This is a genomic window from Bradyrhizobium sp. NAS96.2 (assembly GCF_001908235.1).
Lineage (GTDB): Bacteria > Pseudomonadota > Alphaproteobacteria > Rhizobiales > Xanthobacteraceae > Bradyrhizobium.
Genome location: NZ_LGHK01000036.1, coordinates 1 through 50,777, shown reverse-complemented (window position 1 = coordinate 50,777; position 50,777 = coordinate 1). Strand labels below are relative to the sequence as shown.

Below are 50,777 nucleotides of genomic sequence, written 5' to 3'. Positions count from 1 at the left end.
CGCCGACCGCGGCCGCGATGCCGGCCGGTCCGCCGCCAAGCACCACCACGTCATATTCGCCATAGACCGGCACCTGCCGCGCAGGCTCTTCGATCGTGCTCGCTCGCATCATTTCCGCCCTGAACAAAGTTGATTGGGCCAACTATGAATTGATGCGGATTGCAGTACAATCCACCAAATTATGTAATCAGCTTTCGCGAATCGAGAAAAGTCCAGGGCAGATGGATACGCTGGTCAACCTCGAGGCCTTCCTTGCCACCGCCGACGCCGGCGGCTTCTCGGCCGCGGCGCGCAAGCTCAACGTCGCGACATCGGTCGTCGCCAAGCGCGTCACCCAGCTCGAGGAGCGGATCGGCACCGCGCTGTTCCACCGCTCGACCCGGCAATTGCGGCTGACCGAGGCCGGCCAGCAATATGTGCATCGCGCCCGCGGCGTGGTTGCCGATGTCGGCGATCTCCTGTCGCGGATGGGCGAGAAGCAGCGCGATCTCACCGATCATCTGCGCGTCAAGGCGCCGACCTCGCTGACGGTGGCGCGGCTCGCCGATGCCTTCACCATCTTCCAGCGGCACAATCCGAGCGTGAAGCTCGAGATCGTGATGATCGACCGCCCGGTCGATCCGGTGACCGAAGGCTTTGACATTGCGATCGGCGCCTTCCCGCATTCGTTCGGCGGCGTGGTCGACGAGCCGCTGTGCCGGCTGCCGCGGCTATTGTGCGCCTCACCGGCGTATCTCAGGAAGCACGGCACGCCGAAGCACCCGCGCGACCTGGTCGATCATCGCTGCCTCAGTTTCCTCCCGACCGGCTCGGAATGGCCGTTCGAGGGGCCGCGCGGCCGCATCAATATCCAGGTCCGCCCGATTCTCTCCTCGAACGAGGGCCGCGTGCTGACGCAAAGCGCGATCGCCGGCAACGGCATTGCGCTGCTCTCGCATTATCTGGTCGCCGACGCGCTGCGCGACGGCGGGCTGCAGCCGATCCTCACCGAGTTTCCGATCCCGGAACTGTGGGTGAAGGCCGCCGTTCCCGAACGCCGCATCAATGCCGCCGCCGTGCAGGCGCTGCTGAAGACCTTGAAAAAGTCCCTGTCGCAGTCGCTGTGACGCGACGGCAGCCTTGCCCCGCGCACGCCCACCTGAGACAAGGACGCGAAAGGATCGCCCGCTTGAAACGCCTAGTATCAGCTTCGCTTGGCCTCATCATCGTCGCGACACCCGCGGCGGCGATCGAGACCTGCCGCTTCATCGAGGCCAAGGCGGAGCGCGAGGCCTGCTACCATCGGCAGGAGGAGGAGCTGGCGGCCAAACGCAAGCCTGCGCCCACGATCACGCAGTCAAGCGAAGCGAAGACGTTCGAATCGCTACAGCAGATGCGGCGCGACGACGAAGAGGTCTATCGCAGCATGCGCGGCATATGCCGCGGCTGCTGAGCGACGCGGCAGCGCTTACGCCCCGCCGCCGCCCCAGCGGCCGGCGCGCTTCTCGGCAAAGGAGGCAAGCCCTTCGGCCGCCTCGGCGGTCTGCCGCTTGGCCGAGTGCAGATGAACGAGGCGCTTATAGGCCGCATCGTCGACGGACATGCCGCCGAACGAGCTCTCCATCGCGAGCTTCTTGGTCTCGGCCAGCGCGTCCGGGGCATTGCCGAGCAGCTGCTCCACGACCTTGGCGCCGGCGCTTTCGAGATCGGCTAATGGCACTACCTCGTGGACGAGGCCGATGCGGCGCGCATCCTCCGCGCCGAACCGTTCGCCGGTCAGCGCGTAGCGCCGCACCTGGCGGACGCCGATCGCATCGCAGAGCTGCGGGATGATGATCGCGGCGGTCAGACCCCAGCGCACCTCGGTGATCGAGAACAGCGCGTTGTCGGCCGCGATCACGATATCGCAGGCCGAGATCACACCGGTGCCGCCGCCGAAGCAGCCGCCCTGCACCAACGCCACCGTCGGCACCGGCAGCGTGTTGAGGCGCTGCACCGCCTCGAAGGTGGCGCGCGACGCCACCTCGTTCTCCTCCACTGATTTCGGCCGCACGCCGTTGATCCATTTCAAATCGGCGCCGGCCTGGAAATGCTTGCCGTTGCCTTTGAGCACGACGACACGGACCGGCTTGGTCGAGAGATCGTCGATCGCGGCCAGCACGCCCGCAATCAGCGCGCCGTCATAGGCATTGTTGACCTCGGGCCTGTTCAGCGTGACGGTCGCGACCCCGCGCGCATCGAGGCTCCACAGGACTGGGCTGGCCGACATGACGTATCTCCCTCGTTCGGCATTGCTGTTATCAGCACTATGGCGAGAGGAAGGGCCTTGATCCATCACTTTCGAGCGCGCGCGGCCGCGCCGCGTGCATGACGGGTTGCGCGATGCCCCGCGCTTGTGGAAACTGACGCGGCACGTTGCAAGGACCAGTTCCACTGATGCGTATTTGCATTTTCGGCGCGGGCGCCGTCGGCAGCCATTTCGCGGTCCGGCTGGCACGCGCCGGCCACGATGTGTCCTGCGTGATGCGCGGGCCGCATCTCGACGCGGTCAGGACCAAAGGGCTGACGCTGAGGGTCGGCGACAGCAGCGTCACGGCGAAAGTAAAGGCATCGGCCGATCCTGCCGAGCTGGGGCCGCAGGACGTCGTCATCAGCACGCTGAAGGCAACCGGCGTCAGTGCGCTCGCAACCGCCCTCCCGCCATTGCTTGAGCGCGATACGTCGATCGTGTTCGCGCAGAACGGCATTCCCTGGTGGTACGGACTCGGCCTGCCGCCGCAGCATCCCGCGATTCCCGATCTCGGCTTCCTCGATCCCGGCGGACGCTTGCGCAGCGCCCTTCCGAAGGAGCGCGTCATCGGCGGCGTGATCTTCTCCTCCAACGAGGTGATCGCGCCCGGCGTGGTGGTGAACCTGTCGCCGGATCGCAACCGCCTCCTGATCGGCGAATGCGACGATCGCCGGAGCGAGCGCATCGCCCGGCTGCGCGCGGCGCTGAACGACGCCGCGATCGAATCGCCCGAGGTCAAGCAGATCCGCGAGACGATCTGGTCGAAGCTGCTCACCAACATGTCGATGTCCGTGCTCTGCCTGCTGACCGGACTGACCGCCCGCGGCGTCCGCGACGATCCTGACATGCAGGACGTGATCCCGCGCCTGCTCGACGAGGCCAATGCGGTGGCGACGCACTACATCCCCGAGGTCAAGCGCGTCACCCGCTCGGGGCCGGCACCGGACCACAAGCCGTCGATCCTGCAGGATTATGAGCTCGGCCGCGCCATGGAGATCGACGTGCTGGTCCGCGCACCCGCGGCGTTTGCCCGCGCAGCCGACATCGCGACCCCGATGCTCGACCTGATGGCCTCGCTGGCAATCCAGAAGGCGCGTGACAAGGGACTCTATCAGGACTGACAATCCGCCCACGGCGATAACAAGCAGGGATATCGAACCATGCAAATCAAGGACAAGGTCTGCGTCGTCACCGGCGGCGCGAGCGGGATCGGCGAAGCGGTGGCGCGAGCCTATGCAGAGGCCGGCGCGCGCGGCGTTGTGGTCGCCGACCTCAAGACCTCGCGCGACCGGCTCGCCAGCGTCGCCGGCGATATCGACGGGCTCGCGGTCACCGCCGATGTCGGGCTGGAGGAGGACATCAAGGCCCTGATCGCCGCCGCCGAGGACAAATATGGTCCGGTCGACGTGTTCTTCTCCAATGCCGGACTGTCGCGCAAGGGACAGGAAACCGCATCCGATGCCGACTGGGACGTGAGCTGGCGTGTGCATGTGATGAGCCACGTGTTCGCCGCGCGCGCGCTGGTGCCCGGCATGCTCGCGCGCGGTTCCGGTTATCTCATCAACACCGCATCGGCCGCGGGGCTGTTGGCCTCGCTGAACTCGATGCCCTACGGCGTGACCAAGAATGCCGCGGTCGCGCTGGCTGAACATCTCGCCATCCAGTATGGCGATCGCGGCATCCGCGTCTCCGTGCTCTGCCCGCAATCGGTGCAAACCGGCATGACGACGCCGGGCCCGAGCGCGGCGCGCGTCGACGGCGTGCTGCAACCGGGCGAAGTTGCGCGGATGGTGATCGAAGCGATGGCCGAGGAACGCTTCCTGATTCTCTCCCATCACCAGGTGCAGGAATACATGCAGCGCAAGGCCACCAATCGCGAACGTTGGCTGTCCGGCATGCGCCGCCTGCGCGACCGCATCTACGGCGGCGCGCCAACTTGATCGAACGTAGCCCGGATGGAGCGAAGCGCAATCCGGGACGGTTTCGCAAGTGGAAAGACAACCCGGATTGCGCTTCGCTCCATCCGGGCTACAGAAATCTACGAATGCTTCACGATCCACGCCGCGAATGCATCGAGCACCTCGGCCATCACCTCGCGATCGTCGCGGCCGGAGCGCTTGAGGACATGGAAGGAATGGTCGGCCTCCTGCACGAGATGCAGCGTCGCCAGGCTGCCCAACTCCTTCACCACAGGCTCGAGCAACTCGAGCTCGGCCAGCGCGTCGCGCGTGCCCTGCAGGAACAGCAAGGGGATCTTGACCTCGGCGAGATGCTTGGCCCGCTCGCGCGACGGCTTGCCGGCCGGGTGCAGCGGAAAGCCGAGGAACACCAGCCCGCGGACGCCTTCAAGCGGCGCCTTGGCCTGCGCCTGCGAGGTCATGCGTCCGCCAAACGACTTGCCGCCGGCGAACAGCGGCAGTTCGCCGCAACGGCGCGCAGCTTCCCGAACCGCGGCGCGCACCGTCGCCTGCGCGATGGCGGGCGGATCGGGCCGCTTGCTGCCCTTCTCCATATAGGGAAACTGATAGCGCAAGGTGGCGATGCCGCGCTCCGCCAACCCCTCTGAGATCACGGCCATCGACGGATGCGCCATGCCGGCGCCGGCTCCATGAGCGAACACATAGGCCGCGCGCGCCTTTTCCGGGCGCAGCAGCAGCGCGGACACCGCGCTGTCGTCCGAGACCGTGATCGTGAGCGGTTGTGCACCTGGCGCGTTCAAGATGACATCTCGAAGAATTGTTGCTCCGGCATTTCTAGCCGCCGGCGCCGATGCGCGCAAATGCCGCCGAGGAGAGCACGCCGCAAGTGAACTGGCTCACAGCCAATCAAAATTTCCTTTGCAACATTTCTTTGGCAACATTTCCGTTGGTAGACCAAGCGGCGCCGCTATGGGATAGTGCACGACACGACACACGCTTAACGCGAACCTATTTCGGCGATTTTTAACATCTCAGCAATATGACGCGCGGGTACCGCGAATCGGGGGACGGGGCATGCCTCGCAAGACGATCTTTTTCATCGGACTGTTGATTGTCGCCGGCGTCCTCTACTTCAAGGACGATATCGAGACGGTGACGAGCGGCTTCCGCGTCAAGGTCGTCGACTACCAGCCGCCGGCAAAAACCGTATGGCTGGATCAGAATGTCAGCGCAGAGCGGCTGCGCTGGTTCTATCACGCCGACCAGGGCACGCGGACTTTCGGCATTCCCCTTGAATGGTTCATGGCGCTGGAGCAACCGACGGTGTGGCCGCCGTTCACGGCGGCGCCGAAGCTCAGCGAGACCAATTATCTCGGCCGCTTCGGCTTTATTCCCGACACCGTGATCCCAGGCAGCCCCGATCCGCTGCCGATCGGCTTTGCGCCGAGCGGCCCGATGGCCGATGCCAGCGGCGCGCCCTGGCGTAACCCGCACAGCAAGGCCGACATGAACGGCGTCGGACTGACCTGCTCTGCCTGCCACACCGGAAGCTTCAGCTATCGCGGCACCGAGATCGTGATCGACGGCGGACCGGCCAACACCAATCTGTTCGAATTCCAGAAGAGCGTCGGCGTCTCGCTGCTGCTGACCCGGTTCTGGCCCGGCCGCTTCGCGCGCTTTGCCGAGGCGATCCTCGGCAAGGAGGCCAGCCTCGACGAGCGCATGGCACTGCGCGGCCAGCTCGATCTCGTGCTGAAGCAATACGCCAACATCAATGCGCTGGAGGGCAAGGTCGCCGCCAACAGCGTCGAGGAAGGCTATGCGCGGCTCGACGCGCTCAACCGGATCGGCAACCAGGTGTTCTCGATCGACCTGAACAATCCCAACAACTATGCCTCGCACTCGGCGCCGGTGCATTTCCCGCGGATCTGGAACGCGCCGTGGTTCAGCTGGGTGCAGTATGACGGCTCGATCATGCAGCCGATGGTGCGCAATGCCGGCGAGGCGCTCGGCGTCAGTGCCGAGCTCAATCTGCTCGATGAATCCAGGGGCCTGTTCAAATCGAGCGCGCGGATCGACGTGCTGCATGAGATGGAGCGGATGATCGCCGGCGAGCCGCCCAGCGAGGACAAGGGCTTTGGCGGCCTGGCATCGCCGAAATGGCCGGAGAACATCCTGCCGCAGATCAACATGGATCTCGCGAAGAAGGGTGGCGAGCTCTACAAGACGCACTGCCAGGGCTGCCATGGCCCCGCGATCGACAGCAAGGCGCTGCCCGCAAGCGAGGCCTTTGCGTTGTTCAAGGACAAGAAGCGCTGGATCAAGAACGACGCCGGCCAGCCGCTGCTCGACGTCGAGATGATCCCGATCAGCCATATCGGCACCGACAGCGCACAGGCCGAAGGTCTTGCGAGCCGCACCGTCGAGACGCCGGCCAATCTGAACATCAAGGACGGCGGCTTCGGACCGGCGCTCGGCGAACTGGTCGAGAAGACGGTCGACTACTGGTACGACCAGAACAAGATCCCGGCCGAGGATCGCAAGCGCATCAACGGCTACCGGCCGAACGAGATCCAGGCGCCGCTCGCCTACAAGGTCCGGCCGCTCAACGGCATCTGGGCGACCCCGCCCTACCTGCACAACGGATCGGTGCCGACCATCTACGCGCTGCTGTCGCCGATAAAGGACCGTCCCTCGACCTTCTATCTCGGCAGCCGTGAGTATGATCCCAAGGATCTCGGCTATGTTTGGAAGGACAAGGTCAAGAACGCCTTCCTGCTCGACACCACCAAGCGCGGCAACAGCAATTCCGGCCACGAATTCTCGAACGAGAAGCGCCTCGGCGTGATCGGGCCGGAGCTGAAGGAAGACGAGCGCCGCGCGCTGATCGAGTTCATCAAGACGCTGTAGCCGCCGCCGGTCAACACACCTGCCGTCATGGCCGGGCTTGGCCCGGCCATCTGCATCTTTTCCGCAGGCGGCATTAAAGGCGTAGAATAGGCGTAGACGCCCGCGACAAGCCCGAGACGTAACGCCTGCTCTCAACTATTCTTCAACTTCGGCACCGGCTGCCGCCGCGCCGGGCGGGTCATGGCTTCAAGCTCGAGCAGCTGGTTGAGCTGCTCCTCGGTCAGCAGCTTCTCCTCCAGCACGATGTCGGCGACCGAGCGGTTCTCCTTCAGCGCGCGGCGCGCCACACGCGAGCTTGCCTCGTAGCCGAGCGCCGGCGCCAGCGCCGTGATCAGGCCGATCGAGCCCTGCACCAGGCTGCGGCAACGCTCACGATCGGCCTCGATGCCATCGACGCAGCGCTTGGTCAGGGTATCGATCGCCGCCGTCAGCATGCGCAGCGAGCTCAGCACGCAATAGCCGATGGTCGGCTCGAACGCATTGAGCTGGAGCTGGCCGCCTTCGGCGCACATCGTCACTGTGAGATCGTGCCCGATGACGAGGAAGGCGACCTGGTTGACGACTTCCGGAATCACCGGGTTGACCTTGCCGGGCATGATCGACGAGCCCGCCTGCACCGCAGGCAGCCTGATCTCGCCGATGCCGGTACGCGGCCCCGACGACAGCAGCCGCAGGTCGTTGCAGATCTTCGACAGCTTGACCGCGACGCGCTTCAGCACGCCGGAGAACAGCACGAAGGCGCCGAGATCGGACGTCGCCTCGATCAGGTTCGAGGCCAGCACCATCGGCTGCCCTGAAAGCCGCGACAATTCCTCGACGGCGAGCGCGGCATAACGCGGGTCCGCGTTGATTCCGGTGCCGATTGCGGTGGCGCCGAGATTGACCTCGCGGAACAGCGCGGAGATCTCGTTCAGCCGCGCTATGTCCTCCTTCACGGTCACGTGAAAGGCATCGAACTCCTGGCCGAGCGTCATCGGCACCGCATCCTGAAGCTGGGTACGCCCCATCTTCAACACGTCGGCGAACTCCACCGCCTTGCCTTTCAAGGCGTAGGCGAGATCGTCCAGCGCGCGCACCAGCGGCTGGGTGGCGAAGATCACCGCGAGCCGCAGCGCGGTCGGATAGGCGTCGTTGGTCGACTGCGCCATGTTGACGTCGTCGTTCGGATGCAGCGTGTGATAATCGCCGGGCTTCTTGCCCATCAGCTTGAGCGCGACGTTGGCGATCACCTCGTTGGCGTTCATGTTGGTCGAGGTGCCGGCGCCGCCCTGGATCGCGTCAACCACGAAGGATTCCGCATAGACCTTCTCGGTTGCGACCTGGACGCAGGCCGCCTCGATTGCATCCGCCTTCTCGGGTGCGAGATAGCCGAGCCGTTTGTTGGCCCGCGCGGCAGCCTGCTTGACCAGCGCCAGCGCGCGGACGAATTGCGGAAAGTGGCCGACCGGCACGCCGGTGATCGGAAAGTTCATCACCGCACGCTTGGTATGAATCCCCCACAGCGCGTTGACCGGCACGTCATCCTCGCCGAGCAAATCGTGCTCGCTGCGGGACTGCGCCTGCTCGATCGGTACGGTGCGGACGGTCGCGACCGCGAGATGACTGGGACTGCCGCTCTCGCCGGAGGGTGGCGCGGCGCCTGCAGTGGTGGCGGTCTCAACCTTCGATTCGGCCATTGGTCCCTCCGTTACCTGCTGAAAATCCTGTCGTCAGCGACACCAGCCATGATGCGCCCGACAAACATCGAAAGCCAATGCCTATCGGCAAAGTCTTGCACACTGACGAGCTGAAAGACGCGGAAAAGCCGGATCGGAATGCACGCCGCACCGGGAATCGAGGACTTGCCTTATCCGTCATGATAACAACAACTTATAGCTCCAGACCGCGGGGCGCTTCGCGACAGGCGCGATTGCTTTCTCCGCCCCGGCATCGCGTGCTAGATCAGCACCGACTGGCGCGGCGGCGCCGCCGATATTGAACGAACCAGGGACCAAAACCGTGTCCAACAACAACGAAGCGATAACCATCAGATTCCGCTGCCCGGCGGAGCTCGAGGGCAAGATTCCGGAGCCAGTGCCGGCGTCGATGGGTCTTCCCGGATGGCTCAAGGCGATGCCGACGCAAGCCTTCAATGCGATGAGCAATCGCGAGGAGGATACCGTCAAGCGCTGCCCGCCATTCGTCGATGCGATGACGTCAGGTTTCCTGCTGCCGCTGGTCTGCGATCTCAAGGTCGAGAACGGCGAGATGACGTGGGACAACGATCTTCCGGCCGGGGGCGCGCTCGAATTCCCGCGCTCGCCGATCGGATTCCACGACGAAAGCCAGGTGGCCGGCTCGCCGCTGTTCGAGCCGGACCGCTTCCTCATCAAGTTCGTCAATCTGTGGACCATCGAGGCGCCGGCGGGCTACTCGCTGTTCTTCACGCATCCGGTCAATCGGTTCGACCTGCCGTTCACCACGCTGACCGGCCTTGTCGATTGCGACCTGTTTCGCGACGGCTGGGTTCATTTCCCGGCGCGCTGGCACGACACCAATTTCAACGGCGTCTTGCCCAAGGGCACGCCGGTTGCGCAATGCTTCCCGGTGAAGCGCGAAAACTGGGTCGCGCAGACCGCCGCGATGACGCCGGATGAAACATCGCGCGCGCAGGAACTGTCCAACAGGATGTCCCGCGAGCCCGGACTCTATCGCCGCCTGTTCCGGTCGTAGACCGGGCGTACGAGATTGCTGCGCGGCGATGACAGGCGCAGGCGCGGGACAAGACTCTTTCCACTTGTCGTCCCTGCGAGAGCAGGGACCCATACGCCGCGGCCCGTGTTGTGAAAGAAGCTCGTCGTTCCGGCATCATGCAGCTATTCGCATCGGTGGTTATGGGTCCCTGCTTTCGCAGGGACGACACCGAGTTTGTGGCGCGGCAGTCCAGCTCACTCGAAACTGCGCTAGTCGCGTAGGATGGGTAGAGCGCAGCGAAACCCATCGTCGCACCATGCGGCACGATAGATGGGTATCGCCTCGCTCCACCCATCCTACGATTCTGCGCAGGGGCGACAGAATCGCCTAGCTCAGAAACTTTGCAAACCCGCTGGGACGGAAGAAGAAGCGGCCATGCGATGCCATGGTAAGCGCTGACATGGTGCGGCCGATCATTTGCGGCCGGCCGCGCAGCGCCAGACGCAGATTGGCTTCGCCGCCGGCGCGATCGCCCATTTCCAGAAGAGCGGCGGAGAAGCTGGTCCGCGTCAGGGGATCGTCTGGGCGCTGCGCCAGCACCTGGCGGTAGAGCTCCGCCGCGGCCGCGTATTCGCCATCGAGCAGCAGCACACGCGCGAGCGCCGCCAGAACATCGGGATGTCCCGGCGCCGCAACGCGCAGTCTCTCCAGAATCTCGCGCGCGCGGCCGCGTTCGTTGCGCTGGGGCAGCAGTTGCGCGAGCAGGAGCTGAAACTCGATACTCCCGGGCGCGAGCGCAAGCGCGCTCTCAAGGACGGCAACCGCCTCGTCGATGCGGCCGGCCCCGTGCAATTGAGCTGCCAGCGCCTGAAATGCGGGCAGGTAAGGCGGCCGCCGCGCGGTGGTCCGGCGCAGCGCATCGATCGCCTCGTTGCGGCGACCAGCACCGCCGAGCGCCGCGCCGAGCAAGGTCTCGAGGCCGGGATCCTCGACGCGGCGCGTGGCACGCTCAAGCGGCGCGATCGCCTCCTCGTTGCGATTCTGCATCATCAGCGCCCGCGCCAGGATCGAGGCCGCGCCGACATCGGTCCGGTTTGCCTTCAAGACCTCCGCCGCCAGCCGTTCGGCTTCGACGACCTGTCCCATCTGCAAGGCGACCACGGCGCGTTGCAGAGCCGGGGATGGGCCAGGCGCGCGACTGGCGGAAGGAGGCGGAGGTTTCGGCATGCGATCCGTCGAGAGAGGGTTCTTCCCAGCCGTTATCACTGCCGCCGACGGAGCGTCCAGCGAAAGTCGCAGCCGGGCACCAATATACCGTCGGTTCCCGCGACCGTCCGGCGACAGACGTCGGACCACCCTATCCCGCCCGATTTTTCGACTGCTTAACCTATTCGACCTAGCCTGAATTGCCGAAACAGGGCCCAGCTTGATGTTCGTGACTACCCTTGAAGCAATTCGGTCGACCACCTCGAAGCGAACCGCTTACATCAGCGGAATCCTCGCGCTTCTGGCTGTCGCCATCGTCTTTAAGGCCGTCTGGCTCGCGCGCGTGGGGCTCGGGCACGGCCGCGAGCTCGTCGACTTTGCCGCCTTCTACATCACCGCAAAACTGGTGTGGCTCGGCACAGTGGATCAGGCCTATCAGTTCGCGAAGCTGATCGTCATCCAGAGAGAGGCGTCGGGCGGGCATGATGGCTTCATGTCATGGACCTATCCGCCGCAGTTCAGCCTGCTGCTGGCTCCGTTCGCGCTGATCCCGGTCGGGATTGCCTATCTGCTGTTCGCGGCCTCGACCCTGACGCTTTACCTCGCCGTGCTGCGCCGCCTCGCAGGCGATAACTTCGTGCTCGTGCTCATCGTGTTCTTTCCGACGATCGGGATCACGCTAGCCTGCGGACAGAACGGCCTGCTGACGGCCGCGCTGATCGGAATGGCCTGCCTGTTCTTCCACGAGCGGCCAATCCTTGCGGGGACCGCCCTTGGCCTCATGATCATCAAGCCGCATCTCGCGATCGCGTTCGCGGTCTACGCCGTGCTGCGGCGGTCCTGGATCGTGGTGATGACAGCCGCCGCCGTCGTGCTGATCAGCTCAGCGATCTGCACGGCGGTCTTCGGCGTCGAGATCTGGAGTGCATTCCTGCAGAGCGTGCGCGATTCGTCGGTGTTCCTGGAGCACGGCAGTTACCCGATGCATCGCATGATCTCGATCTATGCCGCGTTGCGAACCGCGGGGTTGTCCGCGTCGGCAGCGTTTGTCGCCCAAGGTGTCGTCGCGGTGCTGGCGCTTGCCGTGGTCCTCATTGCAGCCTACCGGCCGATGCCGGCCCGCGAGCGCCTCGGCCTCGTCGCGATCGTGTCGGTCTGCATCAGCCCCTACGCCTACGACTACGACTTCCTGATCTTCAGCGTCGGCCTCGCGCTGCTGTTGCCGGCGCTGCTGACAAGTGCGCGCGAGCGGGAACGAGGGATCATCTACGCCTTGCCGATTCCGATCGGAGCGTTCGGCTACCTGCAAGCGACGCAGATGGCGTCTTCCCACAACGGCGAACAGGCGCTCAGCACGTTCTCGATCGGCGGTTTTGCGATCATTCCGCTGATCGCGCTCATTGTCGGCATTGTGCTGCTGCGCAGCTCAGGGACGGAAGCAGTCAGCGGACCGACCGTCAGATGCGCATCCGCTTGAAGATCGCCTCCGGCAGCGCGCAGATGATCGTCATCACCAGCTGGAACCGCCGGGCCACATAGATCACGTCGCGCGGCCTCGTCACATCGGCGAGGTAGATATCCTCCGCAACCCGGTCCGGATCGACGGTCAGGTGCGCCGGCAGCTTCATATGCGCGGTCATCCTGGTGCGCACGAAACCGGGCTTGACGGTGATGACGCGGACCTTGCCCGCGAGCGCGAGGCGATTGCGCAGGCCAGACAGGAATTGCGAGAAGCCGGCCTTGGCCGCGCCGTAATAGTAGTTCGACGCCCGCCCGCGATCGCCGGCGACCGAGCTGACCCCGATGATGGTTCCCGAGCCGCGCGCCTCGAAGCGTTGCGCGAATTGTTCGAGCAGCAGGCTCGGCGCCTCGAAATTGGTGCGCATGATCGTCGTCGCAAGCTCGGGATCGGTCTGCGCACGCTGTTGATCGCCGAGTTCTCCGACGACGCATACCACGGTGTCGGGGAGCACGGACAGGCCGGCGACGAAGCCTGCAAGCTGCGCGGTCTGCAGCACGTCGAGCGATTGAACCGTCGTTACGACGCCGCTGCGCGTCCTGATATCATCCGCGTTGCGCTGCGCGGCCTCGAGGTCGCGAGCGGCAAGTGTCACGCGCCAGCCCTCCCTTGCATAGCGCAGCGCCGTCGCGTGCCCGATATCCGAGCTGCCGCCGATCACCAGAATCGATTTTGTGCCGGTCATCAAATTCCAAGCCGTGCTGAAAGGTGGGAGACTAGGCGCGTATCCGCCCCGGTCTGCTGACGGATGTCCCGCAAGGCCGCAAGGCGGGGATATCCGGATTCGAATGTCGCGCGGGATTGCCGCGCGTCCTTGGCGAGGTAGAGCCGGCCGCCGGCATCGACCACCAATGCATCAAGCTCGTCAAGAAACCCGAACAGCGGGTCGCTGACCGGAAAGTCCATCGTCAATGTATAGCCTCGCAGCGGAAACGACATCGGTCCATCGCCATCGCCGAGCTGCTTGAGCACGGCAAGAAACGACGCATCGCCGCGCCGCGAGACCCGGTCCAGGATGTCAGCAAGCACGCGGCGAGCGCGCGCCTGCGGGATCACACATTGATATTGCACAAAGCCGCGCCGGCCATAGATCCTGTTCCAGTCGGCGATCGCATCGAGCGGGAAGAAGTAGGGATCCCAATGCACGAGCCGCGGTCTGCCCTGCTGCGCAGCGCCGCGGCGGAAGTACAGCTCGTTGAACGCTCGCATCGATGCGCGGTTGAGCAGCCAGCCAGGAAACAGCTCCGGCACCGATAGCCGCGACATGCGAGGGCTGGGAAACGGCGCGAGCTCGGGCCCCAGCAATTCCTTGTCACGGCGCGTGGCGTGCTCGGCCAGATAGACCAGCGATCGTCCAAGCGCAGCACCGCGTGCAAGGCAGTCGATCCAGGCCACCGAATAGGTGGCCGATGCGCTGCCTTCCAGCAGATCGATCGCCGCCTCGAGATTGCCGGCGACGCGCGTGTCCTGCCGCAGCCAGGCCGTCTCGATCGGGAGCAGCCGCAACGTCGCCTCGAGGATCATGCCGGTCAGGCCCATGCCTCCGAGCGTCGCCATGAACAGTGCAGCGTTCTCCGCGCGTGAGCAGGTGACTATCTCGCCGCTCGGCAGCGCGAGGCGGAATGACTCGACGATCGTGCCGAAGCCGCCGTCGCGATGGTGGTTCTTGCCATGCACGTCGGCCGCGATCGCGCCCCCGACGGTCACGAATTTCGTGCCGGGCACGACCTTCAGGAAAAAGCCACGCGGCCCGAACGCGGCAAGGATGTCGGCGATCGTCACGCCGGCTTCGACCGTCAACTGGGCGGTTGCGGCATCGAAGCTCCGCATCCGGTTCAGGCCGCGCGTCGAAATCGTGGTGTGCGTGCCGATCGCCGCATCGCCGTAGGCGCGGCCCGCGCCGCGCGCGACGACGCCGGACCGCCCGAGCAGATGGTCCCGTGCGCCCGCGAGCGTCCGCGGCGCCAGCAATTTGGTCGACACCTTCGGATAGTTGCCCCAGCCGGACAGGGCAATCCCGCCCGGATTGGAGCTCGCCGTCGCGCGTCCTGGCAATGCAGCCGCCGGCATCGCTAGATGGCGGCAAGCATGATGACGCCGATCGCGCCAAGCGCGACCCAGCTGGCGCGATCCCGGAGCGCGAACATCACCGGATCGTCGTCGATCAATCCGCGCTGCGCGAACAGCATCACGCGGCCGATCCAGTACATCAGGATCGGGCAGCAGACCCAAAGCAGTTGCGGATGGCTGTAGAGCGCACGAACCGTATCGGACGAGATGTAGAGCGTGAAAATCACGACGGCATTGAAGCCCGATGCCGCGGCGAGGATCGCGATCATCGACTTGTCGTCGACCTGGTAGCCGCGCGCCGCCAGGACGGCGCCGTCCGGCTGACTGGCGAGTTCGATGTGACGCTTCACCAGCGCCAGCGACATGAAGATGAACAGCGAGAACGCGAGCAGCCATTCCGACATCGGCACATTGATCGCGACCGCTCCGCCGATCACGCGGACGGTATAAAGCGCCGCCAGTACGACGACGTCGACGATCGCGACACGTTTGAGCCACAGCGAATAGGAGGTGGTCAGCGCAAAATAACCGAGCAGGACACCGCCGAATTCGACCGATATGCACAAGGCGATCGCGAATGCGGCTGTTAGCGCCAGAGCCATCGCGCCGACAGCGTGCGGCGCCGAGATCGCACCGCTTGCGATCGGACGGTCGCGCTTGGCCGGATGCGCGCGGTCGGCCCTGATGTCGAGTATGTCGTTCAGGATGTAGGCGCCTGACGCGCAGAGCGAGAATGCGATCACCGCAAGCAGCGACGTCGCCGCCGGGCCCAGCGTAAATTGATGCGCGGTCAACAGCGGCACCAGCACGAGGGCGTTCTTCGCGTATTGATGCACCCGGAGCAACTTCAGCCAGCTGTGCACACCGGCCGGCGCGGACGCAGCCGGTTCGGATCGACCGGGGCGCGCCACGCGCGATGCGAAGTCCGGCAATGCGACCGTTGCGCTGCCGATGTAGTCAAAGCCCTGGCGCAACACGGGCGGCAGGTCTTCGTTCCGCGCCACCGTCGACCGGCCAGGCGGTGCGGCAGCCCAGGCGGTGAAGACGCCGAGATGCTCGGCAACCGCGCTGACGAACGGCTCGGAGCAATTTTCCGAACAGAGATAGACCGGGCGGCCTTCGCCCAGCACCTGCAGGAGGAAGGTCACCGCGTCACGGTCGAACTGAGCGCGGGATGGATCGAAACCCGACGTATCGGCAACATGCGTCGATCGCGCTTCCGATCCGAACGCGGTAGCAATCGCCGCGGTGACCGCGAGAAAGCGACCGCTCAATTCGGCAGCGATACTCGCCGGGACGGCGCTTCCCGGCACCATCACCTCGTCGACATCGACAACGAGCGGCCGGCCGCCTGGACGCAGCGGATCGCGAAGGGCGGCGCTGCCGCCCTCTTCAACCCGTTCTGGAACGCTAGCTCGCATGCGCGCGGACTTTCGGTGGCCCCCTCCCCATTGTCCGGAGCGTTCCCTAATTTGGGGTGAATTTGGAGGCAGATGCCCGCCACACCGACGCCGGAAGGCAGCGCAAAGGCCGTTGCGGCTTCGATGAGGGGTGGAGGCGGCCGCCGATGGCGTGTGCTGCGCGCAACCAGGCGGAAAATGGCGATCCCGGGAAGACTCGAACTTCCGACCTACGGTTTAGGAAACCGTCGCTCTATCCGGCTGAGCTACGGGACCGCACCGCCCGCCGCGAAGCATGCGGGCGCAGCCCTCCCATAGCAGAGGAGCCGAATGATCGCCAGCCCGCGCCAGACCGGGCGCGCGCGAAGTTGTGCCTGGTTCGCCGCGTCGTGCGTTACGCCACCTGCCGCGCCGGATTCGCGGCGGCATCCGCCGCACTGGTCCGGCGTGCCGGCAGAAACTCGATCGCCTCATCCTTCAGCGAGCCGAACCGCAGCGTCATGATATCTAGCGCATAGTTCTGGTAGAGCCGCCACGGCCGGCGCGAGCCCTGCTTGGGGAACCTGGCAGCGGCGCGCTGGATATAGCCCGAGGAGAAATCCACCCAGGGCAGTTCGGTCACCGTCGGATCGTTCCGCCGTGGCGTCACCTGCGCGTAGCCGTTCGCCTTCATGTGGTTGAGCATGCGGCAGACATATTCGCAGGTCAGGTCGCATTTCAGCGTCCAGGATGCGTTGGTGTAGCCGAACGCCGCGGCGAGGTTCGGCACGCCCGAGTACATCAGCCCCTTGTAGTTCATGGTCTTCGACAGATCGATGGGCGCGCCGTCGACCTTGATCTCGAGCCCGCCGAGCACCTGCAGATCGAGGCCGGTCGCGGTCACCACAACGTCGGCATCGAGCACGTTGCCGGACTTCAGCTTGATGCCGCCGGGCGTGAAGGTCTCGATCTGTTCGGTAACGACGGACGATCCGCCGCTGCGCAAGGATCGAAAGAGATCGCCGTTCGGCACCAGGCAAAGCCGCTGGTCCCACGGATTGTAGCGCGGCGTGAAATGCGTCGCGATATCGTAGTCGGGGCCGAGCGCGTGGCGCACGCCGCCGAGGATCAGCTTCTTCACGCGCTCCGGATGGCGCTTGCAGAGCCGGTAGAAATACATCCCGAACAGCACGTTCTTCCAGCGCGTGAGGCCGTAGGCGAGCTTCGCCGGCAGCCGCGCCCGCAGCCAGTTGGCGACCTTATCCTCGTCCGGCCGCGCCACGACATAGGTCGGTGAACGCTGCAGCATCGTGACATGGGCGGCGGTCTTGGCCATTTCCGGCACCAGGGTCACAGCGGTCGCGCCGCTGCCGATCACCACCACCTTCTTGCCGGCATAGTCGATGTCGTCGGTCCATTTCTGCGGATGGACGACGCGGCCGGCGAAATCGGCGATGCCGGGGAAGTCAGGCGTGTAGCCGTGCTCATATTTGTAGTAGCCGCTGCACATGAACAGGAAGTTGCAGGTGAGACGCTCGATCGTCTGCTCCGGCCCACGCTCGACTTCGACCGTCCACTGCGAATCGGCCGACGACCAGTCGGCGCGCACGACGCGGTGGTTGAAGCGGATCTTCTTGTCGATGCCATACGCGCGCGCGGTCTCGCGCACATAGTTCAGGATCGACGGCCCGTCGGCGATCGCCTTCGGCTCGGTCCACGGCCGGAACGAATAGCCGAGCGTGTACATGTCGGAGTCGGAGCGGATGCCGGGATAGCGGAACAGGTCCCAGGTCCCGCCGATGCAATCGCGGCCTTCGAGAATGGCGTAGCTGCGGTCCGGACAGTTGGTTTGCAGATGATAGCCGGCGCCGATGCCCGACAACCCGGCACCCACGATCAACACGTCGAACTGAGCGGACATGCACTGACCCTCCCGTGGCAGAATTGACAATCTTTATTGTCAGATAACTTGACATCTGACAATGGCTCATGTCAATACACTTTTCATGGCAAGCAGCCGGAAAGCCCGCCTCTATGGCGGTATGGACGCCGACGAGCGCCGCACCGAGCGGCGGCTGAAGCTGATCGACGCGGCGATCGAGGTCTATGGCGAGGTCGGCTATCGCAGCGCGACTGTGAAGGCGATCTGCGAGGCCGCTGAGCTGACCGAGCGCTATTTCTACGAGTCCTTCGCCAACAGCGAAGCGCTGCTGATCGCCGCCTACAACCATGTCGTCGGCCATCTGCACGAGGAAATGACGGCTGCCGCCGCGGCGGCCGGCGACGATGCCGAAGCAAGACTGCACGCCGCGCTGACGCTGTATTTTACCCGGCTGAAGCAGCATCCGAAGCCGGCGCGGGTCTTCCTGCTGGAAATCTCCGGCATCAGCCCGGCGGTCGATGCCGTCAAGCTCGACGCCGGGCGTGTCTTCAGCGACATCCTGGTGCCGCCGGTGCTCGATGCGAAACACGGAGACAGGGGCGCGGCTGCGACGCTGCTCTCGACCGGCATGGTCGGCGCGGTTATCTCGATCGCGCTACGCTGGGTCTCGAAGCAATATCCGCAAACCGTGGAGGACGTCGTCGCGATCGCCGCCAGCTTCTGCCGCGTCGCATTAACCGAGGCCGATCGCCGCCGGGACTTGCGTTTGCGGTAGCGGGGGGGGGTCCACACCGCTCGCCGATTTTCGATTATGTTTCGCCGGGGTTTCCGGCCTGGCCCGAGGCTGCGCCGCTGATTTAGCTTGCATGACCGGCGGCCTGGGTTGTCTTATGCCCGGTACCGGGCGCAACCAGGCTTTCTTGTTTCGCCTTGCGAAACAACGAAAAACTGCATCAGGCGGAGCTTAAGCCTTTGGTCGACGTGCACAGGCTGGACGACGTGACCTCGCGCCTTGGCGACGTGGTTCTCGATCCCGCGACCTGGCCGTCCTTCATGGACGAGGTCTGCGCGGCCGTCGGCGCGACCGGGGCTGCGATGCTTCAGAGCGATATCCGCACCGAGGACATTCCGCGCTCGGAATCGATCAGCGAATATTTCACCAAGACCTATTTCCCGCAGAATTTTCATCTCACCGACATCCGCGCGGCACGCGGCGTGCCCCTGATGCTGGCTGGCACCAATGTCATCACCGATGCGGACCTGTTCGGTGGCGAAGAGGAGATGCTGCGCGACCCGCTCTATGCGACGCTCGGCGAGTTCGGGCTGAAATGGTTTGCGGGGATCGGCTTCCGCGCCGGCCCGGCATTGTGGGCACTGAGCATCCAGCGTTCGCCGAAGGAAGGCATGTTCGACGCCGACGAGGTCAAGGCACTCTCGCGCGTGTCGGCACGGCTGACTGAAGCCGCGACGCTGTCCACCGTCGTCGGCCGCTCGGCGATCTCGGGCATCACCAGTGCGCTCGACCTGATCCAGGTCGCGGCGATTGCCGTCGGCCGCTTCGGCGCCGTCATCGGCATGAACGCCCACGCGGAAAGCTGCCTCGGCCATGACCTTGCGATCCGCAACAACCGCCTCACTCTGCTCGACCGGCAGGCCAATGCCGATCTGACCCGGCTGATTGATCTGCTGGCCCACAGTTCGGACCTGCACCCGCTCCCGACAGCGCCGATCGTGGTGCGCAGGATCGACAAGCGGCCGATCGTGATCCAGATGCAGCCGGTGCCTCCCGCCGCGCGCTCACCGTTCCTGGGCGCGCGCGCGATCCTGTTGATCCGCGATCTCGAAGGCAGCGCCGCATTCGATTCTGCGCTGCTGGCGGCGACCTTCGAACTGACGCCGGCGCAGGCACGCCTCGCCACGCGGCTTGCGCGCGGCGATTCAGTCGAAGCGGCGGCACAGGAGGCCGGCGTTGCCCTTGCCACCGCGCGCAATCAGCTCAAGACGATTTTCCAGAAAACCGGCACGCATCGGCAGGCGGAACTGGTCGCATTGCTGCACCGGGTGAAGTGAGCAATTCGAGACGAATTGTTCTGAAGTTCCGGTCACCTTCGCTGAAAATTCTTGAGATATTCCAATACCGCACGGCTGTGTTCCACCGGACACAGGGGTATCGGCGGCATTCCACAGGGTGAGGGAAATCGTCGGGTTCCCGGGTGACAAGCGTCACTAAAATGGCGACAATCTGCTCACTCTGTGTCGTTCGGGTTTGCTTGCAATGTCCGTGATGCCGTCACGATCATCGACGTTGGCTGTTGCCGTGTTTGTCGCCGCGTTTGCGCTGGCGCCGATGCGTGCGCATGCGCAATGGTGGCGCAGCGCCCCGAAGGATTTCGAGGATTGCGCCGACCTCGCCGAGAAGGCGAAGACCAAGCAAGACAAGACCGCGCAACTCGCCGACTGCAACGCCAAGTTTGCCGGACGCCGCAAGCCCGGCGGCGGCTACACCTATTACGACTTCATGCAGGACCGCAGCTTCGACATCGCCGGTCCCAATCCGACGCCGGACGAGCAGAAGAAGATCGACCAGGAATATACCGGCTATCTCGAGAAGGAGCGCCGTTCCAGCATTGTCGCGGCGTTCAATGCCAAGCAGCTCGAGCGGCAGGAAAAGCAGGAGCGGCCGCCGCAGATCCAGCAAGCGTCATTGCACAATGAGCCCGTGCACAGCGAGGCGGCAAAAGTCCCCGCCCCGATCGCACGGCCGGCGAAGCCACGGGTCGCCGCCGTGCCTCTTCCTAGGGTGCGGCCACAGGCCGGAAGCTGCGTGAAGGGCTCGTTCTCCTGCGAATGGCCGCGGCTCTCCGAAGGATTGGACGGTCTGAAGAAACTGTTCACGCCAGCATCGCCGCCGCCGACCAAGGTTGCGAAGCGCAACTGACGCTAGACTAGTCAGTCCGTAATCACCATCGCCCAGAACCTGCGATACGGCGACTTCGGATTGTCGACATAGGCGACCCCGACGCGCTTGGCGCCCGGCATCAGCAGGTTCTCGCGGTGCCCCGCCGAGTTCTCCCACTGCTTCAGCATCTCGGCGAAGGCGATGAAGCCGGCGCCGATATTTTCTGCGGCCCGCTGCTTCTTCAGAGGTGCGATGCGCGTGAAGAAGCTGCCGCCGGCGGAATGGCTGACCGATCCCGTCGCCGACATCGCCTGCGCCTGCTTCAGCGCCATCGCATTCAGCTTCGCATTGAGCTTCACCGCCGGCATGCGGTTGGCGCGCCGGTAGGCACTGATCGAGCCGGCATAGTCGGCGGCGCTTGCAGCCGTGGTCAGGCCGAGCACAAGGGTCAGCGCGAGGAATACTGATCTCATCACAAGTCGTCGGATCATGGCGCCAAAAGCGATGTGGTTGTCGATGTCGCACCCGTCATGCGAAAATGATTGGTGCAAGACGAGCGATCATCTATAGGGGATCCACACATGAGCGAACAGCAGTCATCGCCGTTTCACGCGATCAAGGCGATCGACTATACTGTGATCTTCGTGCGCGACATGGCGGCGATGCGCCGCTTTTATGAGGATATCCTCCGATTTCCGCTGATCCGCGAGCTGTCACCGAACTGGATCGAGTTCCGTGTCGGCGGCAACACGTTGGCGCTCGCGAAACCGAGCCGCACCGCTGACGATGCGCCGATACCTGGCGGCACCGCTGCGCTACAGCTCGCGTTCAAGGTGTTGCCGGCCCAGGTCGATCAATGCGCCGACGAACTGGTGCGCCTCGGTTTCGCGCTGCTGTCACCGCCCACCAACCAATCCTTCGGACACCGCACGCTGTTCTTCCGCGATCCCGACGGTAATCTGCTCGAAGTTTACGCGGATATCTAGCCGCTGAGGTCTTCTCTGCGATCAGCGTGTGCGAGCGCGCTTGTGATGGCGATGCATGACCGGCTTGTGCACAGGCATGGCCGATCGGCTGGATGCCGCGGCCGCCGCGCGCTGCTCCTGCAAGCGCGCATCATAGCCCGGCGATGGTGTGACGGTGGGCGGTGCCGCGCGAACCGGGCCGAAGCCCAGCGCAACGAGCGAGAGCAACATGATGCAAGATCGCTTCATGATGTCACCTCCTCGGTTGTCCATCGCGAATCTGCTCAGCCGTCAGCCCCGGCGAGCCCTTGCCGTCGGCCTCGGCCTTCCGGATCAGCGCGATGATGCGGCGCGACAGCGGAGCCTCGAGCCCGCGGCGATCCGCGATCGCGGTGATCACGCCCTGCAGATAGTCGATCTCGGTGCGGCGGCGACGCTGCAGATCCTCCCACATCGAGGAGCGCGCTTCCGGATCGATCTTCATGGTTCGGCCAAGCAGCATGCCGAACAGTGCATCAGGCAGCCGCAGCAGATGCGGCATCCAGCTCGACGGCAGCGGCGTCGGCGACACCGGCGCGATGCCTTCGGCGCGAACCGCGGCCAAACCCTCCGCCATCTGGTCGGCGAACAGTTGCCGCCAACCGCGCTGCGCGAGCTGTTGCCGCAGCGGAATGTTGGACAGCGCATTGAGCGCGTTGTTGAGATTGACGATCAGCTTGCCCCACTGCACGCCGTCGATATTGGCGGTAGCCTTGATCGCAAGACCGGGCACCGAAAGCCGTGCCGCGGTGCCGGCATCATCCTGCGCGATCACGATGTCGCCCGAGGTCGAGCGATGAAAGCGGCCGTCGCCGAGCGCGACCACGTTGAACGGCACCATGCCGCCGAGCACCTTGCGGCCTAGCAAGCGATCGCGCAGCAGCGGCACATTGCCGACGCCATTCTGCAGGCTGATCACCGCGGTGTCAGTGGATGCGTGGCGCGCGATCAGTTCGGCGATCTCGCCGGTATCAGCGCTCTTCACCGTCACCAGCACGGTCTGGGCGTCGCGCAGGATCGACGGATCGTCGGACAGAATGAGCCGGTCGGCCGGCACCATCCGCTCCGAACCGTCGAAACTGCTCACCCGCAAGCCGTTGCCTGCGATCTCCTGGATCAGCCGCGGCCGCGCCAGCAATGCGACGCGGCGGCCCGACGCAGCCAGCATGCCGCCGACGAAGCAACCGATGCTTCCGGCACCCGCAATCCCGATCGGCCGGTCCGCGTTCATCTGGCTAAACGTCCGTTCATCAGAGCTCGATAGCAGACCTCGATAGCAGACTTCGATAGCAGACCTGGGGTTGCCTGCCTATTTCGATGCGCCGCCGCCGGGTGGCCCGCCTTGTAACCGTCATGGGCCGAAGCTATGTTTCCCGCTCGGGGCACGGTTGCGGCAGGAGACGATCATGGGTTTACTCGACGTACTCAACGGCATGCAGAACGGCCCCCGCGGACCGAGCGCGCCAAGCGCACCATCCGACAGTTCGAGCAGCGGCGGAATGTCGCCGATGACCATGGCCATCCTGGCGCTGCTCGCCTGGAAGGCGGTCAAGCATTTCACCGGCGGCCAGCCGGGCGCAACCACTCCTCAGCCGACCCCGGCGCAGGCGCCACAGCTTCCCGGCAATGTCACCGCTGGTCTGCCCGGCGGCGCTGGTGGCGGCGGGCTGGGTGATCTGCTCAAGGGCGGGCTTGGCGGTCTTCTCGCCGGCGGCGCGGCCGGCACCGTGCTCAGCGGCGGCCTCGGAGATCTGCTCAACCAGCTGCAGCAGAAGGGCCATGGCGATACGGCGAACTCCTGGGTCAGCAATGGTCCCAACAAGCAGATATCGCCCGGCGATCTCGCCAACGCGCTCGGCGCCGACCAGATCGACTCGCTGGCGTCGCAGAGCGGCATGTCGCGCGACCAATTGCTGCAGGGCTTGAGCCAGTATCTGCCCGACGCGATCAATCATCTGACGCCGGACGGGCGGCTGCCGAGCGGCGACGAACTGCGCGGCAGGCTTTAGCGGCAGCGTTGATTGCATCTGAGGAGGACGACAGTCATGGGCGGCATCATCTGGGTCATCATCGTCGGCTTTGTCGCGGGGATCATCGCGCGGTTCCTGTCACCGGGACCGAACAATCCCAGCGGATTCATTCTCACCACCGTGCTCGGCATCGCCGGCGCCTTTCTCGCGACCTTCATCGGCCAGGCCATCGGCCATTACGGTCCTGAACAGGGCGCTGGCTTCATCACCGCCACGATCGGCGCGCTGGTGGTGCTGTTCATCTGGAACCGGCTGGTCGCGGCACGCGTGATCCCGGATATCGGAAACAAGTGACGGCAAGCCGAACACTGGCTCAAAATAAAAATGCCCGGGCTGCCCCGGGCATTTTCGTTTCTGCAGCGGCACTGCGTCACTGAATGAGGTGCATGCCGGCGTCCATGCGGACGAATTCACCGGTCATGTTGCTCGACGCCGGGCTCGCCAGGAAGCAGACCAGATTGGCGATATCTTCGGCCGTTGACGCAACCTTCAGCGGCACCCGCGCGACCACGGTATCGCGCACCTGCTTCGCGCCGGCCTCGCCGCGGCCCTTGGTGAACCACGGCGTATCGATATAGCCCGGACACACCGTGTTGACACGGATCAGCGGCGCCAGCGCGCGCGCCAGCGACTGCGTCATGGTGTTGAGCGCGCCCTTGCTCGCGGCATAGGCCACCGACGATCCGCCACCGGAAATGCCGGCGACCGAGGAGACGTTGACCACCGCCGACGGACAACCCGAGGCTTTCGCGCCGGCCTCAAGCAGCGCACGCGCGGCGCGAACCATCTGGAACGGGCCGATGGTGTTGACGGCATAAATGCGCTGGAAATCGTCCGCGGTCAGGCCGTCGAGATCGTGATGCGGCACGTGCTTGGTGGTGCCGGCATTGTTGACGAGCACGTCGAGCCGGCCCCAGCCTTGCGCGGCGGCCGCGATCTTCTTGCAATCCTCATCGCGCGAGACGTCGCCCTGCACCACCAGCACCTCGGCGCCCTGCTTGCGGCAGGCTTCCGCGGTCGCTTCGGCTTCCGCCTTGCTGTTGGAATAGTTGATGATGAGGCGCGCGCCGTGCGTGGCGAGGATTTGCGCGGTAGCGGCGCCGAGGCCCGATGCCGATCCGGTCACGATCGCGCACAAACCATCCTTGGACATCTGCATTTTCCTTGTTGTTGTGAGCCAGATGATCTCCGGCGGTGGCATACCATATCGCGCGGAAATACACCTGCAAACCGCGCCGGTCCATTACAAATAGGCGTTCGGGCCCTTCTGCAGGCTGGCCCATTGCGCAGCGTCATGGCCGCAGATGATCTTGACGCCTGACGCCTCGAGCCTGGCAATCTCGTCGAGCGATTTCAGGAATTGATCGACATCGAGGCTGTTCCGCGGAGAAATTCGCTGGTCGAGATTGGCGCGCACGCTCAGCGCGTCGGCGGCAAGCAGGAATTCGCCGCTCTGGTCCAGCTTGACCAGCGCGCCGGTCGTTCCCTTGGAATGTCCCGGCAGCGGGACCAGCGTCAAATTGCCGTCGCCGAACAAATCCATCTGCTTATCGAAGATCTCCATCTTCAGCGGATGGTCCCAATCCGCTTTGATGTATCCGCGATCGAACGCGTTATCGGCATTCGCGGCCTCGACCTCCAGCGCGTGGACGAAGATCGTCGCCTTCTTGAAGAAGGCGTTGCAGCCGCAATGATCGGTGTGCAGGTGGGAACAGATCACCACGTCGATATCATCAGGCCCAAGTCCGACAGCCTTCAGGCTTGTCAGCACGTGATCGTCCGCCGGCATGATCGGGCGCATGTATTTGGCAAGCGTGCCGAGCCGCCCTTCGGGGTCGGTCGCGACATCGGGATGGCATCCGGTGTCGAACAGCACATTGCCCTGCGTATGCCGCAACAGCACGCAGGACACCGGAAGGTCGATCGTCTCGCCGCGCGGCGCATCAGGCAGATAGGTCCGCTTGGACATCCGCAGGCGTCCACCCGACAACATATGCATCTTCATCACGGCACCTCTGATTTCAGCCTCAAGCTAAACATGGGTTGACGGAAACTCATATGCCCTCGCTCTACCTGGCCTCGGCGGCGGGGCCGAGCGCCATGAACCTGCCGCCTCCTGCGGACCATGACCCAGTTTCATCTGGCGGACTGAAGCGGTGCCGCCGGCCAATCTGCTGCCGCGCGTGGCATACAAACCGAGGCGCTCGAAAGTTCACAATGCGGAATTCACACGCCGCACCCGGCTTTATGCCATCTGCGCAAGTGGCCCTGCGGGCAACGCTTGTCACGGCTATGGCTTTTCCGCATCATTGAGCGCAAGACAACACCGCAAGCAGGGCCTGCCTGGCGGCCGGACCCAAGCCAATCAACACGAGGAACGCTGTGGCGGAGAGTGAAAACATCGTCGCCGAGACCGCGGAAAAGATTTTCGCCGATCTCGCGGATGCCCAGACCATCAATCACGACAAGCAGGGCGCATGGAAGGCGCCGCTCTGGCAAGCGTTGACCGAAGCCGGCCTGCCGCTGTCCTGGGTGCCCGACGATCTCGGCGGTTCCGGCGCCAGCCTCGCGGAAGGTTTCAGCGTTCTCAACGTCGCAGGCCGCCATGCGATTGCTGTTCCGCTGGCCGAAACAATGCTGGCCGGCTGGCTGTTGACGCAGGGCAAGATCGCCTCCCCGGAAGGCGAGATGACCGTGCTGCCGGCAAGCCCGAAGGACCGCGTCACGCTCAATGCCGACGGCTCACTCTCCGGCCGCGCCCGCGGCGTGCCGTTTGCCAAGGACGCGAAACATTTCGCGGTGCTGGCGAGCGGCACTGGCGGCATCTCGATCGCGCTGGTCGATGCCGCGAAGTGCCGGATCGAATCCAGCATCGGCCTTGGCGGCGATCACAACGACACCGTCACGCTCGACAAGGTGCAGCCGGTCACGACCAAGCCGGCGCCCAAGGGCTTTGACCAGACCACGCTGATGCTGATGGGCGGCGTGGTGCGCAGCCTGCAGATCGCCGGCGCGCTGGAAGCGATGCTCGACATCTCGGTGCGCTATTCCAACGAGCGCGTCGCCTTCGAGAAGAAGATCTCCAAATTCCAGGCGGTGCAGCACAACCTCGCCCGCCTCGCCGGCGAGAACGCCGCGGCGCTGGCCGCCGCGACCTCGGCGGCCGACACCATCGTCAACGCCAAGTCGCTCGACAATGACGCGGTATTCCTCGAAGCCGCGGCGGCGAAGATCCGCTGCTCGGAAGCTGCCGAGAAGGGCAGCGGCATTGCGCATCAGGTGCATGGCGCGATCGGTTTCACCATCGAGCACATCCTGCACCGCTATTCGCTGCGCGCGCTGGCCTGGCGCGACGATTTCGGCTCGGAGAGCTACTGGGCGGTCGAGCTCGGCAAGCTGGTCGCCGACCGCGGCGCCGATGAATTGTGGCCGCTGGTGGCTTCGCGCTGAGATCAGGACAGAACAATCAGGACTGGACATCATGACTGCAGCCCTTCGTTTCGATCCGATCCGCCTGCCGGAAAAATGCGAGCAGCTCCGCAAGGAAGTGCGCGCCTTCCTCGCCGAGGAAATCGCCGCCGGCACCTTCGATCCCCACGCGCCGAACCGCGAGGACAATGACGCGCCGGAATTCTCCCGCCGCGTCGGCGCCAAGGGTTGGCTCGGCATGACCTGGCCGAAGAAATATGGCGGCCAGGAACGCTCGTTCCTCGAGCGTTATGTGGTGACCGAGGAGATGCGGGTGGCGAATGCGCCGACCCGGCGCTTCTTCGTCGCCGATCGCCAGAGCGGGCCGGTGCTGCTGAAATACGCGCCCGAGCACATCAAGATGGACATCCTGCCGCGGATCTGCCGCGGCGAGGTGTGCTTTGCCATCGGCATGAGCGAGCCGAATTCCGGCTCCGATTTGTTCGCGGCGAAGACCCGCGCCACCAAGACCGACGGCGGCTATCTGATCAACGGCACCAAGGTCTGGACCTCGTCGGCGCACATCGCCGACTACATGATCGCGATCTTCCGGACCTCGCCGCCGACCAAGGAAAACCGCCGCCACGGCCTGACCCAGTTCCTGGTCAAGATGAAGCAGCCGGGCATCCAGGTGAACCCGATCGGCCAGATCACGGGCCAGTTCGAGTTCAACGAGGTGGTGTTCACCGACTATTTCGTGCCCGAGGATCACGTGCTGGGCGAGGTCGACGGCGCCTGGAAGCAGGCGACGTCAGAGCTCGCCTATGAGCGGAGTGGCCCCGAGCGCTTCCTCGAGACCTACTATGTGCTCACCGAGCTGGTGCGTGCGGTCGGCAAGAACCCGGACACCCGCAGCGCCGAGGGCATCGGCCGCCTGGTTGCGCAGGTGCACACCATGCGCCGCATGTCAGTGTCGGTCGCGGGTATGTTGCAGGCCGGCAAGGAGCCGGTGGTGGAAGCCTCCATCGTCAAGGACATCGGCACGGTGTGGGAGCAGCAACTGCCGCATCGGGTGCGCGATCTTGCGGCCTTCGTCGAGGAGACGGCGACCAACCGCGAGACGCTGGAAAAGCAGCTCGATTTCGCCATCAAGACCGCACCCAAGCTGACGATCCAGGGCGGCACCACGGAAGTGCTGCGCGGCATCATCGCCCGCGGGCTCGGTTTGCGCTGATGACCAATGGGACCGATGCTCTCACCGCAAGCTCCTGCACCTCTCCCATCGGGAGAGGTCGGCGCGCAGCGCCGGGTGAGGGGTCAGGGTCCCTCGAGAGAGCAGAACCCCTCACCCGATTTGCTGGCGCAAATCGACCTCTCCCCTTGGGAGAGGTGACACCGTTCGCGCCGCGAGACTGCAGCCTTACCGGAGACAAGAGATGACCAAGTACACTGATATCGGCGTCGAGACCCACGGCCATGTCGGCCTGATTGAAATCCGCAAACCGCCGCTGAACTTCTTCGACGTCGCGCTGATCAACCAGATCGCGGACGCGCTGGAGGAGTTCGACAACAATATCGAGATCCGCGCCTCGGTGCTCGCAGCGCAGGGCAAGGCGTTCTGCGCCGGCGCCAATTTCGGCGATCCGGCCCGCCAGGAGCAGGAGGAGCGCGCCAAGAGCGATCCGGCTTCGAACCTGCCGATCAACCATCTCTACGTTCAGGCGGTGCGCATCTTCCGCAACAAGAAGCCGATCGTCGCGGCGATCCATGGCGCCGCGATCGGTGGCGGTCTCGGGCTTGCCGTCTCCGCCGATTTCCGCGTCGCTTGCCCCGAAGCGCGCTTCTCGGCGAATTTCACCAAGCTCGGCTTCCATCCGGGCTTCGGCCTGACCACGACTCTGCCGGAGCTGATCGGCAAGAACAACGCCGAGCTGATGTTCTACACCAGCCGCCGCGTCACCGGCGAAGAGGCCTATCGCTGGGGCCTTGCCAACGTGCTGGTGCCGCAGGATCAGGTGCGCGCCGAGGCGATGAAGCTCGCGCAGGAGATCGCCGAATGCTCGCCGCTCGGCCTGGTCTCGACCCGCGCCACCATGCGCGCCGGCCTCGCCGACCGCGTGCTCGCCGCAACCAACCACGAGTTGGAAGAGCAGACCAAGCTGCGCGCCACCGAAGACTTCAAGGAAGGCGTCAAGGCCACCGCCGAGCGCCGCGTCGCGAACTTCAAGGGGCGGTAGCCGCGAGAGCAGCTCCCTCAACATGGTCGTCCCGGCGAAAGCCGGGACCCATAACCACTGAACTGAGTTGTAAGAGAAGCCGACGCCGCTTGTGCCTCTTTCGTAAGCCGCAGCGTATGGGTCCCGGCTTTCGCCGGGACGACACCGAATTACTTCGGCACCACCAGCGCATCGACGATCGTCACGTCTTGCCCCTCCGGATGCACCAGCACCGGATTGACCTCGATCTCGGCGATCTCGTTTCGGTGCTGCGCGGCCAGCACTGAAATCTGCGAGATCAGCCGCGCAAGCGCTGCAGCGTCCGCCCTCAGTGCGCCGCGGAAGCCGTGCAGCAGCGGCGCGGCCTTCAGCGTCTCGAGCATCGTGGTCGCCTCCGCCGCGCTCACCGGCGCCGGGCGATAGACCACGTCCTTGAACAGCTCGGTCGTGATGCCGCCGAGCCCCACCATCACCATCGGCCCGAAGGTGGCATCAAGCATGGTGCCGACGATGATCTCGACGCCTTTTCGGGCCATCGACCCGACCAGCACACCCTGGATCGCAGCGTCCGGCCGCGCCTTCTGCACGGTCTCCAGCATGTCGCGATAGGCCGTGAATGCCGCCCCCTTGGCGGCGATGTTGACGCGGACGCCGCCGACCTCGCTCTTGTGCGCGATCGCCGGCGACTGGATCTTCATCACAAGCGGAAACCCCGCGCGCTCAATCGCGGCATCGAGCCCGTCGCGATCGGTCACCAGCACCTCGTCGGGCAGCACTATGCCGGCTGCGCGCAGCAGCGACTTGCTGTCATGTTCGGAGAGCGTCTTCGCCTTCAGATGCGCGGAGAGATCGTGTGCCGGCGACGCCGCCTCCATCTCCGGTGCGAGCTTGAACGTTGCATAGTCCGCCAGCCGCCGCATCGCAACGCCGACATGGGTGAGCCCCGAGAGCACCACCACGCCCGACTTCGCCAGCTCCTGCCGCGCGAATTGCGATGGCAGCGTGTAGGAATAGAACACCACCGGCTTGTGCTGCGCCGAGATCACCGGCGTCAGCTCGGCCTCCTTGAACGGCATCCGCGTCTCGCTCGACAGCGACAGCACGACCAGCGTCGCATCGACTTCATCGGACGCATCGAACAGCTCGATGCTCTTCTGCAGGCCGCCGGAGGAGACGCCTTGCGCGGTGACGTCGACCGGATTGCCCGCTGCGCCATAGGACGGCATCCATTGCTTGATCTGGCTCTGGACCGCGGCCGAAAGCTCCGGCACGCGCAGGCCCTGCATCGACACCGTGTCGGCGCCCCAGATGCCGGCGCCGCCGGACACCGTCAGCACCGCGACGCGGTCGCCCTTCGGCAGCGGATTGGTTGCGAAAACGGCGGCAATCGTCACCGCCTCGTCGAGATCGTTGGAGACGATGAAGCCGTATTTCGCGAACACCGCGTCATAGGCCGCCGACCAGCCCGCCATGCTCGCGGTGTGCGAGGCTGCTGCGCGTTCGCCGGCGCCGGAGCGGCCGACCTTGGTGACGATGACGGGCTTCCTGAGCTCCGCCGCGCGCTTCGCCGCGGCCAGGAACTTGTCGACGTCGCGGATGCCCTCGATGAACAGCAGGATCACGTCGGTCGCGGGATCCTGCACCATGTAGTCGAGGAACTCGCCGGCGCCGAGGTCGCTCTCATTGCCGGCGCTGACGACATAGCTGAGCGCGACGCCGAGCGCCCTGGCGCGATGATAGATCGCAAAGCCAATGCCGCCGCTCTGCGCGACGATGCCGATCCGCCGCCTGCTCGCGATCAGATCGGGCACATCCGACTTGACGTCGACGGTCGGGCTGAAGGTCGCGGCGACCTTTTGCACCTGGCTGTAGAAACCTTCCGCGTTGGGACCACTGATCCGCATTCCGGTCCGCTTCGCCAGCGCCACGATCGCATGCTGCATCGCTGCGCTGTCGCCGCCCTCCTCGGCAAAACCCGAGGAGATGATGACCGCGTTCTTGACGCCGACGGCTGCACATTGCTCCAGCGCCGGCAGCACCGCACGCGCGGGAATCACAATGACGGCGAGCTCGATCGGCGCGCCGATCTCGGCGATCGACTTGAAGCATTTCAAGCCGTCGATCTCGGCATAGTTCGGATTGATCGGATAGAGCGCGCCCGGATAGCCGTTCTTGCGCAGCATCGCGAGCAGCCGCCCGGGGATCTTCTCGTGATCGCGCGAGGCGCCGATCAGCGCGATGCTCTTTGGGGCGAAGAAGGAATCGAGCGGATGCGGCATGGGGGCGCTGTCCAATTATTCTTGTTAGGCTCGACGATATTGGATCGATGCGGCGAGCTCAACCTCTCCTCCCGTCATCCTGAGGTGCGAGCGGAGCGAGCCTCAGGATGACGGAAGAATGATGCGTAGCCCGGATGGAGCGCAGCGTAATCCGGGGACAGTTTGTCCACGGAGCGCTGCCCCGGATTTCGCTTCGCTCCATCCGGGCTACGAAAGCTACGCCACCAGCTTGAACGTCACACCGCAAAGCAGGAACTCATCGCCAGCAACCGCGCAGCCCCTAGCTCTTGCGGCCGCCAGCACCTTGGCCTTGTCCGCGACCCTGAACGTCAAACCGCTCATGATCTCGCTACTGCCCTTGACGAATCGGAAGATGCTGTTGGGCAGCTTCACCGTGGTACCATCGGCGGGAGTGCCGACGATCTTCCCCCAATGCGCCGCTAGCGCCTCGGGCTCGGGGCTCTGCATCTCGACCTCGGTCAGCGCCAAAGTCGTGTCCTTGCGGATCGACTTCTGCCAGTCGGGGCCGGCCGGCGGGTACGGTCCCAGGATGTCGTCGCTGCCGTCGGTGTGGTTGAACTCGATGAAGGCGGCGCGGCAGTCGCGCGGATGCAGTTGCACGCCGTGATAGGGCGCATGCGTGATCACGTTGGCGGTGCGCACGCCCATCGCATTGGCTTCCGCGCCGCGCGCGTCGGGATCCTCGCAGCAGAAGATCGCCATATAGCCGCCGCGGCCGCCGGTCTTCTCAATGAAGCGGCCGGCCGCCGTGCCCGGCCCCGGCTGGAACGGCGCAACGACTTCCACCAGGATGGTATCGACCGGCAGCAGCGCGTTCTCCAGCCCGTATTTGGCGACATTGCCGTCGCGATAGCAGACGTCGAGGCCCATGATCGCGGAGATATCCGCGATCACGGGCTTGAGCTGCGGCGCCACCAGGCAGATCTGGCGCAGCCGCATGTAATCGGCCATGTGATTGGTCACGGGTTACTGACCCTGGAAGGTGGGCTTGCGCTTCTCGACGAACGCCTTCGCCGCTTCCTTGTGGTCGGTGGTCTCGCCGGCACGGGTGTGGTGGATCGCCTCGCCGTCGAAGCAGGCCTCTAACGTCATGGTCTCGGCATTGTTGATGTTGCGTTTGATGTAGCCGAGCGCCACCGACGGTCCCTGCGCCAGCGAGCGCGCGAGCTCCAGCGTCTCGGTCTCGACATCGGCATCGGGTACCACCTTGGAGACCATGCCGAGGTGGTAGGCCTCCTGCGCCGACAGCACCGGCGACATCATGTAGAGCTCGCGCGCCTTGGCACTGCCGAGCATCTTGGTCAGGAAATAGGTACCGCCGTAGTCGCCGGAGAAGCCGACCTTGGCAAAAGCTGTCGTGATCTTGCAGGAGGCGCTGGCGACGCGGAGATCGCAGGACAGCGCGATCGAGAGACCGGCGCCGGCCGCCGCACCGTCGAGCTGCGCCACCACGGGCTTCGGCATCGTGTGCAGGATGCGCGAGACCTCCATGCCGCGGCGCAGATTGGCCATCTTGGCCTCGAACGGCAGCGGCGCGCGGCCTTCGGCCATCGACTTGACGTCACCGCCGACGCAGAAGGTGCCGCCGGCACCCCGGATCAGCACCGCACGCACCTCGGTATCGTCCTGCGCCCGCCGCGCCGCCTCGACAAGGCCGCGCGTCATGTCGGGATTGAGCGCATTGCGCCGATCCGGACGGTTCATGGTGATGGTGAGCAGGCCCTTGTCGAGGGATTGGAGAACCATCTGATTGTCGCTCATGGCATTTTGCCTTTCGTTGTTGTTGGTTGAACGCGAAGTTTGTCCAAGCCGTCATTGCGAGCGAAGCGAAGCAATCCATGCTTCCGCGTATGCGGATCGATTGATTGCTTCGTCGCTATCGCTCCTCGCAATGACGGCATGAACGGTCCGTTTCATTTTTTGACCAGCGGGCAGCGTGACTCCGACAGCGGCTGGAAGGCCTGGTCGCCCGGCACGGTCGCGAGCAGCTTGTAGTCGTCCCAGCGGCCTTTCGATTCCGAGGGCTTCTTGACCTCGAACAGATACATGTCGTGCACCATGCGGCCGTCCTCGCGAATCCGGCCGTTCTTGGCGAACATGTCGTTGATCGGGGTCTCCTTCATCACCTTCATGACGGCGGCCGCATCCGTGGTGCCGGCGGCCTTCACCGCCTGCAGATAATGCATCACCGAGGAGTAGACGCCGGCTTGCGCCGAGGTCGGCACCCGCTTGGTGCGTTCCATGAAGCGTTTTGAGAACGCGCGGGTGTCGTCATTGAGGTCCCAATAGAACGCTTCCGCGAGCAGCAAGCCCTGCGCGGTCTCGAGCCCGACGCTGTCGATGTCGGTCACGAAAGCCAACAGCGGCGAGATCTTCTGGCCGCCCTTGGTGATGCCGAACTCGGCGCCCTGCTTGATCGCGTTGATGGTGTCGCCGCCTGCATTGGCGAGCCCGATCACCTTGGCCTTCGAGGCCTGCGCCTGCAGCAGGAAGGAGGAGAAGTCCGAGGTATTGATCGGATGGCGCACGCTGCCGAGCACCTTGCCGCCCGACTTCACCACGACATTGCTGGTGTCCTTCTCCAGATCCTGGCCGAACGCATAGTCCGCGGTCAGGAAGAACCAGGTGTCGAGGCCGGACTTCACCGCGGCAAGGCCGGTCACGTTGGCCTGCGCGAAGGTGTCGAACACATAGTGCACGGTGTAGGGGCCGCAGGCCTCGTTGGAGAGACGGATCGAGCCCGGGCCGTTGAACATGATGATCTTGCCGCGCGCCTTGGCAATCTCGGCCGCGGCGAGCGCCGTTGCCGACGCCGCGACGTCGAAGATCATCTCGACGCCCTGGTTGTCGATCATGTCGCGGGCGATGTTGGCGGAAAGGTCGGCCTTGTTGAGATGGTCGCCGACCACGATCTCGATCTTGCGACCGAGCACCGTGCCGCCAAAGTCTTCCGCCGCCATCTTTGCCGCGGTTTCGCTGCCGGAGCCGGTGATGTCGGCATAGAGGCTCGACATATCGAGGATGCCGCCGAGCTTCAGCGGAGGCTTGTCCTGCGCCAGCGACGCATTCGCCGAGATCGCAAACACACAGGCCAACACGCCGGCCAAAACCCGTCTCATCCATAACCTCCCTAGACACTCGCGTCGCATCAATCGCGACCGGTCCGTTTCTGTCGCGCGGGATCATGCCGCATGGCATTCACAGCGGCAAGCCGCGGAACGGCCTCGAGTTTTCCGCTCAACGGAATGGCCAAGATGTGCGAAGATCAACCAATGCCAACGTTGATACGGATGATGCCGCCTACGCTTCGCAGCGCGCTGCTTACAGCTGTGACGCTGCTCGCATACGCCGGCACGGCCGCGGCCGCTGGATGCAATTTCGAGATTCAGGGCGAAGGTCGCGTCGCCACTGTCGTCGATGCGCGCAGCCTGCGGCTCGACGACGGCCGCGAGGTCAGGCTCGCCGGCATCGAGGTGGCAGACCGGGCGAAGGCCATGGCAGCGCTGACGGCGCAATTGGTCGGCCGCGAGGTAACGCTGCGCGGACAGGACGACACGCCGGACCGCTATGGCCGGCAGCCGGCCTACGCATTCCTCCAAGGCAGTGAGGCGCCCGTACAGAGCGAGCTGCTGCGCCAGGGCCTCGCGCTGGTGTCGTCCGAGATCGCCGACAAGGACTGCGCCACGGCGCTGATGGCGGCGGAGGCCGAGGCGCGGACGGCCCGATCGGGAACCTGGGCGGAGGCCAAGGTCATAAAAAACGCCGAAAGTCCGGACGATATTTTGGCCGGGATCGGGCGTTTTACAGTGGTCGAGGGCAGGGTTTTGTCCGTGCGCCAGGCGGGGCGACGACCTACCTGAATTTCGGCCGGAACTGGACTAGGGACTTTGCTCTGACTATTTCAAGGCGCATAGTCCCTGCGTTCGAGGCGGCCGGGCTTGCGCCCAAGTCTCTGGAAAACCGCAGGATTCGTGTGCGAGGCTGGGTGGAAGCACGACGTGGGCCGCGAATCGAACTGCTCCGGGTGGGGCAGATTGAACTGCTCGGCGGGAACTAGGGGGGCCTTTGGCCACACCCCGGCCGATTCACGAGACAAAATTTGTGAGTTTTTGACGTGATTGAGCGCGCAGGACGGCGTGAAGATGGGACTGGCCGCCGCCTTTCGGCAGCGCTTGTGCTCGTCTGCGCGGCCCTGACGCTGTCGGCCTGCGGCAATGTCGGCCGATTCGAGCAGGTCACGCCGACCGCGGCCGCGGCGCCGGTGAAGCCTAACCGGGTGGTGCAGCAGACCCCCAACAGCGAGCGCGAGCATGAGCGCATCCTGTCGTCCTATGGCGGCGCCTATGACGACCCCAAGCTCGAGGCCCTGATCAGCAAGACCGTCGAGCGGCTGGTCGCCGCCTCCGAACGGCCCGACCAGGCCTACAAGGTCACGATCCTCAATTCCGGCGCGGTGAACGCCTTTGCGCTGCCGACCGGTCAGCTCTACGTCACGCGCGGCCTGATCGCGCTCGCCAGCGACACCTCCGAGCTCTCTTCGGTGCTGAGCCACGAGATGGCGCATGTGCTGGCCAAGCACGCTGCGATGCGCGAGGACCAGGCGCGCCAGGCGGCGGTGGTGACGCGCGTCGTCACCGACATGAGCACCGATCCCGATCTCACGGCGCTGGCGCTCGCCAAGACCAAGCTGACGATGGCGAGCTTCTCGCGGCAGCAGGAGTTCGAGGCCGACGGCATCGGCGTCGGGATCGCCGCGCGCGCGCATTTCGATCCCTATGGCGCGTCGCGCTTCCTGACCGCGATGGAGCGCAATGCCGCGCTCAAGATCGGCAAGACCGCGCTCGATCCGCGCGCGCAGGACTTCACCTCGTCGCATCCGGCAACACCGGAGCGCATCAACAATGCGCAGACCACCGCGCGGCAATATTCGTCACCCGAGAACAACGAGCGCGACCGCGAGACCTATCTCGCTGCGATCGACAACATCGTCTATGGCGAGGATCCCAGCGAAGGCTTCGTGCGCGGCCGCAGATTCCTGCATCCCAAGCTCGGCTTCACCTTCACCGCACCGGATAATTTCACGCTCGACAACACCGCGCAGGCTGTGATCGGCGTGCGCGAAGGCGGCAGCCAGGCGATGCGCTTCGACGTGGTGCGGGTGCCGGCCGAACAGACGCTCGGCGACTATCTGAACTCCGGCTGGATGGAAGGCGTCGAGAGATCCTCCACTGAAGACCTCAACATCAACGGCTTTCCGGCGGCCTCGGCCACCGCGCATGGCGACCAGTGGCAGTTCAAGGTCTACGCGCTGCGCTTCGGCAGCGACGTCTACCGTTTCATCTTCGCCGCCAAGCAGAAATCCACCGAGAGCGAGCGCAACGCGCGCGAGACCGTCAATTCATTCCGCCGCCTGACCCTCGACGAGATCCAGGCCGCGCGCCCGCTGCGCATCAAGGTCATCAACGTGCAGCCCGGCGACACCGTGGAATCGCTGTCGCATCGCATGGCCGGCGTCGATCATCCGGCCGAGCGCTTCCGCGTGCTCAATGGCCTCGACGCCCACGCCCAAGTGAAGCCGCGCGACCGCGTCAAGATCGTGGTGGATTGAGGGCCGCGCTGTCGCCTCACCACGGCTGTCGTCCCGGCGAAAGCCGGGACCCATAACCACAGGGTAGCGTTGCTCGAGTGCGCTGTGGCCCCAGCCGCTTCCAACAATCACCTACGGTGGTAATGGGTCCCGGCCTTCGCCGGGACGACGGGTGGAGAAGGTTGGTGCCCTACTTCGCCTTCTCCTTGAGGAAGGCGATGATGTCGGCCCGATCCTTCGGATCCTGAACCTCGTAGAACATCTTGGTGCCCGGAACCATCGCATCGGGACCGGTCAGCCATTTGTCGAGATTGGCCTCGGTCCACACGATCTTCGAGTTCTTCAGCGCCGGCGAGTAATCGTAGCCCGCGACCGAGCCGGCGAGCCGGCCGACGACACCCTTATGCATCGGCCCGACGTCGTTCTTCTCGATCGAATGGCAATCGCCGCAGCCCCGGTACAGGGTGGCGCCGCGCGCGGCATCGCCCGCCGCACGGGCGCCGTTCAGGGCGAGCAGGATCGCGATCGCAGCCATTGCGGCTGTTTTGGCGTGCCGCGGCGCCAGGACGCCTGCGATCGAACGGATGGTCATTCCCAGGGTCTCCTGTTGGTCACCGCAACAGGAGCAGCCTCACCGGCGATCTATTCCCGGAATTCCGCTGGTTCCCAATTGTGCTGGACGCAAGCCGCATCGATCGCCGAGAAAGGCGGTTGCTGCTGAAGTTTATTCCCGCCCGCGTGGAATATCCGCGCGGCCCCGCCGATCTCAATTCGCAGCTGCCACCTCCGCAGCGGCGCCGGGCTATTGGAGCATCCCCAGTGTTTCGCAATCGGCTCGGCGCCGTCGCTCGACTTGCCGGACTCGCGTGCATGCTGCTCGCTGCGCTCACAGCCGCAGCAGCCACCACCGCCGCACGCGCGGACGGCTGCCCCAAGCCGAGCGACGAAATTGCGACCGACCGGCCCGACGTCACCAATTCAAGTATCGTCGTGCCGGTCGGGAGCCTGCAGAACGAGAACGGCGTCAACCTGACCGGCCGCGACGTCGGCCGCAGCATCGACGGCAGCAACAGCCGCTGGCGGCTCGGGATTGCGCCCTGCCTCGAGGTGCTGGTCGACCTGCCGACCTGGTTCGGCAGCGTGAGATCGCCCGGCGTCTCCGGCTTCTCCGACGTCGCGCCTGCCATCAAATGGCAGATCAGCCCGCTGCCGGGGAAGATCGACCTGTCGATCACCGCCGGCGTCGCGCTGCCGACGGGGGCGGCTGCCATCGCCGGGCGCGGCGCGCAGCCCTACATCCAGCTGCCATGGTCATGGGAGTTGCATGACGGCTGGGGCGTCAGCGGCATGCTCACGGAATTCTTCCGCCCCGCCGAACCGACCGGCCAGCACATGTCGGAAGCAACGTTCGTGATCGAGAGGAAGCTGACCGAGCGGATCAGCGTGTTCACCGAATATGTCGGCGACTATCCCGACGGCACGCGGCCGATCCAGCTGATCAATTCCGGCGGCATGTACCGGCTCACGCCGACTCAGCAGTTCGACCTTCACGTCGCGTTCGGGCTCAACCGCAACTCGCCGAACTACATCGTGGGCCTGGGCTATTCGTTCCGCGTCGACGGATTGTTCCGGTAACGAGGGTCCGTAGCCCGGATGCAGCGCAGCGCAATCCGGGGAGGACTATCCGCGGTGAAAGCGGCCCCGGATTTCGCTGCGCTCCATCCGGGCTACAAGAGAGACGAGAAGCGCGAGATCAACCTTCGGCTTCGCGCAGGCCGCTCAGCCACAGCGCCAGCAGCGTCCACACCGCGCCCGACAACAGATACGCGCCGGCCGAGATCAGGCCGAAATGCGTCGCCAGCAAAAGCGCGGCGAGCGGCGCGAAGCCGGCGCCGAACAGCCAGGCGAAATCCGAGGTCAGCGCCGAGGCGGTGTAGCGATAGTTGCGCGCGAAGCTCGAGGCGATCGCGCCCGACGACTGGCCGAACGACAGGCCGAGCAGCACGAAGCCGAGCACCATGTACACCGTTTCGCCGAACGCACCGGCATCGAGCAACTGCGGGGCGAAGCCGCTATAGACCGCGATCGCAACCGCCGAGCCCAGCAGCAGCGGCTTGCGTCCGACGCGGTCGGCGATCATGCCGGAGGCGATGATCGCGACCACGCCGACCATGGCGCCGATCATCTCGATGATCAGGAAGCGCACCGGGCTTTCCTTGGTGAACAGGAACACCCAGGACAGCGGAAACACCGTGACCATGTGGAACAGGGCAAAGCTCGCCAGCGGCGCGAAGGCGCCGAGCAGGATGTGGCGGCCTTCCTGCGCGATCGTCTCGCCGACCCGCGCCGGCTCCAGGTCGCGGCTTTCGAACAGCTCGGAATATTCATCAGTCGCCACCATGCGCAGCCGCGCGAACAGCGCCACCACGTTGATGGCGAAGGCGACGAAGAACGGATAGCGCCAGCCCCAGTCGAAGAAATCATCCGCCGAGAGGTTGCCGGCGAAGAACGCGAACAGCGCGCTCGCAACGATCAGCCCGAGCGGCGCGCCGAGCTGCGGCACCATCGCGTACCAGCCGCGCTTGTTGGCCGGCGAATTCATCGCGAGCAGCGAGGCGAGGCCGTCCCACGCACCGCCCCAGGCGATGCCCTGCAGCACGCGCGCGGCGGCCAAGAGCCAGATCGCCGCGACGCCGATCGTGTCGTAGCCCGGCAGGAAGGCGAGCGCGACGGTGGCGGTGCCGAGCAGGAACAGCGCAATGACGAGCTTGGCGCCCTTGCCGTGGCGGCGGTCGACCGCCATGAAGATGACGGTGCCGAGCGGCCGCGCGGCAAACGCCAGCGCGAAGATGCTGAATGAGTAGAGCGTGCCGGTCAGTTCATTGACGAACGGGAACACCAGCTTCGGGAACACGATCACCGAGGCGATCGCGTAGACGAAGAAATCGAAGAACTCCGACGTGCGTCCGATGATGACGCCGATGGCGATTTCGCCGGGTTTCGCCTGCCCGTGACCCGATGCGGTCGGGGTGCCGTGAGCCATTGCTGGGGCCTGTGCCATCGCCGGAGAACCGTCCTTTGGAGCATGAACCCGGAAAAGTGGAGACCGGTTTTCCGAACCGCATGCTCAAGCAAGAGATGAGGCCACGGGCTCTTCGCCACGCAGTCCACCTCACTTTCTGGCCTCTTATCCCGCAGTGCAACATTGGACAAATTGTCCAATGTCAAATTTGCTGCATCGCAGCTACCCCTTGGCGGAACTCATAAAATTCAAGTGGGGTGAGCCGTGCGCGCCTTGAAATTATTGGCCTTATTGCCGTTCGCGGCGCTTCTCGGCGGATGCGATTTCGTCGTCCTGGCCCCGGCCGGCGACGTCGCCGTCCAGCAGCGCGACCTCGTCGTGATCTCCACCATCCTGATGCTGATCATCGTGCTTCCGGTGATGGCGCTGACCGTCTTCTTCGCGTGGCGCTACCGCCAGTCCAACACCGCGGCCGCCTATGAGCCGGAGTGGGATCACTCCACCCAACTCGAGCTCGTGATCTGGTCGGCGCCGCTGCTGATCATCATCTGCCTCGGTGCGCTGACCTGGATGGGCACCCATCTGCTCGATCCCTACCGCTCGCTCGGCCGCATCGCCGCCGACAAGCCGATCGAGAGCAAGGACGCCCCGCTCAATGTCGAGGTGGTCGCGCTCGACTGGAAGTGGCTGTTCATCTACCCGGATTACGGCGTCGCCGCCGTCAACGAGCTCGCGGCTCCCGTCGACCGCCCGATCCGCTTCCGCATCACCGCCTCTTCCGTGATGAACTCGTTCTACATCCCAGCGCTTGCCGGCCAGATCTACGCGATGCCCGGCATGGAGACAAAGCTGCACGCGGTCTCCAACAAGGAAGGCGCCTATCGCGGCTTCTCCGCCAATTACAGCGGCGCCGGCTTCTCCGGCATGCATTTCGAGTTCAAGAGCCTGTCGAACGCCGACTTCGACAAGTGGATCGGCACCGCCAAAGCGAGCGGCAACATGCTCGGCCGCACCGACTATCTGCAGCTCGAGCGTCCGAGCCAGAACGATCCGGTCCGGCTCTACCGCTCGGTCGATCGCGATCTCTACAAGGCGATCCTCAACATGTGCGTCGAGCCCGGCAAGATGTGCATGAGCGAGATGATGGCGATCGACGCCAAGGGCGGCCTCGGCCGCGAAGGCCTCAACAACACGCTGCCGCTCACCTACGACAAATACGCCCGCCGCGGCGCGCCGCTCGGCACCGAGCCGACCTTCGTCGCCGGCATCTGCTCGATGGACGAGATCAAGGACGCGCCGTCGCGCGAGGTCACGGCGCCGCTCGATTTGACGCCGCTGCGCGGCTTCGGGCTGAAACGCCCGCCGTTCTCGCCCGCGTCATCGACATCCTTGCTGCTCGGCCAGCGTCCGAAATCAGAGTCCTGAGGAGGACCGCATGAATCCCGATCTCGTCAAGATGATCTTCGGCCGCCTCAATCTGGAAGCGCTGCCGCTGCATGAGCCGATCCTGGTCGGCACTTTCGCGGTGGTGGCGACCGGCGGCCTCGCGCTGTTCGCCATCGTCACCTACTTCCGGCTCTGGACCCATCTGTGGCGCGAATGGTTCACCACCGTGGACCACAAGCGCATCGGCATCATGTACATGATCCTCGGCATCGTGATGCTGCTGCGCGGCTTCGCGGACGCGCTGATGATGCGCCTGCAGCAGGCGATCGCCTTCAACGGCTCCGACGGCTACCTCCCGGCCCATCACTACGACCAGATCTTCACCGCCCACGGCGTGATCATGATCTTCTTCGTGGCGATGCCGCTGGTGACCGGCCTGATGAACTACGTGGTGCCGCTGCAGATCGGCGCCCGCGACGTCTCCTTCCCGTTCCTCAACAATTTCAGCTTCTGGATGACGGTCGGCGGCGCCGTGCTGGTGATGATGTCGCTGTTCGTCGGCGAATTCGCCCGCACCGGCTGGCTCGCCTACCCGCCGCTGTCGAACATCGGCTACAGTCCTGACGTCGGCGTCGACTATTACATATGGGGACTGCAAGTCGCCGGCGTCGGCACGACGCTATCGGGAATCAACCTGATCTGCACCATCGTCAAGCTGCGCGCGCCGGGCATGACGATGATGAAGATGCCGGTGTTCACCTGGACCTCGCTCTGCACCAACGTCCTGATCGTCGCCTCCTTCCCGGTCCTGACCGCGGTACTGGCGCTGCTGTCGCTCGACCGTTACGTCGGCACCAACTTCTTCACGAACGACTTCGGCGGCAACCCGATGATGTACGTGAACCTGATCTGGATCTGGGGCCACCCCGAGGTCTACATCCTGGTGCTGCCGGCGTTCGGCATCTTCTCGGAGGTGACCGCGACGTTCTCCGGCAAGCGGCTGTTCGGCTACACCTCGATGGTCTACGCCACGGTCGTCATCACCATCCTGTCCTACCTGGTCTGGCTGCATCACTTCTTCACGATGGGCTCCGGCGCCAGCGTGAACTCGTTCTTCGGCATCACCACCATGATCATCTCGATCCCGACGGGCGCGAAGATGTTCAACTGGCTGTTCACGATGTATCGCGGCCGTATCCGCTTCGAACTGCCGATGATGTGGACGGTGGCGTTCATGCTGACCTTCGTGATCGGCGGCATGACCGGCGTGCTGCTCGCGGTGCCGCCGGCCGATTTCGTGCTGCATAACAGCCTGTTCCTGATCGCGCATTTCCACAACGTGATCATCGGCGGCGTGCTGTTCGGCCTGTTCGCCGGCATCAACTACTGGTTCCCGAAGGCGTTCGGCTTCAGGCTCGATCCGTTCTGGGGCAAGCTGTCGTTCTGGTTCTGGGTCGTCGGCTTCTACTTCGCCTTCATGCCGCTCTACGTGCTCGGCCTGATGGGGGTGACGCGACGGCTCCGCGTGTTCGACGATCCGTCCCTGCAAATCTGGTTCATCATCGCGGGCTTCGGCGCTTTCCTGATCCTGCTCGGCATCGGCGCGATGCTGGTGCAGTTCGCGGTCAGCATCCTGCGCCGCGAGCAGCTGAAGGACACCACCGGCGATCCCTGGAACGCCCGCACGCTGGAATGGGCGACCTCGTCGCCGCCGCCGGACTACAACTTCGCGTTCACGCCTGTCGTCTACGACAACGACGCCTGGTGGGACATGAAGCGTCGCGGCTACAGGCGTCCGCTGACCGGCTTCAAACCGATCCACATGCCGTCCAACACCGGCACCGGCATCATCCTCGCCGGCCTGGCGACGGCGATGGGATTCGGCCTGATCTGGTACATCTGGTGGCTCGCCGCCGTCAGCTTCGTTGCGCTGCTCGCGGTCGCGATCGGCCACACCTTCAACTATCACCGCGACTTCCACATCCCGGCGGATGAGGTGGTGCGGACCGAAGATGCGCGGACGCGCGTTCTCGCCGCGGGAGCCCAGACATGAGCGTAGCAACCACCCGAATCTCCGTCCAAGGCTCCGAGCCGATCTTCCACGTCATCGACGAGCACGATCATCCGGAAGGCGCCAGCACCATGCTGGGCTTCTGGATCTACCTGATGAGCGACTGCCTGATCTTCGCGATGCTGTTCGCGACCTATGGCGTGCTCGGCGGCAACTATGCCGCCGGTCCGGCGCCGAGGGATCTGTTCGACCTCAAGCTGGTCGCGCTCAACACCACGATGCTGCTGCTCTCCTCGATCACCTATGGCTTTGCCATGCTGACGATGGAGAAGTCGAAGATCGGCCAGACCCAGCTCTGGCTCGCGATCACCGGACTGTTCGGCCTCGCCTTCCTCGGCATCGAGCTCACCGAGTTCGCCCACATGATCCATGAGGGCGCGACGCCGCAGCGCAGCGCCTTCCTGTCGTCGTTCTTCACGCTGGTCGGCACCCACGGCCTGCACGTCACTTTCGGCCTGGTCTGGCTGGTGACGCTGATGGTGCAGACCGCGCGCTTCGGCCTCACCACGGCCAACCGGCGCCGGCTGATGTGCCTCTCGATGTTCTGGCACTTCCTCGACGTGGTCTGGATCGGCGTCTTCACCTTCGTCTACCTCCTGGGAATGCTGCGATGACAACAGACTCTCACGTCGAAGCTCGGATCTTGCACTCCGACGGCGGTCACGGCCATGATGACCATGACGGCGCCGCCCACGGCTCGCTGAAGAGCTATCTGATCGGCTTCGGCCTCTCGGTGATCCTCACCGCGGTGCCGTTCTGGCTGGTGATGACGGGAACCATCGCCGACAAGGCGGTCACCGCACTGATCGTGCTGGTGCTCGCCGCGGTGCAGATCGTCGTGCACATGGTGTACTTCCTGCACATGAACACCCGGTCCGAGAACGGCTGGACCATGATGGCGATGATCTTCACCGTGGTCATGGTGGTGATCGCGCTGACCGGCTCGCTGTGGGTCATGCATCATCTCAACATCAACATGATGCCGATGCACGACATGAGCCAGATGCCGTGACGATGCGGCCTGCCAGACCCTCGCTTGTGCTGCTCACGCTCGGCATGCTGGGCGTGGTGCTGCTGAGCGCGCTCGGCGTCTGGCAGGTCGAACGCAGGGCCTGGAAGCTGGCGCTGATCGAACGGGTCGAGCAGCGCATGCATGCGGCACCGGTCGCGCCGCCGCCGCCCTCATCATGGCCTGAAGTCACAGCCGCGAGCGACGAATACCGCCGCGTCACCGTCGACGGCACCTTCCTGAACGCCGACGAGACGCTGGTGCAGGCGGTGACGAACGAAGGTCCCGGCTTCTGGGTGCTGACGCCGCTGCGCATGGCCGACGGAACCACTGTGCTGATCAATCGCGGCTTTGTTCCGCCTGACCGGCGCGATCGCGCGACCCGGCGCGACGGTAACCCGCAAGGCCCGGTCAGCGTCACCGGGCTGTTGCGGATGTCCGAACCGAAGGGTGGCTTCCTGCGCAGCAACGACGCTTCGGCCGGCCGCTGGTACTCCCGCGACGTCGCCGCGATCGCGGCCGTGCACGGATTGTCGCAGGTGGCTCCGTTCTTCATCGACGCCGATGCGACCCCGAATCGGGGTGGTACCCCGGTCGGCGGGCTCACGATCGTGCGCTTTCCGAACAACCACCTGATTTACGCGCTGACATGGTTCGCGCTGGCCCTTATGCTGGCGGGCGCGCTCCTGCGCATAGTCAGCGGCAGGAGCCGCGCCGGCGCCTCCGATCCAAGGTGGAGTTCAAGGCGCGCCGCCGTGCGCCGCCTGATCGGCGCAGCCCGCAATCTGTCTCGCGACACAGGCCCAGATGCTCGAGCGCACATCGGATCTGCATGAGGAGAATGCCGCGACCGGCACGGCCGTGATGCCGTCCGCCGTGAGCGCGGCCGCCGGCATGCCGTACGATCTCGCAGCGCCCGCCGACATCGCGACCAATCGCAAGAACATGGCCCTGCTGGTCCAGCTCCGCTGGATCGCCGTGATCGGCCAGATCGTCACCATCGGCTTCGTGCAGTTCTGGATGGGCGTCAGCCTACCGCTGCTGCCTTTGGCGGCCGTGATCTCGGGGCTGGTGGCACTCAATGTCGTCAGCCTCTTGTGGCTGCGCTATCGCGCCGACATCAACAACCGCGAGCTGCTGGTCGCGCTGGCGCTCGACGTCGCGGCGCTGACCGCCCTGCTCTATCTCAGCGGCGGCGCCACCAATCCCTTCACCTCGCTCTATCTGCTCCAGGTGACGCTTGGCGCGGTGCTGCTCGATGCGCCATCGACCTGGTCGCTGGTGGCGCTGGTCTGCATGAACTTCGCCTGGCTGACCAGCTATTACCGCCCGCTGGAGCTGCCGCAGCAAGGCTTTGCCGACGCCTTCAATCTCTACATCGCCGGCACCTTCATCGGCCTCGTGCTCGACGCCGTGCTGCTCGTGGTGTTCATGACCCGGATCAACCGCAATCTGCGCGACCGCGACCTGCGCCTCGCGGCGCTGCGCCAGCACGCCGCCGAGCAGGACCATATCGTCCGGATCGGCCTCTTGGCCTCCGGCGCCGCGCACGAGCTCGGCACGCCGCTCGCCTCGCTCTCGGTCATCCTGGGCGACTGGCGCCGGATGCCCGCGCTCGCCTCCGATCCCGAATTGTCGCAGGACCTCGGCGAGATGGAGATCTCGGTGCAGCGCTGCAAGTCGATCGTGACGGGCATTCTGCTGTCGGCCGGTGAGGCTCGCGGCGAAGGCTCGTCGCCGACCACGGTGGCGGCGTTCCTGACCGCGCTGGTCGAGGAATGGCGGACCACGCGGCCGTCGGCCACGCTGTATTTCCGCAACGCCTTCGGCACTGACCTTGCGATCGTCTCCGACATCGCGCTCAAGCAGGCGATCTTCAACGTGCTCGACAATGCCGCCGAGGTCTCGCGCGACTGGATCGAGCTGATGGCCGAGCGCAATGCCGACACGCTGCTGCTGTCGGTGACCGATCGCGGCCCGGGCTTCTCGCGCGAGATGCTGGCGCATATCGGCAAGCCGTATCAGTCCACCAAGGGCAGCCCCGGCAGCGGCCTCGGCCTGTTCCTGGTCGTCAATGTCGTGCGCAAGCTCGGCGGCGTGGTGACGGCGCGCAACCGGCCGGACATCGGCGCCGCGGTCAGGCTCGAGCTGCCGCTGTCGACGCTCGCGATCGGAGACCATCTTGACGGATGAACGCCAGCTTCTGATCGTCGAGGACGATTCAGGCTTTGCCCGCACCCTGAAGCGCTCGTTCGAACGCCGCGGCTACGGCGTCGCGGTGTCGGCCTCGCTCGACGAGGTCCGCGAGCTGCTCGAGCAGCAATCGCCGGGCTATGCGGTGGTCGACCTCAAGCTCGCCGGCGGCGCGTCGGGCCTTGCCTGCGTCGAGGCGCTGCACGCGCATGACCCCGAGATGCTGATCGTGGTGCTGACCGGCTTTGCCAGCATCGCGACCGCCGTCGAGGCCATCAAGCTCGGCGCCTGCCACTATCTCGCCAAGCCGTCGAACACCGACGACATCGAGGCCGCATTCCTTAAAGCGCAAGGCAACGCCGCCATCGAGGTCGGCGCGCGGCCGACCTCGATCAAGACGCTGGAATGGGAACGCATCCACCAGACCCTGATCGAGACCGACTTCAACATCTCCGAAGCCGCCCGCCGCCTCGGCATGCATCGCCGGACATTGGCGCGGAAACTCGAGAAGCAGCGGGTGAAGTGAGGCGACAATCATTGGCAGCAGCGATACGAAAGTCTCTCACCGTCACCCTGAGGAGCGCGCAGCGCGTCTCGAAGAGCGACGGCCCCGCTGGCTCCGCATGCACCTGATACATCCGGGCCGTGCATCCTTCGAGGCTCGCTCTGCTCGCACCTCAGGATGACGGGAAAGAGGGTGCGTAGCCCGGATGAAGCGAAGCGTAATCCGGGATCGGCCTCTCCGCGGATCGAGCGGCCCCGGATTTCGCTTCGCTCCATCCGGGCTACGCATCCGACGCGCCATTTCAGATCGCCCCATTTTTTGGGAGAAGCGTCAGCTTGAAATTTCCCTAGCCCAAAGTCTGGCTTCACTCGTCATCGAATGGCGGTAGTTGAACAAAAGCTTCGCCTCGACGGTGTAGCCACCGCAATCCGGCTCCCAAAGCAGAACCGTATCACCATCCTTCAAGCCGAGGTCATGGATTTGATCGCTCAGATTTCGGCCTTCATAGAGAAGTACGAAATAGTAGCCGCCGCCGGGCGTGTCTTGGAAGCTTGTTTGAATACGGAGCATGGTGCCACGCTTCCTTGGTTTTGCCTCTCGCTAATCGATCAATGCCGCGGTGTCGCTCATATCCATGGCCACCGACACAAGATCAGAGGCGATCGCTGACGTGAATCGAAGCATCTCATCAGCTGGCTGCCATACCAAAACAAAAAGCCCGGTCTTGCGACCGGGCTTTTGTTTTCAATCGGTCGAACCCTTTCAGGCGGCTTCGTCCTCGACGGCGGTGTCGTCGCCGTCGTTGTCGAGATCCTCACCGTCGGCATCGCCCTCGGCGTCGCCTTCAGCGGATTCGGCCTTGGCGCCGCGGCGCGGGCTCTTGGCGAGCTGGCCTTCGATCTCCTTGATCGCCTCGGTCTCGGTCGAGTGCTGCACCACAGCGATTTCGCGCGACAGACGGTCGAGCGCCGCTTCATAGAGCTGGCGTTCGGAGTAGGACTGCTCGGGCTGCGATTCCGAACGATAGAGATCGCGGACCACCTCGGCGATCGCGACGATGTCGCCCGAGTTGATCTTCGCTTCGTATTCCTGGGCGCGGCGCGACCACATGGTGCGCTTGACGCGGGCGCGGCCCTTCAGCGTCTCCAGCGCCTTCTTGACCAGCGCCGGCTCCGACAGCTTGCGCATGCCGACATTGGCGACCTTCGCCGTCGGGACGCGCAGCGTCATCTTGTCCTTCATGAAATTGATCACGAACAGCTCGAGCTTGGCGCCCGCGATCTCCTGCTCCTCGATCGCCAGGATCTGGCCGACGCCGTGAGCGGGATAGACGACGAATTCGTTGGCCTTGAAGCCCTGGCGCTGGGTCACGACCTTCTTCGGCTCTTCGACGCGCGGCGCAGCGGCCGGCTTGGCGGCAACCTTCGGAGCAGCGGCGGGGACGGCAGCCTTCGGGGCGGCCGGCTTCGGCGCAGCAGCAGTCTTGGGGGCGACCTTCGCAGCAGCGGGCTTCGCAGCTGCCACTTTCGCGGCAGTCTTGGCAGTCTTTTCTGGCATCACGCTTCTTTTGTTCTTTGAGGACTTTGCAGCCGCCGCCTTCTTCGCACCCTTCACGGACGCCTTGGCACGGCCCTTGGTTGCGCTGCGAGCAACGACAGCGGCTTTTTTCGTCGTCTTTGAAGCACTCTTTTTACGCGTTTTCTGTGACACAGCCTGCGCGTGGAAACTGCCACGCCCCTGTTCGATTGTTGCGGGAACCTCGAAGCCACAAGGTACGCATGGCAGGGGTTCTTGGCCTGTAATGTGCTCAATATAGCACATTTTCCGCAAAAATCAATGGTTTACGCCCGATTCCGGGCATAACGGGGGCCGCTCAGGTCATATGTCCGTCATTAGGGTTAAATCGGCGGCCGAACGGCGGGCCGCGACGGGCCGGAGTCCCGCCTTATCGGGGTAGTCCCGATAACTGCTGACGAATCAGTCGCCGCTGCCCGGATTCGGAGAAAAATATTTCTCGAACTTGCCTTCCTTGCCTTCCCACTCCTTGGCGTCCTCGGGCGAGTCCTTCTTCTGGGTGATGTTCGGCCAGCTCTTGGCGTAGTCGCGGTTGACCTCGAGCCACTTTTCCAGGCCCGGCTCGGTATCCGGCTTGATGGCGTCCGCCGGGCATTCCGGCTCGCACACGCCGCAATCGATGCATTCGTCCGGATGGATGACCAGCATGTTCTCGCCCTCGTAGAAGCAATCGACGGGGCAGACCTCGACGCAGTCGGTATATTTGCACTTGATGCAGGCTTCAGTGACGACGTAGGTCATCCAAAACTCCGAAACGATCCACTTTTTCTGGGGTTGCGTAGCGCAGGAATACCGGAGCCGCAAGGGAAGCCGGCCCCGAAAAACACCTGCGTTCTGGCGACCCTGCCAGCCGGTTTTGTTGGGAGCACGATCCTATCGCCAGTCCGGCCCACACGTCCGGATCATGCTCCGGCCGAAATAACAGACGTGAGATAATTACTCCTTGCCGGCTTGCAAATTGCCGGCCTGCAAATCCTCGTACAGCTCGCGCGCCGAACCGGCGTCGCCGCGCCGTTCGGCAAAGCCGATCACCTTGAGCACCCGGACGCTGTTGTCGAGCGCGACGGTGACCACATCGCCCACCTTCACCGCATGGCCCGGCGATTTCTCGCGCGTGCCATTGAGGCGGACATGACCTGATGCGACGAGCTCGGCCGCGCTGGTGCGAGCCTTCACCACCCGCGCGTGCCACAGCCATTTGTCGAGCCGCTGTCGATCCAAGAAACTAGACCAAGCTTCAGACCAAGGGTTGGACTATTCCTTCCGGCCGGCGAGCTGCTCCTTCAGGGCAGCGAGCTTGGCGAATGGCGAATTCGGATCGATCGGACGGTCGCGCTCGCGCGGTGCGCTCGAGGCATAAGGCCGGTGCGACGGACCGCTCTCGCGCTTGTCGCGACCGCCCTTGCCGAAATCGCGGCCACCACGGTCACGGTCACCGCGCTCGCCCTTGCGATCGCCGCCACCGCCGAACTTGTTGTCGCGACGACGCTCGTTGTTGTCGCGATCGCGGCCCTTGCCCTCGAAGCGCTCGCGGCGCTGACCGCGGTCGTCACGATTATCCTGGCGATTGTCACGCGCCGGTGCGCCGTCGGCAGGCGCGGCTGCGGCAGCGGTCGCATCGGCCGGCGCGCCGGGACGCGGCGTGCGGAAATCCTGGTGGCGGCGCGGACGGCGATGATGCTCGCGCTTCTCGCCCTCGCCGCCGCCTTCCGCGGCCTGCGCGCCCTCGGCGGGCTTGCCTGGTG

Annotated in this window: 47 protein-coding genes, 1 tRNA gene and 2 pseudogenes; 26 read left to right on the top strand and 24 right to left on the bottom strand. The window is 64.8% G+C overall.

Features of this window, described 5'->3' with window-relative positions:
• Positions 1–221: 221 nt before the first annotated feature.
• Complete coding sequence (locus AC628_RS09865; protein WP_074126660.1) at positions 222–1,106, top strand: LysR family transcriptional regulator; 885 nt, start codon at positions 222–224, stop codon at positions 1,104–1,106.
• A gap of 62 nt (positions 1,107–1,168) precedes the next feature.
• Complete coding sequence (locus AC628_RS09860) at positions 1,169–1,432, top strand: hypothetical protein (RefSeq protein WP_074126659.1); 264 nt, start codon at positions 1,169–1,171, stop codon at positions 1,430–1,432.
• A 15-nt stretch (positions 1,433–1,447) separates the two neighbouring features.
• Here the strand turns inward: AC628_RS09860 and AC628_RS09855 are convergent, their stop codons facing one another.
• Positions 1,448–2,248 (bottom strand): enoyl-CoA hydratase-related protein, encoded by an 801-nt coding sequence (locus tag AC628_RS09855; protein WP_074126658.1) that lies wholly within the window; start codon positions 2,246–2,248, stop codon positions 1,448–1,450.
• A 167-nt stretch (positions 2,249–2,415) separates the two neighbouring features.
• Between AC628_RS09855 and AC628_RS09850 the strand changes: the two genes are divergently transcribed.
• Positions 2,416–3,390 carry a ketopantoate reductase family protein gene (locus tag AC628_RS09850; RefSeq protein ID WP_074126657.1) on the top strand — a complete coding sequence of 325 codons (975 nt, stop codon included), beginning with the start codon at positions 2,416–2,418 and terminating at the stop codon, positions 3,388–3,390.
• Positions 3,391–3,429: 39 nt separating this feature from the next.
• Positions 3,430–4,209, top strand: a complete 780-nt coding sequence (locus tag AC628_RS09845; RefSeq protein WP_074126656.1) for an SDR family oxidoreductase — start codon at positions 3,430–3,432, stop codon at positions 4,207–4,209.
• A 98-nt stretch (positions 4,210–4,307) separates the two neighbouring features.
• Here AC628_RS09845 and AC628_RS09840 read toward each other — a convergent pair whose 3' ends face one another.
• On the bottom strand, positions 4,308–4,988 hold the full coding sequence (locus tag AC628_RS09840; protein WP_074126655.1) for an alpha/beta hydrolase family protein: 681 nt from the start codon (positions 4,986–4,988) through the stop codon (positions 4,308–4,310).
• 274 nt (positions 4,989–5,262) lie between these two features.
• Here AC628_RS09840 and AC628_RS09835 point away from each other — a divergent pair, with 274 nt between their 5' ends.
• Positions 5,263–7,098, top strand: a complete 1,836-nt coding sequence (locus AC628_RS09835) for a c-type cytochrome (RefSeq protein WP_074126654.1) — start codon at positions 5,263–5,265, stop codon at positions 7,096–7,098.
• Positions 7,099–7,229: 131 nt separating this feature from the next.
• On the opposite strand, the gene AC628_RS09830 is transcribed toward AC628_RS09835, so the two are convergent.
• Positions 7,230–8,774, bottom strand: coding sequence for an aspartate ammonia-lyase (locus AC628_RS09830; protein WP_074126653.1), 1,545 nt, complete (start codon positions 8,772–8,774; stop codon positions 7,230–7,232).
• Positions 8,775–9,096: 322 nt separating this feature from the next.
• Here AC628_RS09830 and AC628_RS09825 point away from each other — a divergent pair, with 322 nt between their 5' ends.
• The gene (locus AC628_RS09825) at positions 9,097–9,810 is read left to right on the top strand and encodes a hypothetical protein (protein ID WP_074126652.1); all 714 of its coding nucleotides are present in this window, start codon (positions 9,097–9,099) and stop codon (positions 9,808–9,810) included.
• A 348-nt stretch (positions 9,811–10,158) separates the two neighbouring features.
• Here the strand turns inward: AC628_RS09825 and AC628_RS09820 are convergent, their stop codons facing one another.
• Positions 10,159–10,998, bottom strand: coding sequence for a tetratricopeptide repeat protein (locus tag AC628_RS09820; RefSeq protein ID WP_074126651.1), 840 nt, complete (start codon positions 10,996–10,998; stop codon positions 10,159–10,161).
• A gap of 202 nt (positions 10,999–11,200) precedes the next feature.
• On the opposite strand from AC628_RS09820, the gene AC628_RS09815 reads away from it, so the two are divergent.
• A complete protein-coding gene (locus tag AC628_RS09815; RefSeq protein WP_074126650.1) occupies positions 11,201–12,454 on the top strand; it encodes a glycosyltransferase family 87 protein in 1,254 nt (417 codons plus the stop codon).
• Here AC628_RS09815 and AC628_RS09810 read toward each other — a convergent pair.
• The 5 genes from AC628_RS09810 to AC628_RS09790 all read right to left on the bottom strand — a co-directional run bounded on the left by AC628_RS09810 (position 12,435) and on the right by AC628_RS09790 (position 17,866).
• Positions 12,435–13,181: an SDR family oxidoreductase gene (locus tag AC628_RS09810; RefSeq protein WP_074126649.1), complete on the bottom strand. Its 747-nt coding sequence runs from the start codon at positions 13,179–13,181 to the stop codon at positions 12,435–12,437. The two genes, AC628_RS09815 and AC628_RS09810, sit on opposite strands and share 20 nt — an antisense overlap.
• Positions 13,181–14,566 carry an FAD-binding oxidoreductase gene (locus AC628_RS09805; protein WP_083632745.1) on the bottom strand — a complete coding sequence of 462 codons (1,386 nt, stop codon included), beginning with the start codon at positions 14,564–14,566 and terminating at the stop codon, positions 13,181–13,183. Before AC628_RS09805 ends, AC628_RS09810 begins: the two co-directional genes overlap by 1 nt.
• A 2-nt stretch (positions 14,567–14,568) precedes the next feature.
• Positions 14,569–15,987: a UbiA family prenyltransferase gene (locus tag AC628_RS09800; protein WP_074126648.1), complete on the bottom strand. Its 1,419-nt coding sequence runs from the start codon at positions 15,985–15,987 to the stop codon at positions 14,569–14,571.
• Positions 15,988–16,165: 178 nt separating this feature from the next.
• A tRNA-Arg gene (locus tag AC628_RS09795) sits at positions 16,166–16,242 on the bottom strand.
• A gap of 118 nt (positions 16,243–16,360) precedes the next feature.
• Positions 16,361–17,866 (bottom strand): flavin-containing monooxygenase, encoded by a 1,506-nt coding sequence (locus AC628_RS09790; RefSeq protein ID WP_074126647.1) that lies wholly within the window; start codon positions 17,864–17,866, stop codon positions 16,361–16,363.
• An 85-nt stretch (positions 17,867–17,951) separates the two neighbouring features.
• Between AC628_RS09790 and AC628_RS09785 the strand changes: the two genes are divergently transcribed.
• The 3 genes from AC628_RS09785 to AC628_RS09775 all read left to right on the top strand — a co-directional run bounded on the left by AC628_RS09785 (position 17,952) and on the right by AC628_RS09775 (position 20,765).
• Positions 17,952–18,602 (top strand): TetR/AcrR family transcriptional regulator, encoded by a 651-nt coding sequence (locus tag AC628_RS09785; protein WP_143201518.1) that lies wholly within the window; start codon positions 17,952–17,954, stop codon positions 18,600–18,602.
• Between the two features lie 224 nt (positions 18,603–18,826).
• Positions 18,827–19,897 (top strand): helix-turn-helix transcriptional regulator, encoded by a 1,071-nt coding sequence (locus tag AC628_RS09780; protein WP_143201517.1) that lies wholly within the window; start codon positions 18,827–18,829, stop codon positions 19,895–19,897.
• 214 nt (positions 19,898–20,111) lie between these two features.
• Positions 20,112–20,765 carry a hypothetical protein gene (locus tag AC628_RS09775; RefSeq protein ID WP_083632749.1) on the top strand — a complete coding sequence of 218 codons (654 nt, stop codon included), beginning with the start codon at positions 20,112–20,114 and terminating at the stop codon, positions 20,763–20,765.
• Between the two features lie 11 nt (positions 20,766–20,776).
• Here the strand turns inward: AC628_RS09775 and AC628_RS09770 are convergent, their stop codons facing one another.
• The gene (locus tag AC628_RS09770) at positions 20,777–21,199 is read right to left on the bottom strand and encodes a CAP domain-containing protein (protein ID WP_074126643.1); all 423 of its coding nucleotides are present in this window, start codon (positions 21,197–21,199) and stop codon (positions 20,777–20,779) included.
• Positions 21,200–21,307: 108 nt separating this feature from the next.
• Between AC628_RS09770 and AC628_RS09765 the strand changes: the two genes are divergently transcribed.
• On the top strand, positions 21,308–21,712 hold the full coding sequence (locus AC628_RS09765) for a VOC family protein (RefSeq protein WP_074126642.1): 405 nt from the start codon (positions 21,308–21,310) through the stop codon (positions 21,710–21,712).
• A gap of 232 nt (positions 21,713–21,944) precedes the next feature.
• On the opposite strand, the gene AC628_RS09755 is transcribed toward AC628_RS09765, so the two are convergent.
• Entirely contained in the window at positions 21,945–22,961 is a 1,017-nt protein-coding gene (locus AC628_RS09755; RefSeq protein WP_074126640.1) for a 2-dehydropantoate 2-reductase, read from the bottom strand.
• Positions 22,962–23,136: 175 nt separating this feature from the next.
• Between AC628_RS09755 and AC628_RS09750 the strand changes: the two genes are divergently transcribed.
• Both AC628_RS09750 and AC628_RS09745 read left to right on the top strand, forming a co-directional pair.
• A complete protein-coding gene (locus AC628_RS09750; RefSeq protein ID WP_074126639.1) occupies positions 23,137–23,739 on the top strand; it encodes a YidB family protein in 603 nt (200 codons plus the stop codon).
• 36 nt (positions 23,740–23,775) lie between these two features.
• Positions 23,776–24,054, top strand: coding sequence for a GlsB/YeaQ/YmgE family stress response membrane protein (locus AC628_RS09745; protein WP_021080200.1), 279 nt, complete (start codon positions 23,776–23,778; stop codon positions 24,052–24,054).
• A 76-nt stretch (positions 24,055–24,130) separates the two neighbouring features.
• On the opposite strand, the gene AC628_RS09740 is transcribed toward AC628_RS09745, so the two are convergent.
• Both AC628_RS09740 and AC628_RS09735 read right to left on the bottom strand, forming a co-directional pair.
• Entirely contained in the window at positions 24,131–24,913 is a 783-nt protein-coding gene (locus tag AC628_RS09740) for an SDR family NAD(P)-dependent oxidoreductase (RefSeq protein ID WP_074126663.1), read from the bottom strand.
• A 90-nt stretch (positions 24,914–25,003) separates the two neighbouring features.
• Positions 25,004–25,729, bottom strand: coding sequence for an N-acyl homoserine lactonase family protein (locus AC628_RS09735; RefSeq protein WP_245321116.1), 726 nt, complete (start codon positions 25,727–25,729; stop codon positions 25,004–25,006).
• A gap of 413 nt (positions 25,730–26,142) precedes the next feature.
• Here AC628_RS09735 and AC628_RS09730 point away from each other — a divergent pair, with 413 nt between their 5' ends.
• The 3 genes from AC628_RS09730 (at position 26,143) to AC628_RS09720 (ending at position 29,405) form a co-directional block, all read left to right on the top strand.
• A complete protein-coding gene (locus AC628_RS09730; RefSeq protein ID WP_074126637.1) occupies positions 26,143–27,210 on the top strand; it encodes an acyl-CoA dehydrogenase family protein in 1,068 nt (355 codons plus the stop codon).
• Positions 27,211–27,241: 31 nt separating this feature from the next.
• Positions 27,242–28,402: an acyl-CoA dehydrogenase family protein gene (locus tag AC628_RS09725; RefSeq protein WP_074126636.1), complete on the top strand. Its 1,161-nt coding sequence runs from the start codon at positions 27,242–27,244 to the stop codon at positions 28,400–28,402.
• Positions 28,403–28,604: 202 nt separating this feature from the next.
• Positions 28,605–29,405, top strand: a complete 801-nt coding sequence (locus AC628_RS09720) for an enoyl-CoA hydratase/isomerase family protein (protein ID WP_074126635.1) — start codon at positions 28,605–28,607, stop codon at positions 29,403–29,405.
• Positions 29,406–29,554: 149 nt separating this feature from the next.
• Here the strand turns inward: AC628_RS09720 and AC628_RS09715 are convergent, their stop codons facing one another.
• The 4 genes from AC628_RS09715 to AC628_RS09700 form a co-directional block, all read right to left on the bottom strand.
• Positions 29,555–31,663, bottom strand: a complete 2,109-nt coding sequence (locus AC628_RS09715; protein WP_074126634.1) for an acetate--CoA ligase family protein — start codon at positions 31,661–31,663, stop codon at positions 29,555–29,557.
• 216 nt (positions 31,664–31,879) lie between these two features.
• Positions 31,880–32,635 carry a VOC family protein gene (locus AC628_RS09710; protein ID WP_074126633.1) on the bottom strand — a complete coding sequence of 252 codons (756 nt, stop codon included), beginning with the start codon at positions 32,633–32,635 and terminating at the stop codon, positions 31,880–31,882.
• A gap of 15 nt (positions 32,636–32,650) precedes the next feature.
• Positions 32,651–33,445 carry an enoyl-CoA hydratase gene (locus tag AC628_RS09705; protein ID WP_074126632.1) on the bottom strand — a complete coding sequence of 265 codons (795 nt, stop codon included), beginning with the start codon at positions 33,443–33,445 and terminating at the stop codon, positions 32,651–32,653.
• A gap of 152 nt (positions 33,446–33,597) precedes the next feature.
• Entirely contained in the window at positions 33,598–34,803 is a 1,206-nt protein-coding gene (locus tag AC628_RS09700) for an ABC transporter substrate-binding protein (RefSeq protein WP_074126631.1), read from the bottom strand.
• Between the two features lie 171 nt (positions 34,804–34,974).
• Between AC628_RS09700 and AC628_RS09695 the strand changes: the two are divergent.
• Positions 34,975–35,741: pseudogene (locus AC628_RS09695) on the top strand (thermonuclease family protein).
• Positions 35,742–35,798: 57 nt separating this feature from the next.
• Positions 35,799–37,292, top strand: a complete 1,494-nt coding sequence (locus AC628_RS09690) for a M48 family metalloprotease (protein WP_074126630.1) — start codon at positions 35,799–35,801, stop codon at positions 37,290–37,292.
• A 169-nt stretch (positions 37,293–37,461) separates the two neighbouring features.
• Here the strand turns inward: AC628_RS09690 and AC628_RS09685 are convergent, their stop codons facing one another.
• On the bottom strand, positions 37,462–37,863 hold the full coding sequence (locus tag AC628_RS09685; protein ID WP_074126629.1) for a c-type cytochrome: 402 nt from the start codon (positions 37,861–37,863) through the stop codon (positions 37,462–37,464).
• 278 nt (positions 37,864–38,141) lie between these two features.
• On the opposite strand from AC628_RS09685, the gene AC628_RS09680 reads away from it, so the two are divergent.
• The gene (locus AC628_RS09680) at positions 38,142–38,906 is read left to right on the top strand and encodes a transporter (protein ID WP_245321115.1); all 765 of its coding nucleotides are present in this window, start codon (positions 38,142–38,144) and stop codon (positions 38,904–38,906) included.
• Between the two features lie 118 nt (positions 38,907–39,024).
• Here the strand turns inward: AC628_RS09680 and AC628_RS09675 are convergent, their stop codons facing one another.
• Entirely contained in the window at positions 39,025–40,314 is a 1,290-nt protein-coding gene (locus AC628_RS09675; RefSeq protein WP_074126627.1) for an MFS transporter, read from the bottom strand.
• Positions 40,315–40,557: 243 nt separating this feature from the next.
• On the opposite strand from AC628_RS09675, the gene cyoA reads away from it, so the two are divergent.
• Genes cyoA through AC628_RS09640 form a run of 7 tightly spaced genes read left to right on the top strand, consistent with a single transcriptional unit; the run spans position 40,558 to position 47,478 of the window.
• Entirely contained in the window at positions 40,558–41,718 is a 1,161-nt protein-coding gene (cyoA, locus tag AC628_RS09670; protein ID WP_074126626.1) for a ubiquinol oxidase subunit II, read from the top strand.
• Positions 41,719–41,728: 10 nt separating this feature from the next.
• On the top strand, positions 41,729–43,732 hold the full coding sequence (cyoB, locus tag AC628_RS09665) for a cytochrome o ubiquinol oxidase subunit I (protein ID WP_074126625.1): 2,004 nt from the start codon (positions 41,729–41,731) through the stop codon (positions 43,730–43,732).
• Complete coding sequence (cyoC, locus tag AC628_RS09660) at positions 43,729–44,364, top strand: cytochrome o ubiquinol oxidase subunit III (RefSeq protein ID WP_074126624.1); 636 nt, start codon at positions 43,729–43,731, stop codon at positions 44,362–44,364. The genes cyoB and cyoC overlap by 4 nt, the downstream gene beginning before the upstream one ends.
• Complete coding sequence (cyoD, locus tag AC628_RS09655) at positions 44,361–44,762, top strand: cytochrome o ubiquinol oxidase subunit IV (RefSeq protein WP_074126623.1); 402 nt, start codon at positions 44,361–44,363, stop codon at positions 44,760–44,762. The genes cyoC and cyoD overlap by 4 nt, the downstream gene beginning before the upstream one ends.
• 2 nt (positions 44,763–44,764) lie before the next feature.
• Positions 44,765–45,595 carry an SURF1 family protein gene (locus tag AC628_RS09650; RefSeq protein ID WP_245321114.1) on the top strand — a complete coding sequence of 277 codons (831 nt, stop codon included), beginning with the start codon at positions 44,765–44,767 and terminating at the stop codon, positions 45,593–45,595.
• Positions 45,567–46,952 carry an ATP-binding protein gene (locus tag AC628_RS09645; protein ID WP_074126622.1) on the top strand — a complete coding sequence of 462 codons (1,386 nt, stop codon included), beginning with the start codon at positions 45,567–45,569 and terminating at the stop codon, positions 46,950–46,952. The genes AC628_RS09650 and AC628_RS09645 overlap by 29 nt, the downstream gene beginning before the upstream one ends.
• Entirely contained in the window at positions 46,942–47,478 is a 537-nt protein-coding gene (locus tag AC628_RS09640; RefSeq protein ID WP_074126621.1) for a response regulator transcription factor, read from the top strand. The genes AC628_RS09645 and AC628_RS09640 overlap by 11 nt, the downstream gene beginning before the upstream one ends.
• 309 nt (positions 47,479–47,787) lie before the next feature.
• Here AC628_RS09640 and AC628_RS42715 read toward each other — a convergent pair whose 3' ends face one another.
• The 5 genes and pseudogenes from AC628_RS42715 to AC628_RS09615 form a co-directional block, all read right to left on the bottom strand.
• Positions 47,788–48,027: a hypothetical protein gene (locus AC628_RS42715; protein WP_143201516.1), complete on the bottom strand. Its 240-nt coding sequence runs from the start codon at positions 48,025–48,027 to the stop codon at positions 47,788–47,790.
• Between the two features lie 192 nt (positions 48,028–48,219).
• The gene (locus AC628_RS09630) at positions 48,220–49,014 is read right to left on the bottom strand and encodes a CarD family transcriptional regulator (RefSeq protein ID WP_168193341.1); all 795 of its coding nucleotides are present in this window, start codon (positions 49,012–49,014) and stop codon (positions 48,220–48,222) included.
• A gap of 420 nt (positions 49,015–49,434) precedes the next feature.
• A complete protein-coding gene (fdxA, locus tag AC628_RS09625) occupies positions 49,435–49,773 on the bottom strand; it encodes a ferredoxin FdxA (RefSeq protein WP_016844914.1) in 339 nt (112 codons plus the stop codon).
• A gap of 195 nt (positions 49,774–49,968) precedes the next feature.
• Entirely contained in the window at positions 49,969–50,253 is a 285-nt protein-coding gene (locus tag AC628_RS09620) for an RNA-binding S4 domain-containing protein (protein ID WP_074126619.1), read from the bottom strand.
• Between the two features lie 33 nt (positions 50,254–50,286).
• Positions 50,287–50,777, bottom strand: a pseudogene (locus AC628_RS09615) (helicase-related protein); the annotation flags it as partial.

Bases quoted from the DNA above. Each gene is read 5' to 3' on its own strand.
- AC628_RS09765 (WP_074126642.1), top strand. From the start codon at position 21,308: ATGAGCGAACAGCAGTCATCGCCGTTTCACGCGATCAAGGCGATCGAC.
- AC628_RS09790 (WP_074126647.1), bottom strand. From the start codon at position 17,866: ATGTCCGCTCAGTTCGACGTGTTGATCGTGGGTGCCGGGTTGTCGGGC.
- AC628_RS09820 (WP_074126651.1), bottom strand. From the start codon at position 10,998: ATGCCGAAACCTCCGCCTCCTTCCGCCAGTCGCGCGCCTGGCCCATCC.
- cyoB (WP_074126625.1), top strand. From the start codon at position 41,729: ATGAATCCCGATCTCGTCAAGATGATCTTCGGCCGCCTCAATCTGGAA.
- AC628_RS09735 (WP_245321116.1), bottom strand. From the start codon at position 25,729: ATGTCCAAGCGGACCTATCTGCCTGATGCGCCGCGCGGCGAGACGATC.
- AC628_RS09675 (WP_074126627.1), bottom strand. From the start codon at position 40,314: ATGGCTCACGGCACCCCGACCGCATCGGGTCACGGGCAGGCGAAACCC.
- cyoC (WP_074126624.1), top strand. From the start codon at position 43,729: ATGAGCGTAGCAACCACCCGAATCTCCGTCCAAGGCTCCGAGCCGATC.
- AC628_RS09850 (WP_074126657.1), top strand. From the start codon at position 2,416: ATGCGTATTTGCATTTTCGGCGCGGGCGCCGTCGGCAGCCATTTCGCG.
- AC628_RS09845 (WP_074126656.1), top strand. From the start codon at position 3,430: ATGCAAATCAAGGACAAGGTCTGCGTCGTCACCGGCGGCGCGAGCGGG.
- AC628_RS09710 (WP_074126633.1), bottom strand. From the start codon at position 32,635: ATGGCCGATTACATGCGGCTGCGCCAGATCTGCCTGGTGGCGCCGCAG.
- AC628_RS09835 (WP_074126654.1), top strand. From the start codon at position 5,263: ATGCCTCGCAAGACGATCTTTTTCATCGGACTGTTGATTGTCGCCGGC.
- AC628_RS09630 (WP_168193341.1), bottom strand. From the start codon at position 49,014: ATGCCAGAAAAGACTGCCAAGACTGCCGCGAAAGTGGCAGCTGCGAAG.
- AC628_RS09680 (WP_245321115.1), top strand. From the start codon at position 38,142: ATGCTGCTCGCTGCGCTCACAGCCGCAGCAGCCACCACCGCCGCACGC.
- AC628_RS09720 (WP_074126635.1), top strand. From the start codon at position 28,605: ATGACCAAGTACACTGATATCGGCGTCGAGACCCACGGCCATGTCGGC.
- AC628_RS09805 (WP_083632745.1), bottom strand. From the start codon at position 14,566: ATGCCGGCGGCTGCATTGCCAGGACGCGCGACGGCGAGCTCCAATCCG.
- AC628_RS09830 (WP_074126653.1), bottom strand. From the start codon at position 8,774: ATGGCCGAATCGAAGGTTGAGACCGCCACCACTGCAGGCGCCGCGCCA.
- cyoD (WP_074126623.1), top strand. From the start codon at position 44,361: ATGACAACAGACTCTCACGTCGAAGCTCGGATCTTGCACTCCGACGGC.
- AC628_RS09650 (WP_245321114.1), top strand. From the start codon at position 44,765: ATGCGGCCTGCCAGACCCTCGCTTGTGCTGCTCACGCTCGGCATGCTG.
- AC628_RS09755 (WP_074126640.1), bottom strand. From the start codon at position 22,961: ATGAACGCGGACCGGCCGATCGGGATTGCGGGTGCCGGAAGCATCGGT.
- AC628_RS42715 (WP_143201516.1), bottom strand. From the start codon at position 48,027: ATGCTCCGTATTCAAACAAGCTTCCAAGACACGCCCGGCGGCGGCTAC.
- AC628_RS09810 (WP_074126649.1), bottom strand. From the start codon at position 13,181: ATGACCGGCACAAAATCGATTCTGGTGATCGGCGGCAGCTCGGATATC.
- AC628_RS09865 (WP_074126660.1), top strand. From the start codon at position 222: ATGGATACGCTGGTCAACCTCGAGGCCTTCCTTGCCACCGCCGACGCC.
- AC628_RS09750 (WP_074126639.1), top strand. From the start codon at position 23,137: ATGGGTTTACTCGACGTACTCAACGGCATGCAGAACGGCCCCCGCGGA.
- AC628_RS09775 (WP_083632749.1), top strand. From the start codon at position 20,112: ATGCCGTCACGATCATCGACGTTGGCTGTTGCCGTGTTTGTCGCCGCG.
- AC628_RS09800 (WP_074126648.1), bottom strand. From the start codon at position 15,987: ATGCGAGCTAGCGTTCCAGAACGGGTTGAAGAGGGCGGCAGCGCCGCC.
- AC628_RS09815 (WP_074126650.1), top strand. From the start codon at position 11,201: ATGTTCGTGACTACCCTTGAAGCAATTCGGTCGACCACCTCGAAGCGA.
- AC628_RS09770 (WP_074126643.1), bottom strand. From the start codon at position 21,199: ATGAGATCAGTATTCCTCGCGCTGACCCTTGTGCTCGGCCTGACCACG.
- AC628_RS09745 (WP_021080200.1), top strand. From the start codon at position 23,776: ATGGGCGGCATCATCTGGGTCATCATCGTCGGCTTTGTCGCGGGGATC.
- AC628_RS09705 (WP_074126632.1), bottom strand. From the start codon at position 33,445: ATGAGCGACAATCAGATGGTTCTCCAATCCCTCGACAAGGGCCTGCTC.
- AC628_RS09785 (WP_143201518.1), top strand. From the start codon at position 17,952: ATGGCAAGCAGCCGGAAAGCCCGCCTCTATGGCGGTATGGACGCCGAC.
- AC628_RS09725 (WP_074126636.1), top strand. From the start codon at position 27,242: ATGACTGCAGCCCTTCGTTTCGATCCGATCCGCCTGCCGGAAAAATGC.
- AC628_RS09740 (WP_074126663.1), bottom strand. From the start codon at position 24,913: ATGTCCAAGGATGGTTTGTGCGCGATCGTGACCGGATCGGCATCGGGC.
- AC628_RS09645 (WP_074126622.1), top strand. From the start codon at position 45,567: ATGCTCGAGCGCACATCGGATCTGCATGAGGAGAATGCCGCGACCGGC.
- fdxA (WP_016844914.1), bottom strand. From the start codon at position 49,773: ATGACCTACGTCGTCACTGAAGCCTGCATCAAGTGCAAATATACCGAC.
- AC628_RS09685 (WP_074126629.1), bottom strand. From the start codon at position 37,863: ATGACCATCCGTTCGATCGCAGGCGTCCTGGCGCCGCGGCACGCCAAA.
- AC628_RS09855 (WP_074126658.1), bottom strand. From the start codon at position 2,248: ATGTCGGCCAGCCCAGTCCTGTGGAGCCTCGATGCGCGCGGGGTCGCG.
- AC628_RS09715 (WP_074126634.1), bottom strand. From the start codon at position 31,663: ATGCCGCATCCGCTCGATTCCTTCTTCGCCCCAAAGAGCATCGCGCTG.
- AC628_RS09700 (WP_074126631.1), bottom strand. From the start codon at position 34,803: ATGAGACGGGTTTTGGCCGGCGTGTTGGCCTGTGTGTTTGCGATCTCG.